The 53,878-nt window shown below is 71.8% G+C and carries 60 protein-coding genes (2 of these 60 only partly in view); 34 read left to right on the top strand and 26 right to left on the bottom strand.

Going from position 1 to position 53,878, the window contains the following annotated elements; all coding sequences use genetic code 11:
- Positions 1-694 carry the 3' portion of a carbon-nitrogen hydrolase family protein gene (locus tag ACFY1H_RS32995; protein ID WP_366584949.1) on the top strand. Its footprint begins 326 nt before the window's first position, so only the last 694 of its 1,020 coding nucleotides appear in the window; the start codon falls outside the window, past its left edge; it ends in the stop codon at positions 692-694.
- 30 nt (positions 695-724) lie between these two features.
- Complete coding sequence (locus ACFY1H_RS32990; protein ID WP_366584947.1) at positions 725-1,162, top strand: hypothetical protein; 438 nt, start codon at positions 725-727, stop codon at positions 1,160-1,162.
- Between the two features lie 6 nt (positions 1,163-1,168).
- Here ACFY1H_RS32990 and ACFY1H_RS32985 read toward each other — a convergent pair whose 3' ends face one another.
- Together ACFY1H_RS32985 and ACFY1H_RS32980 are read right to left on the bottom strand one after the other, a co-directional pair.
- On the bottom strand, positions 1,169-2,776 hold the full coding sequence (locus ACFY1H_RS32985) for an MFS transporter (protein ID WP_386952984.1): 1,608 nt from the start codon (positions 2,774-2,776) through the stop codon (positions 1,169-1,171).
- A gap of 343 nt (positions 2,777-3,119) precedes the next feature.
- Positions 3,120-3,932 (bottom strand): MerR family transcriptional regulator, encoded by an 813-nt coding sequence (locus ACFY1H_RS32980; protein ID WP_386952981.1) that lies wholly within the window; start codon positions 3,930-3,932, stop codon positions 3,120-3,122.
- 111 nt (positions 3,933-4,043) lie between these two features.
- Here ACFY1H_RS32980 and ACFY1H_RS32975 point away from each other — a divergent pair, with 111 nt between their 5' ends.
- The 3 genes from ACFY1H_RS32975 to ACFY1H_RS32965 all read left to right on the top strand — a co-directional run bounded on the left by ACFY1H_RS32975 (position 4,044) and on the right by ACFY1H_RS32965 (position 6,762).
- Positions 4,044-4,376, top strand: coding sequence for a nuclear transport factor 2 family protein (locus ACFY1H_RS32975; protein WP_366584941.1), 333 nt, complete (start codon positions 4,044-4,046; stop codon positions 4,374-4,376).
- 267 nt (positions 4,377-4,643) lie between these two features.
- Positions 4,644-6,212 (top strand): TROVE domain-containing protein, encoded by a 1,569-nt coding sequence (locus ACFY1H_RS32970; RefSeq protein ID WP_386952978.1) that lies wholly within the window; start codon positions 4,644-4,646, stop codon positions 6,210-6,212.
- A gap of 136 nt (positions 6,213-6,348) precedes the next feature.
- Positions 6,349-6,762, top strand: a complete 414-nt coding sequence (locus ACFY1H_RS32965; RefSeq protein ID WP_386952975.1) for a cupin domain-containing protein — start codon at positions 6,349-6,351, stop codon at positions 6,760-6,762.
- A gap of 66 nt (positions 6,763-6,828) precedes the next feature.
- Here the strand turns inward: ACFY1H_RS32965 and ACFY1H_RS32960 are convergent, their stop codons facing one another.
- Positions 6,829-7,305 (bottom strand): Rrf2 family transcriptional regulator, encoded by a 477-nt coding sequence (locus tag ACFY1H_RS32960; RefSeq protein WP_366585100.1) that lies wholly within the window; start codon positions 7,303-7,305, stop codon positions 6,829-6,831.
- 114 nt (positions 7,306-7,419) lie between these two features.
- On the opposite strand from ACFY1H_RS32960, the gene ACFY1H_RS32955 reads away from it, so the two are divergent.
- Together ACFY1H_RS32955 and ACFY1H_RS32950 are read left to right on the top strand one after the other, a co-directional pair.
- Positions 7,420-8,313 (top strand): sigma factor, encoded by an 894-nt coding sequence (locus ACFY1H_RS32955; protein WP_386952972.1) that lies wholly within the window; start codon positions 7,420-7,422, stop codon positions 8,311-8,313.
- Entirely contained in the window at positions 8,310-9,695 is a 1,386-nt protein-coding gene (locus ACFY1H_RS32950) for a PLP-dependent aminotransferase family protein (RefSeq protein WP_366584933.1), read from the top strand. Before ACFY1H_RS32955 ends, ACFY1H_RS32950 begins: the two co-directional genes overlap by 4 nt.
- An 831-nt stretch (positions 9,696-10,526) precedes the next feature.
- On the opposite strand, the gene ACFY1H_RS32945 is transcribed toward ACFY1H_RS32950, so the two are convergent.
- Complete coding sequence (locus tag ACFY1H_RS32945; RefSeq protein WP_386952969.1) at positions 10,527-11,378, bottom strand: NAD-dependent epimerase/dehydratase family protein; 852 nt, start codon at positions 11,376-11,378, stop codon at positions 10,527-10,529.
- A 205-nt stretch (positions 11,379-11,583) separates the two neighbouring features.
- Between ACFY1H_RS32945 and ACFY1H_RS32940 the strand changes: the two genes are divergently transcribed.
- Positions 11,584-12,336 carry an SDR family oxidoreductase gene (locus tag ACFY1H_RS32940; RefSeq protein ID WP_386952967.1) on the top strand — a complete coding sequence of 251 codons (753 nt, stop codon included), beginning with the start codon at positions 11,584-11,586 and terminating at the stop codon, positions 12,334-12,336.
- 10 nt (positions 12,337-12,346) lie between these two features.
- Complete coding sequence (locus ACFY1H_RS32935; protein ID WP_386952964.1) at positions 12,347-12,760, top strand: hypothetical protein; 414 nt, start codon at positions 12,347-12,349, stop codon at positions 12,758-12,760.
- On the opposite strand, the gene ACFY1H_RS32930 is transcribed toward ACFY1H_RS32935, so the two are convergent.
- The 3 genes from ACFY1H_RS32930 to ACFY1H_RS32920 form a co-directional block, all read right to left on the bottom strand.
- Positions 12,747-13,742, bottom strand: coding sequence for a hypothetical protein (locus ACFY1H_RS32930; protein WP_386952962.1), 996 nt, complete (start codon positions 13,740-13,742; stop codon positions 12,747-12,749). The genes ACFY1H_RS32935 and ACFY1H_RS32930 overlap by 14 nt on opposite strands.
- Before the next feature lie 3 nt (positions 13,743-13,745).
- Positions 13,746-14,768 carry a hypothetical protein gene (locus ACFY1H_RS32925; protein ID WP_386952959.1) on the bottom strand — a complete coding sequence of 341 codons (1,023 nt, stop codon included), beginning with the start codon at positions 14,766-14,768 and terminating at the stop codon, positions 13,746-13,748.
- A 73-nt stretch (positions 14,769-14,841) separates the two neighbouring features.
- The gene (locus ACFY1H_RS32920; RefSeq protein WP_386952957.1) at positions 14,842-15,267 is read right to left on the bottom strand and encodes a pyridoxamine 5'-phosphate oxidase family protein; all 426 of its coding nucleotides are present in this window, start codon (positions 15,265-15,267) and stop codon (positions 14,842-14,844) included.
- Between the two features lie 212 nt (positions 15,268-15,479).
- On the opposite strand from ACFY1H_RS32920, the gene ACFY1H_RS32915 reads away from it, so the two are divergent.
- Positions 15,480-17,087 (top strand): FAD-dependent monooxygenase, encoded by a 1,608-nt coding sequence (locus tag ACFY1H_RS32915; RefSeq protein ID WP_386952954.1) that lies wholly within the window; start codon positions 15,480-15,482, stop codon positions 17,085-17,087.
- Here the strand turns inward: ACFY1H_RS32915 and ACFY1H_RS32910 are convergent.
- Positions 17,048-17,746, bottom strand: a complete 699-nt coding sequence (locus ACFY1H_RS32910; protein ID WP_386952951.1) for a TetR family transcriptional regulator — start codon at positions 17,744-17,746, stop codon at positions 17,048-17,050. The two genes, ACFY1H_RS32915 and ACFY1H_RS32910, sit on opposite strands and share 40 nt — an antisense overlap.
- A gap of 101 nt (positions 17,747-17,847) precedes the next feature.
- On the opposite strand from ACFY1H_RS32910, the gene ACFY1H_RS32905 reads away from it, so the two are divergent.
- Positions 17,848-18,723 (top strand): SDR family NAD(P)-dependent oxidoreductase, encoded by an 876-nt coding sequence (locus ACFY1H_RS32905; protein ID WP_386952948.1) that lies wholly within the window; start codon positions 17,848-17,850, stop codon positions 18,721-18,723.
- Here the strand turns inward: ACFY1H_RS32905 and ACFY1H_RS32900 are convergent.
- Both ACFY1H_RS32900 and ACFY1H_RS32895 read right to left on the bottom strand, forming a co-directional pair.
- Entirely contained in the window at positions 18,701-19,882 is a 1,182-nt protein-coding gene (locus ACFY1H_RS32900) for a glycosyltransferase 87 family protein (RefSeq protein ID WP_386952945.1), read from the bottom strand. The two genes, ACFY1H_RS32905 and ACFY1H_RS32900, sit on opposite strands and share 23 nt — an antisense overlap.
- A 749-nt stretch (positions 19,883-20,631) precedes the next feature.
- A complete protein-coding gene (locus ACFY1H_RS32895) occupies positions 20,632-21,282 on the bottom strand; it encodes a TetR/AcrR family transcriptional regulator (RefSeq protein ID WP_386952942.1) in 651 nt (216 codons plus the stop codon).
- Positions 21,283-21,442: 160 nt separating this feature from the next.
- On the opposite strand from ACFY1H_RS32895, the gene ACFY1H_RS32890 reads away from it, so the two are divergent.
- From ACFY1H_RS32890 to ACFY1H_RS32880, 3 genes are all read left to right on the top strand, one after another.
- Positions 21,443-22,432, top strand: a complete 990-nt coding sequence (locus ACFY1H_RS32890; protein ID WP_386952939.1) for an LLM class flavin-dependent oxidoreductase — start codon at positions 21,443-21,445, stop codon at positions 22,430-22,432.
- A 30-nt stretch (positions 22,433-22,462) separates the two neighbouring features.
- Positions 22,463-23,356, top strand: coding sequence for an SMP-30/gluconolactonase/LRE family protein (locus tag ACFY1H_RS32885; RefSeq protein ID WP_366584907.1), 894 nt, complete (start codon positions 22,463-22,465; stop codon positions 23,354-23,356).
- A gap of 110 nt (positions 23,357-23,466) precedes the next feature.
- A complete protein-coding gene (locus tag ACFY1H_RS32880; protein WP_386952936.1) occupies positions 23,467-23,994 on the top strand; it encodes a DUF6130 family protein in 528 nt (175 codons plus the stop codon).
- Here the strand turns inward: ACFY1H_RS32880 and ACFY1H_RS32875 are convergent.
- Together ACFY1H_RS32875 and ACFY1H_RS32870 are read right to left on the bottom strand one after the other, a co-directional pair.
- Positions 23,991-24,842, bottom strand: coding sequence for an alpha/beta fold hydrolase (locus tag ACFY1H_RS32875; protein ID WP_386953056.1), 852 nt, complete (start codon positions 24,840-24,842; stop codon positions 23,991-23,993). The two genes, ACFY1H_RS32880 and ACFY1H_RS32875, sit on opposite strands and share 4 nt — an antisense overlap.
- A gap of 114 nt (positions 24,843-24,956) precedes the next feature.
- The gene (locus tag ACFY1H_RS32870; RefSeq protein WP_366584903.1) at positions 24,957-25,337 is read right to left on the bottom strand and encodes a nuclear transport factor 2 family protein; all 381 of its coding nucleotides are present in this window, start codon (positions 25,335-25,337) and stop codon (positions 24,957-24,959) included.
- 240 nt (positions 25,338-25,577) lie between these two features.
- Here ACFY1H_RS32870 and ACFY1H_RS32865 point away from each other — a divergent pair, with 240 nt between their 5' ends.
- Positions 25,578-26,012, top strand: a complete 435-nt coding sequence (locus ACFY1H_RS32865; protein ID WP_366584901.1) for a hypothetical protein — start codon at positions 25,578-25,580, stop codon at positions 26,010-26,012.
- Between the two features lie 3 nt (positions 26,013-26,015).
- Here ACFY1H_RS32865 and ACFY1H_RS32860 read toward each other — a convergent pair whose 3' ends face one another.
- Together ACFY1H_RS32860 and ACFY1H_RS32855 are read right to left on the bottom strand one after the other, a co-directional pair.
- A complete protein-coding gene (locus tag ACFY1H_RS32860) occupies positions 26,016-26,852 on the bottom strand; it encodes an amidohydrolase family protein (RefSeq protein WP_366584899.1) in 837 nt (278 codons plus the stop codon).
- Between the two features lie 60 nt (positions 26,853-26,912).
- A complete protein-coding gene (locus ACFY1H_RS32855; RefSeq protein ID WP_386952932.1) occupies positions 26,913-27,524 on the bottom strand; it encodes a helix-turn-helix domain-containing protein in 612 nt (203 codons plus the stop codon).
- Positions 27,525-27,649: 125 nt separating this feature from the next.
- On the opposite strand from ACFY1H_RS32855, the gene ACFY1H_RS32850 reads away from it, so the two are divergent.
- From ACFY1H_RS32850 to ACFY1H_RS32835, 4 genes are all read left to right on the top strand, one after another.
- Positions 27,650-28,813, top strand: coding sequence for an FAD-dependent oxidoreductase (locus ACFY1H_RS32850; protein WP_386952930.1), 1,164 nt, complete (start codon positions 27,650-27,652; stop codon positions 28,811-28,813).
- Position 28,814: 1 nt separating this feature from the next.
- On the top strand, positions 28,815-29,555 hold the full coding sequence (locus ACFY1H_RS32845; protein WP_386952927.1) for an SDR family oxidoreductase: 741 nt from the start codon (positions 28,815-28,817) through the stop codon (positions 29,553-29,555).
- Positions 29,556-29,645: 90 nt separating this feature from the next.
- Positions 29,646-30,434: an oxidoreductase gene (locus tag ACFY1H_RS32840; protein WP_386952924.1), complete on the top strand. Its 789-nt coding sequence runs from the start codon at positions 29,646-29,648 to the stop codon at positions 30,432-30,434.
- 84 nt (positions 30,435-30,518) lie between these two features.
- A complete protein-coding gene (locus ACFY1H_RS32835) occupies positions 30,519-31,175 on the top strand; it encodes a TetR/AcrR family transcriptional regulator (protein WP_386952922.1) in 657 nt (218 codons plus the stop codon).
- Between the two features lie 3 nt (positions 31,176-31,178).
- Here the strand turns inward: ACFY1H_RS32835 and ACFY1H_RS32830 are convergent, their stop codons facing one another.
- Positions 31,179-31,796, bottom strand: a complete 618-nt coding sequence (locus ACFY1H_RS32830) for a LysE family translocator (RefSeq protein WP_386952919.1) — start codon at positions 31,794-31,796, stop codon at positions 31,179-31,181.
- A 109-nt stretch (positions 31,797-31,905) separates the two neighbouring features.
- Here ACFY1H_RS32830 and ACFY1H_RS32825 point away from each other — a divergent pair, with 109 nt between their 5' ends.
- The gene (locus ACFY1H_RS32825; RefSeq protein ID WP_386952917.1) at positions 31,906-32,349 is read left to right on the top strand and encodes an Lrp/AsnC family transcriptional regulator; all 444 of its coding nucleotides are present in this window, start codon (positions 31,906-31,908) and stop codon (positions 32,347-32,349) included.
- Here ACFY1H_RS32825 and ACFY1H_RS32820 read toward each other — a convergent pair.
- From ACFY1H_RS32820 to ACFY1H_RS32810, 3 genes are all read right to left on the bottom strand, one after another.
- Positions 32,295-33,029: an acyl-CoA dehydrogenase family protein gene (locus tag ACFY1H_RS32820; protein WP_386952914.1), complete on the bottom strand. Its 735-nt coding sequence runs from the start codon at positions 33,027-33,029 to the stop codon at positions 32,295-32,297. The two genes, ACFY1H_RS32825 and ACFY1H_RS32820, sit on opposite strands and share 55 nt — an antisense overlap.
- On the bottom strand, positions 33,026-33,673 hold the full coding sequence (locus ACFY1H_RS32815; RefSeq protein ID WP_366584879.1) for a TetR/AcrR family transcriptional regulator: 648 nt from the start codon (positions 33,671-33,673) through the stop codon (positions 33,026-33,028). Before ACFY1H_RS32815 ends, ACFY1H_RS32820 begins: the two co-directional genes overlap by 4 nt.
- 142 nt (positions 33,674-33,815) lie before the next feature.
- The gene (locus tag ACFY1H_RS32810; protein WP_366584877.1) at positions 33,816-34,385 is read right to left on the bottom strand and encodes a TetR/AcrR family transcriptional regulator; all 570 of its coding nucleotides are present in this window, start codon (positions 34,383-34,385) and stop codon (positions 33,816-33,818) included.
- A gap of 133 nt (positions 34,386-34,518) precedes the next feature.
- On the opposite strand from ACFY1H_RS32810, the gene ACFY1H_RS32805 reads away from it, so the two are divergent.
- From ACFY1H_RS32805 to ACFY1H_RS32795, 3 genes are read left to right on the top strand one after another with little or no spacing between them, the layout of a single operon-like run.
- Entirely contained in the window at positions 34,519-35,709 is a 1,191-nt protein-coding gene (locus ACFY1H_RS32805; RefSeq protein ID WP_386952910.1) for an acyl-CoA dehydrogenase family protein, read from the top strand.
- The gene (locus ACFY1H_RS32800; protein WP_386952907.1) at positions 35,706-36,734 is read left to right on the top strand and encodes a phosphotransferase family protein; all 1,029 of its coding nucleotides are present in this window, start codon (positions 35,706-35,708) and stop codon (positions 36,732-36,734) included. Before ACFY1H_RS32805 ends, ACFY1H_RS32800 begins: the two co-directional genes overlap by 4 nt.
- Positions 36,735-36,736: 2 nt before the next feature.
- Positions 36,737-37,504, top strand: a complete 768-nt coding sequence (locus tag ACFY1H_RS32795) for an SDR family NAD(P)-dependent oxidoreductase (RefSeq protein WP_386952904.1) — start codon at positions 36,737-36,739, stop codon at positions 37,502-37,504.
- Positions 37,505-37,506: 2 nt separating this feature from the next.
- Here the strand turns inward: ACFY1H_RS32795 and ACFY1H_RS32790 are convergent, their stop codons facing one another.
- Positions 37,507-38,403 carry a LysR family transcriptional regulator gene (locus tag ACFY1H_RS32790; RefSeq protein WP_386952901.1) on the bottom strand — a complete coding sequence of 299 codons (897 nt, stop codon included), beginning with the start codon at positions 38,401-38,403 and terminating at the stop codon, positions 37,507-37,509.
- Between the two features lie 128 nt (positions 38,404-38,531).
- On the opposite strand from ACFY1H_RS32790, the gene ACFY1H_RS32785 reads away from it, so the two are divergent.
- Together ACFY1H_RS32785 and ACFY1H_RS32780 are read left to right on the top strand one after the other, a co-directional pair.
- A complete protein-coding gene (locus tag ACFY1H_RS32785; RefSeq protein ID WP_366584867.1) occupies positions 38,532-39,047 on the top strand; it encodes a hypothetical protein in 516 nt (171 codons plus the stop codon).
- Positions 39,044-39,499, top strand: coding sequence for a pyridoxamine 5'-phosphate oxidase family protein (locus ACFY1H_RS32780; protein WP_386952897.1), 456 nt, complete (start codon positions 39,044-39,046; stop codon positions 39,497-39,499). Before ACFY1H_RS32785 ends, ACFY1H_RS32780 begins: the two co-directional genes overlap by 4 nt.
- Positions 39,500-39,529: 30 nt before the next feature.
- Here ACFY1H_RS32780 and ACFY1H_RS32775 read toward each other — a convergent pair whose 3' ends face one another.
- The gene (locus tag ACFY1H_RS32775) at positions 39,530-40,111 is read right to left on the bottom strand and encodes a TetR/AcrR family transcriptional regulator (protein WP_386952894.1); all 582 of its coding nucleotides are present in this window, start codon (positions 40,109-40,111) and stop codon (positions 39,530-39,532) included.
- Between the two features lie 158 nt (positions 40,112-40,269).
- Between ACFY1H_RS32775 and ACFY1H_RS32770 the strand changes: the two genes are divergently transcribed.
- The 3 genes from ACFY1H_RS32770 (at position 40,270) to ACFY1H_RS32760 (ending at position 44,299) form a co-directional block, all read left to right on the top strand.
- Complete coding sequence (locus ACFY1H_RS32770; RefSeq protein ID WP_386952891.1) at positions 40,270-41,124, top strand: alpha/beta fold hydrolase; 855 nt, start codon at positions 40,270-40,272, stop codon at positions 41,122-41,124.
- A gap of 306 nt (positions 41,125-41,430) precedes the next feature.
- Positions 41,431-43,206 carry a serine/threonine-protein kinase gene (locus tag ACFY1H_RS32765; protein WP_386952888.1) on the top strand — a complete coding sequence of 592 codons (1,776 nt, stop codon included), beginning with the start codon at positions 41,431-41,433 and terminating at the stop codon, positions 43,204-43,206.
- A gap of 55 nt (positions 43,207-43,261) precedes the next feature.
- Complete coding sequence (locus ACFY1H_RS32760; RefSeq protein ID WP_366584857.1) at positions 43,262-44,299, top strand: LD-carboxypeptidase; 1,038 nt, start codon at positions 43,262-43,264, stop codon at positions 44,297-44,299.
- Here ACFY1H_RS32760 and ACFY1H_RS32755 read toward each other — a convergent pair.
- Complete coding sequence (locus ACFY1H_RS32755) at positions 44,253-44,876, bottom strand: maleylpyruvate isomerase family mycothiol-dependent enzyme (RefSeq protein ID WP_366584855.1); 624 nt, start codon at positions 44,874-44,876, stop codon at positions 44,253-44,255. The two genes, ACFY1H_RS32760 and ACFY1H_RS32755, sit on opposite strands and share 47 nt — an antisense overlap.
- 98 nt (positions 44,877-44,974) lie before the next feature.
- Here ACFY1H_RS32755 and ACFY1H_RS32750 point away from each other — a divergent pair, with 98 nt between their 5' ends.
- Positions 44,975-45,487 (top strand): helix-turn-helix domain-containing protein, encoded by a 513-nt coding sequence (locus ACFY1H_RS32750; protein WP_366584853.1) that lies wholly within the window; start codon positions 44,975-44,977, stop codon positions 45,485-45,487.
- A 39-nt stretch (positions 45,488-45,526) separates the two neighbouring features.
- Here ACFY1H_RS32750 and ACFY1H_RS32745 read toward each other — a convergent pair whose 3' ends face one another.
- Together ACFY1H_RS32745 and ACFY1H_RS32740 are read right to left on the bottom strand one after the other, a co-directional pair.
- On the bottom strand, positions 45,527-46,948 hold the full coding sequence (locus ACFY1H_RS32745; RefSeq protein WP_386952884.1) for an MFS transporter: 1,422 nt from the start codon (positions 46,946-46,948) through the stop codon (positions 45,527-45,529).
- Between the two features lie 161 nt (positions 46,949-47,109).
- A complete protein-coding gene (locus ACFY1H_RS32740) occupies positions 47,110-47,976 on the bottom strand; it encodes a nuclear transport factor 2 family protein (protein WP_386952881.1) in 867 nt (288 codons plus the stop codon).
- Between ACFY1H_RS32740 and ACFY1H_RS32735 the strand changes: the two genes are divergently transcribed.
- A complete protein-coding gene (locus ACFY1H_RS32735; RefSeq protein ID WP_386952879.1) occupies positions 47,951-48,340 on the top strand; it encodes a MerR family transcriptional regulator in 390 nt (129 codons plus the stop codon). The genes ACFY1H_RS32740 and ACFY1H_RS32735 overlap by 26 nt on opposite strands.
- 12 nt (positions 48,341-48,352) lie before the next feature.
- Here the strand turns inward: ACFY1H_RS32735 and ACFY1H_RS32730 are convergent, their stop codons facing one another.
- Positions 48,353-48,700, bottom strand: a complete 348-nt coding sequence (locus ACFY1H_RS32730) for a DUF1330 domain-containing protein (protein WP_386952876.1) — start codon at positions 48,698-48,700, stop codon at positions 48,353-48,355.
- A gap of 132 nt (positions 48,701-48,832) precedes the next feature.
- Between ACFY1H_RS32730 and ACFY1H_RS32725 the strand changes: the two genes are divergently transcribed.
- From ACFY1H_RS32725 to ACFY1H_RS32715, 3 genes are all read left to right on the top strand, one after another.
- Positions 48,833-49,624: a maleylpyruvate isomerase family mycothiol-dependent enzyme gene (locus ACFY1H_RS32725; RefSeq protein WP_386952874.1), complete on the top strand. Its 792-nt coding sequence runs from the start codon at positions 48,833-48,835 to the stop codon at positions 49,622-49,624.
- 56 nt (positions 49,625-49,680) lie between these two features.
- The gene (locus ACFY1H_RS32720) at positions 49,681-50,265 is read left to right on the top strand and encodes a TetR/AcrR family transcriptional regulator (protein WP_366584837.1); all 585 of its coding nucleotides are present in this window, start codon (positions 49,681-49,683) and stop codon (positions 50,263-50,265) included.
- An 87-nt stretch (positions 50,266-50,352) separates the two neighbouring features.
- Entirely contained in the window at positions 50,353-51,759 is a 1,407-nt protein-coding gene (locus ACFY1H_RS32715) for an amidase (protein WP_386952871.1), read from the top strand.
- 84 nt (positions 51,760-51,843) lie between these two features.
- Here ACFY1H_RS32715 and ACFY1H_RS32710 read toward each other — a convergent pair whose 3' ends face one another.
- Both ACFY1H_RS32710 and ACFY1H_RS32705 read right to left on the bottom strand, forming a co-directional pair.
- On the bottom strand, positions 51,844-52,728 hold the full coding sequence (locus ACFY1H_RS32710; RefSeq protein ID WP_366582791.1) for a patatin-like phospholipase family protein: 885 nt from the start codon (positions 52,726-52,728) through the stop codon (positions 51,844-51,846).
- Positions 52,725-53,747 carry a zinc-dependent alcohol dehydrogenase family protein gene (locus ACFY1H_RS32705; RefSeq protein WP_386952868.1) on the bottom strand — a complete coding sequence of 341 codons (1,023 nt, stop codon included), beginning with the start codon at positions 53,745-53,747 and terminating at the stop codon, positions 52,725-52,727. The genes ACFY1H_RS32710 and ACFY1H_RS32705 overlap by 4 nt, the downstream gene beginning before the upstream one ends.
- Before the next feature lie 113 nt (positions 53,748-53,860).
- Here ACFY1H_RS32705 and ACFY1H_RS32700 point away from each other — a divergent pair, with 113 nt between their 5' ends.
- Positions 53,861-53,878 carry the start of a TetR family transcriptional regulator gene (locus tag ACFY1H_RS32700; protein WP_366582789.1) on the top strand. Its footprint extends 570 nt past the window's final position, so 18 of the gene's 588 nt are visible here — the first part of the coding sequence; its start codon is at positions 53,861-53,863; its stop codon lies beyond the right edge, outside the window.

The following is a 53,878-nucleotide window of genomic DNA, read 5'->3' as shown; positions in this document are numbered from 1 at the left end:
CCTCGGGCTGATCTACAACAGCGTCGTCACCATCGGCCCCGACGGCTCGGTCCTCAACGTCCACCGCAAGCTCGTGCCGACGTGGGCCGAGAAGCTCACGTGGGGCGGCGGCGACGGCAGCACCGTGCGCGTGCTCGACTCCGCCGTCGGCCCGCTCGGCGCGCTGGCGTGCGGCGAGAACACCAACACGCTCGCGCGGTTCTCCCTGCTGGCGCAAGGGGAACTGGTCCACGTCGCCAGCTACATCTCCCTGCCCGTCGCGCCCGCCGACTACGACATGGCCCAGGCCATCGCCGTCCGCAGCGCCGCCCACGCCTTCGAGGGCAAGCTGTTCTCCGTGGTCGCCTGCTCCACCATCACCGACGAGATGATCGAGATCGCCGCCGGCGACGACCCGGGCATCGCCGAGCTCATGCGCCGCCCGAACAGCGCCCTCTCGGGCATCTTCGGCCCCGACGGCAACCCCGTCGTCGAGCCCCTCATCGACGCCGAAGGCATCGTCTACGCCGAGATCGACCTGGCTCGCTGCATCCAGCCGAAGCAGATGCACGACATCGTCGGCGCCTACAACCGCTTCGACGTCTTCCAGCTCCACCACGACACCACACCACGCCGGCCGGTCGTGTTCGGCGACGGCTTCGGCTCGGCGGGCCCGGTCATCGGCCCCTGGGACCCGGACGAGAGCGCGGCCTGAGCCACCTGGTGAGCCCGCTAGCCTCTGGGCATGCTGTACGACTACTTCGTGGCCGTTGACGACGCCACGGCGGCGCGATTGTTCGTGGACGGCGACACGGCCAAGCGCGCGGGTTACCCGGAGCTCGTCGTCAAGGGTGCGGATCCGGTCTTCGACCTCCTGCCGATCGAGGCGGCCCTGACCGGCCGCACGATCGCCGAGGTCGAGGCGGATCCGCACCACTGCCCGGAGATCAAGCAGGAGGGTGACGAAGAGCCCGAGGTCTTCGTGGTGTCCCTGGCCGACGCCTTCCGCGACTCGCTGGCCACCGCCGGCGACGCGGCACTGCACGACGCGGCCGTCGCCTTCGTCGCCCGGAACGAAGGCGGCGAGGTCGAGCCCATCGTCGCGTTCCTGAAGGAACTCGCCGTCCTGGCCCGGGGCGCGGCGGCCGAGGAACACCGGCTCTACTGCAACATCGTGATCTAGCCGGGGTCAGTTCGCCAGCAGGTGCCGGGTCTGTGGGGGTTCCACCGAGAACCCCGCCACTTCCCGGTACAGCCCGGCGTCCTCACCGGTGATGCGTTCGTGGTGCTGGCGCAGGTGCTCGGCCCAGGTCGCGACCTCGAACACCTCGACGTAGCGGTCGGGCACGCTCAGGTCGCGGTAGGCGCTCCACCGGCGGGCGCCCGTGCGCTGGCGTGAGACGCCGACGCGGGTGAGCAGGGCCAGGAACTCGGCCGAGCTCTCGGCCGGGACGTGGTAGGCGACCTCGACCAGCACCGGTCCCGCCGCGGGGTCGAGGGTTTCCTCCTCGCCGGTGAGCACGGCGATCTCCGGTTCCGGCCAGGGCGCGACGATCGTGCGGTCCAGCTCGCCCGTGCGCGCGTGGATGGGGAGCACGAACAGCGACGCCGCGCCCAGCACCAGCAGCACACCGGAGACGGCGAGCGTCGTCGCGGCGCCCAGGCCGGCGGCGACCAGGCCCCAGATCAGCGCGCCGATGCCCTGGCCGCCCAGGAAGATCATCAGGTACACCGCCAGGGCCCTCGCGCGGACCCAGGCGGGCAGGGCGAGCTGCAGCGTGGTGTTCAAAGTGGACAGACCGGCCAGCCAGCCGGCGCCGCCCAGGACGAGCAGGACCGCGACCACCACCGCGTTCGGCAGCAGCGCCGCGGCGAACACCCCGACCGCGTACGCGATGGTGGCGGCGCCCAGCAGCGTGTTGCGGCCGAACCGCGCGCGCATCGGCCGCATCAGCACGGCGCCGCCCACCGCGCCGAGGCCGAGGGCGCCGAGCAGCACGCCGTAGCCGCCGGAACCGAGACCGAGCCGGTCCGCGGCCACGACCGGCAGCAGCCCCCACAACGCCGACGCGGGCAGCACGAACACCGAAGCACGCACCAGGATCCGGCGGACACCGGGCGCGTACCGCACATACCGGATTCCCGCTCGCAAGGCGGGCACCAGCGGCTCCGCCGGGCCGGCCGACTCGGTGGCCGTGCGCCGCCACATCAGCACCGCGACCAGGATCAGCAGGTCCGACACCGCGTTGATGCCGAACACCACCGCCGGGCCGGTCAGCGCCAGCACGAACCCGGCCAGCGCGGGCCCGATCGCGCGGGCGATGTTGACGTTGAGGCTGCCCAGCGCGGCGGCCGACGGCAGCTCCTCGCGCGGCACCAGCTCGGGCTGGATCGCCTGCCAGGCCGGGCTCATCAGCGCCTGGCACACGCCGAGCAGCAGCGTGATCGTGATCAGCGTCGCCGGAGTCACGAGGTCCTGGCTGCTCAGCACCGCCAGGATGCCCGTGATCACGACCATCACCGCCGTGAGCACCGCGATGATCCGCCGCCGGTCGAGCACGTCGGCCAGCACACCCGCGGGCAACGACACGAACAGCACGGGGAGCAGGCTCGCGGCTTGCACGATCGACGTCAGCGTGGCCGCGTTGGGCTGGTGCACGACCGTCCACTGCGCACCGACCGACTGCATCCAGCTGCCGACGTTCGAGCCCAGCTGCGCGAACCACAGCGCGCGGAACACGTGCCGGCGCAGAGGCGCCCAGGTGGACGACGCGGGGGCGGACGGTACGGCCGACAACGGCGACTCCTCGGGCCGGGCGCGCGGAGGAGTCCGCGTGCGAGCCGCCGTATCGTACGTCGGCCGGACGCCGGGCGGAGACCGCTGCATCCCGCGCTCGGCGGCCACCAGCGCACGGTCGGCGCCGCCGCTTCATCGGAGCGGCGGACGAGGTCGGCGTGGCCGACTCGGTGGAGCAGATCGGTGTTCATGCCCTCGGTGAGCGTCAGCTCGGTCTCCGCGGGGTCGTCGATGTCCCGGTCGGCCGGTCCGGCAGCACGTCGGGCGGCAGCTCGTCGAACGCGCCGCACACCTGCTCGCGTCCCCGAAACGGCCTTCCACCCGGCGCAGGGCGCGCGCGGTCTCAGGCCGGCGAGACCCGGAACACGGGCCAGCCGATCTCCGTGCGCCACGTCCGCGGGTCCGGGTCGTCACGCGGGCCGCACAGGTAGGTCTCGTGCACGGGACCGGCCACCGCGAGCGCGTGGGCCACCACCCAGTCGCCGAGCCGGCCGTAGGTGACGTCGATGTCGTCGTGGTCGCCGGCGTGCACCGTCACGGCGAGGTCCGTGGCCGCGAGGGTGCACGGCGCGACGCGACCGACCGTGGGCGCGTCGGGCACCGGCCGGTAGACCAGGGCCGTGCCGCGGCCGGCGGTGAACAGCTCGTTGTCGTACAGCCCGCCCGCAGGTGTGAAGCCCTCGCGCCCGGCGACGGCGGCGTCCAGTTCGGACATCGCCGCGTCGTACCAATCCAGCACGTCGTCGAGGTCCACAGTGGCCTCGATCGCCGCGACCGTCCGCGCGGGCACCGAGCGCAGCTCGACCGCCAGCTCCTCGACGTCGGGCTTGAGCAGCTGCCGCAACGACGTGACCGCGGCGCGGGTGCGGTCCAGCCGGTCCTCCAGCCGCTGCAGGTGCCCGGCGATGAGGTCGGCGCGCGTTCGCGGATCGCTCGTGGCCAGGATGTGTTTCACCTCGGCCAGCGGCACGTCGAGCTCGCGCAGCCGGTGGATCACCTGCGCGTTGGGGATCTGCTCGCGGGCGTAGTAGCGGTAGCCCGTGGCGTCGTCGACCGACGCGGGCGCCAGCAGCCCCGCCTCGTGATACCGGCGCAGCGTGCGCACGCTCAAGCGCGTGAGCTGGGCGAACTCGCCGATCGTCAGGCCTGGCCGCATCCCGCCACTGTGCACCCTCTCCCGGGGAGAGGGTCAACCCGGGTTTGACTCTCTCCCCGGGAGAGGGCCGACGGTGGTGGGGTCATCCCGATCCGACCGCAGGAGAGCCCCATGACCACCGCACTGCCGCAGGCCGTCACCGACTATCTCGCCGCGCACGAAACCCGCGACGCCGACCGCGCGCTGCCGCACTTCACGCCCGAGGCCACCGTCGCCGACGACGGCCACACCTACCACGGCGCAGCCGAAATCCGCGGCTGGCTCGAGGGCGCCGCGAGCGAGTACACCTACACCAGCACGCTGATCGCCGGCGAGCAGATCGACGAGAACCACGTCGTCGCCACGCACCACCTCGAAGGAAACTTCCCCGGCGGTGCGGTCGATCTGCACTTCCGCTTCACGCTCGACCACGGCCTGATCTCGCGGCTGGTGATCGAACCCTGAACCCGGTGCCGGAAAAACCCCGCGACACCACCGGATCCGCGCGGCTACAGTAACCGTCAAGGTTCGAGTGTGCCCGGTGCGCAGGTGACGGTTACTTCCGCTTTCAACGGGCAGGTTGCGGGTTCAAATCCCGTCACCCCGACTCGTCGGGGTGTAGCTCAATCCGGCCAGAGCAGCTAAACGTACCGTGGCCGACTTTTTCTCGGGCACACCTGAAACCGTTGCTCCCTTCTCATGACCGAGCACACAAACAGAGGGGGTCGACCCATGGCCAAGTTCAACATCCTCGGCGCCCTGCGGGCGGCCCGCTCGCCGATCTCCAGCGAGGCCGTCGCGAGCGGGCGCACCCACGAAGGCGGGGCCGGCTACGCGCGCGACGCCCAGAGCGAGCTGTTCCTGCTCGCCGTGACCAACATGGTCGGCGAGCACACCTTCTACGAGAACGCCGAGCAGCGCGACACCCGGTACGCCGAGCTCGTGCGCGCCGCGACGCTGGCCGATCCCGAGTGGACGGTGCGCTTCCTCGCGTGGCTGCGCCGGGACGCGAACCTGCGGACCGCGGCGCTGGTCGGCGCGGCCGAGTTCGCGGCGGCCCGGCGTGAGGCCGGCCTCGACGGGCTGTCGCGCCAGGTCGTGAACAGCGTGCTCCAGCGGGCCGACGAGCCCGGTGAACTGCTGGCCTACTGGACCAGCGTCCACGGCCGCACCGTGCCCAAGCCGGTGAAGCGCGGGATCGCCGACGCCGCCCAGCGCCTCTACACCGAAAGCTCCTACCTCAAGTGGGACTCCGACGCGCGCGGGTTCCGGTTCGCCGACGTCCTCGGGCTGACGCACCCCGGCCCGCGTACCGGCCGGCAGGACGCGCTGTTCGAGCACGTCCTCGACGTCCGGTTCCACGCCGACCGCGAGATCCCCGCCGCGCTGGGGACTCTCGGCGCGCACCGGGAGCTGACGGCGTGGCCGGTCGAACGGCGGCGCGAGCTGGTCGAGTCGGCCACGGCAGCCGAGACGCTGCGGCGCGCCGGGATGACGTGGGAGTCGCTCGCCGGGTGGCTCCAGGGACCGCTCACCGCGGCCGCGTGGGAGTCGATGATCCCGTCGATGGGCTACATGGCGCTGCTGCGCAACCTGCGCAACTTCGACCAGGCCGGGGTTTCCGACGAGGTGGCGCGGGCCGTCGCCACGCGGCTCGCCGACCCGGAGCAGGTGGCGCGGTCGCGGCAGCTGCCGATGCGGTTTCTGTCGGCCTACCGGGCGGCACCGTCGCTGCGGTGGGCGTGGGCGCTGGAACAGGCGATCACGCACTCGCTCGCCCACGTCCCGGTGCTGCCCGGCCGCACGCTGATCCTGGTGGACACCTCGTGGTCGATGACTTCGCGGTTCTCCAAGGACGGCACGCTGAAGCGGTGGGACGCGGCCGCGGTGTTCGGGCTCGCGCTCGGGCAGCGGTGCGAGAAGGCCGACGTCGTGTCGTTCTCCGACGACACCCGCGAGTTCCCGCTGCGGCCGCAGGAGTCGCTGCTGAAGTCGGTGGACCGCTGGACCGCCGACGGCTACTTCCTCGGCCACGGCACCGACACGCAGCTGGCCGTCGGGAAGCACGAGCGCGGCCACGACCGCGTCGTGATCCTCACCGACGAGCAGGCCGCACAAGGTGACGTCGGGATGTCCGTGCCCGCGGCCACCCCGCTGTACACGTGGAACCTCGCCGGGTACCGGCGTGGCCACTCGTCCAGCGGTGGCCGCAACCGGCACACGTTCGGCGGCCTGACCGACCAGGCCTTCCGCATGATCCCGCTGCTGGAGGCCGGGCGCGACGCCGGCTGGCCGTTCTGACCGTCGCGATCGGACGGTGGTCCCCGGTGGCCACCGTCCGATCGCGACAGTGCCGGTGGCGCGGGTCCGACCGGTACAGGAAAACGGCCCTCGAGCGGACCGGTCACGCGCGCGGACGCGGACCTAACCTCGCCGTATGATTCTTTCACCCGGCTCACGCAGCACCTACGACAACCTGCTCACGCGCACCCCGCCGTTCGTCCCGGAGGGCGCGCACTTCATGGTCGGCACCGTCTCGATCCCGCCGGGCGACCCGGGCAGCGGGCCGCACCGGCATTCCGGTCCCGTGTTCGGCTACGTGATCGAGGGCGAGATCCTCTTCGAACTCGAAGGCGAGGAGCCGTACCCGATCAAGGCCGGCGAGGCGTTCTGGGAGCCGGGCGGCGAGGTCGTGCACTACCAGGCCGGCAACCTGCGTGGGGACATCGAGAGCAAGTTCGTGGTCTGCATGGTCTGCGCGCCCGACGTGCCGATGCTCACGTTCCTCGACGACGACGAGATCCGCGAGCGCGACCACCTGCGGCACCCGAAGGCGCGCCGCTTGGCCTGACCGTCTGCTCGGCCTGTTGTCCTCCCGGCCTGCTGTCTCCGGCTCGGAGGCGGCAGGCCGTTCTCGTCAGCTGCGTCCGTAGGCCTTGCGGGCCAGCCGGGCGGCCGAGGGAGCGTGGCTGTCGGCTTCGGCCCGGATGTCGGCGATCGTCTTGGCCGCCAGCGCTTTGCGCCACTGAAGCTCGGCGTGCTGCATGGCCGAGTCGACGGCGCACTTGCGGCGGAACGCGCTCTGCGGCGCCTCCTGGCCCATCCCGTGCTGCCGGATCTCGGTGCACTGGAACGCGAACTCCCGCCCCTCGATGGCGGCGACCACGTCCATCAGCGTGATGTCCTCGGGCCGGCGCGCGAGCACGAACCCGCCGCGCGCGCCCGGCAGCGAACGCAGCAGCCCCGCGCGCACGAGGGCCTGCAGCTGCTTGTTCAGGTACGCGACGGGAAGCTCGTAGCTGGCCGCGAGGGACGCGGTGGACACCGGTTCGTCGTCGTCGAGCCACGCGAGCGACAGCAGGACGTGGACGGACCACTCGACACCCTGGTTCATCCGCACGGCCGCCACCCTAGACAATCTGGACCCCGGAAGTCAAGGTTCCGGTTGCGGGCACGGGAGCGCACCTGCCACCATCGGAATCCCCTGCAGCGCACAAGGAGCTTTGAAGTGACCGAAGTGGCCGGTGGTGGCCTGACCGACGCGGTGGCGGCGTTCGAAGCACTGCGCCCGCGCCTGTTCGGCCTCGCCTATCGGCTGCTGGGAACGGCCGCCGACGCGGAGGACGTGGTGCAGGACACGTGGATCCGCTGGCAGGGCACGGATCGCGGCGTGGTGCGCAACGCCGAGGCGTTCCTCGTCACCACCGCGAGCCGCCTGGCACTGACCGCGGCGACCTCGGCCCGGGCGCGCCGCGAGCTCTACGTCGGCCCGTGGCTGCCCGAGCCGATCCCCACCGCCGACGGCGCCGACGTCACGGTGGAGCGCGGCGAGGCACTCGAGCTGGCGGTGCTGGTGCTGCTCGAACGGCTGACGCCGCAGGAGCGCGCGGTGTACGTGCTGAAGGAGGCCTTCGACTACCCGTACCGCGACATCGCCGGGTTCCTCGACCTCAGCGAGCAGCACGCGCGGCAGCTGGGCCACCGGGCGCGGGCCCACGTGATCCGCGAACGCGGTGCGCGCGTGAGCGCGGCCGAGCGCGACCGGTTGCTGCGGGCGTTCCTCGCGGCCGCGCAGCGGGGTGATCTCGAAGGCCTGCGGAGCCTGCTGGCCGAGCACGCGGTGGCCTATTCCGACGGCGGCGGCGTGGCGACGGCCGCCCGCAAGCCGGTGTCCGGCCGCGAACGCGTGGCGCAGTACCTGGCGCGGACGGTCGGGATCCACGGACAGCAAGTCGAGACCTCCGTAGTTGCGGCGAACGGGCAGCACGTCGTGCTCGTCACCCGCGCCGGCGAACCGCTCGCGGCGTGCTGGGTGGAGGCGTCGCCGCGGGGCATCGACCAGGTCTGTTTCGTCGTGAACCCGGCGAAGCTCACCCGGCTGGCCGCGGCGGTCGCGGGGTGAGCTCGCTCGGGATCGACCTGCACCTCGAAGCCGGCGGCGAACCGCGGGCCCGTTCGATCGAGTCCGCGCTACGGGAGGCGGTGACGTCCGGGCGGCTGCCCGCCGGCACGCGCCTGCCGGGCACCCGCAGCTTGGCCGACGACCTCGGCATCGCGCGCGGCACCGTCGTCGAGGCGTACGCGCAGCTGGTGGCCGAGGGCTGGCTGGTGAGCACGACCGGGTCGGGCACGCGCGTCGCCGAAACCCGGCTCCCCCCGGCGAAGCCGGTGCCGGAGGTGGAGCCGCGCCTGCTCGACCTGCGGCCGGGGCGGCCGGACCTGAGCCTGTTCCCGCACACGTTGTGGTCGGCCAGCGTGAAACGCACGCTGGCAGCGGCCGGACCGTCCACTTTGGATTACGGCGACCCGGCGGGCTCACGGCTGCTGCGCGAAGCCGTTGCCACGTATGTGTCACGGACGCGCGGTGTCCGCGCCGAGGCCGAGGCCGTCGTGATCACGACCGGCTTCACCCACGGCCTCGCCTTGCTGGCGCGGGCAATGCGGGAGTCGGGGATGTCGGTGATCGGCACGGAGGACCCCGGCCTCGTCCACCACCGGCGCCTCATCCACGGCGCCGGGCTGGCCACCGCACCGCTTCGGGTGGGTCCTTGTGGCGCGGACCCCGCCGGGCTGGACCCGGACGTCCGCGCGGTGCTGCTCACGCCGGCCCACCAGCACCCGCGTGGCGTCGTGCTGAGCCCCGATCTGCGCACGGCCTTCCTCGACTGGGCCCGCGCCCGCGACGGCTTCGTCATCGAGGACGACTACGACGGCGAGTTCCGCTACGACAAACATCCCGTGGGCGCGCTGCAGGCCCTGGACCCGTCACGCGTGGTCTTCGCGGGCAGCACCAGCAAGTCCCTGGCGCCCGGCCTGCGCCTCGGCTGGCTCGTGCTGCCGCCGCGGCTGCGCCTCCCGGTCCTCGACGCGCTGGCCGCCACCGGCGCGTCCGTCGGCGCCCCGGACCAGCTCGCCCTCGCCGACCTCCTCCAGCGCGGCGACTACGACCGCCACGTCCGCCGCGCCCGCGCCACCTACCAGAAACGGCGCGCCGAGCTGGCCACCCGCCTCGCCACCCTCACCGACGTCCCCCTCGACGGCGTCCCCGCCGGCCTCCACGCCCTGCTCCCCCTGGCCTCCCGGCACGAGGAGAAACGCCTCGTCGACGCCGGCCTCCACTCCGGCGTCCGCCTGCTGGGCCTCCACACCTCCGGCTACTGGCACGGCGCCGACCCCCGCGCCGGCCTGATCCTCGGCTACGCCACCCCACCGCAACACTCGTGGCGCCCGGCGCTGGACACGCTGGCCGAGCTGCTGGAGGGCGCCGAGATCGCCGCTTGGTGACCCCCGTTGGGTTCGGCATTCGGCTTGCCGGCCCACCGCGAGTCTCACCTGCGGCCGTTGCCGCCGGGCCGCGGCCCACGGCGGTGCGCCGCCACGGTCCAGCTTGAAGCCGTCCGGCCACGCGCACGCCGGGCCCTTCCCGCCGATACGCCAAGCCACGCCGACGCGACCTTCTCCGAGCGGAGCCGAACGAACCAGCCCAGACCGTGCGCTGTCCGACGGGCGCTCGCCAGGGCGCAGCACGGCGGCCACGCCGACCGAACGGGCCATGCACTCTTCGCCACGCCGACCGAAACCAGGCAGTGCACCCTTCTCAACGTCACCCACGCCGACCGGAATGGGCAGTGCGCTCCTCGCCACGCCAGCCACACCGACCGGAACCGGGCATCGCACCCCTTCTCGACACCGGCCACGCCGACCGCAACAGCCGGAGCACTCTTCGCCACGCCAGCCACGCCGACCGGAACCAGGCAGCGCACCCTTCTCGACTCCACCCAGGCCGACCGGAACGGGCAGCGCGCGCTTCGCCACGCCGCCCACGCCGACCAGGACCGGGCGGCGCACCGTGCTTGACACCGGCCACGCTGACCGGAACGGCCGGGCCACGCCGGCCACGCCGACCGGAACCGGGCAGCTCACCCCTTTCCGACACCGGCCACGCCGACCGCAACAGCCGGAGCACCTTCCCCACCCCGGAGCCCAGCCGCGCCGGGCCGCACCATGCGCCGCCTCGGCGGTCACCCCAAGGTGAAGCCGTCCCACCGCACAGGGCACAGCCACGGCCGCCCCAGAGCCGAGTGCTCCGGACCGCGCCGAACGCTGCGGCCGAAGTCAGCTCTGCTTGAACCCCTCCCGCCACGAGGGCCGGCTCGGCGTCCAGCCCAGGTCCTTCCGGGCGTGGGTGTTGTCCGCGCCCCGGGCCCACGGTGTGCGCGCGGCGTCGGACCGGGCCGGGGGCGGGGCGCCGACGGAGGCGCAGAACGCCGGGACCCAGTCGTAGCCCGCCGCGGGGTCGTCGTCGCAGATGTTGGCCGGGCCGGTGGGCCAGGTGAGGGCGGCGAGGGCGGCCGAGGCGGCGTCGTCGACGTGGAGGAAGCTCGTGACGTCCGCGGTGGCCGCGAGGGTGCCGGCCGCGGCGAGCTGGGCCATGAGGGCGCCGTCGGTGTACCAGGTGCCGGGGCCGTAGAGGGTGCCGTAGCGCAGGACCACCCATTCGGGCAGTTCCGACACCGCCGTCTCCAGGTTGGCGACGCCCGACACCGAGCCGAGCCGGTCGGGGGTGCCGGCCAGGTCGAGGGGCGTCTCCTCCGGCGCGGGCGCGGCACCGGGCTCGTAGGCCCACGCGATGCTCTGCGCGACGATCCGCCGCACGCCGGCGGCCTCGGCCGCGTCGACGAGGTTGCGCGTGCCGACGGTGCGCAGGCGGGCGTTCGCGGCGCGGTCGCCCGAGCCGAGGTCGGTCAGCTGGTGCATCACGACGTCCGGCGCGGCGGCGCGGACGATCTCGGCCAGCGCGGGCGCGTCGTACACGTCGCCGAGCACGGCCGTCGCGCCGAGCGCGGTGATCCGGTCGGCAGACGCGGCGCCGCGGGCCAGCCCGGTCACCTCGTGGCCGTCGGCGAGCAGCGCCGGCACCACCCGGCGCCCGACAACGCCGGACGCACCGGCGAGGAAGATCCGCATCTTTCCCTCTCAACGATCTCGTGTGGACAACCCGGCGCGATCCAGTCAACCCGCGCCCACGCCGGACCGGTAGTCCACTTCGCCCCCACACCGCTGGACCGGTTCGCGGCACCCGGAGGTGTGGATCACACGCCGGCCTGTCACGTTCGCCGGACCTGCGCAGTCTGCACAGTGATCCACACCCGAGACGAAATGAGGCAAACCGATGCGAGTGGCTGTCGCCGGCGGGACCGGGCTGATCGGCGCGCTGGTGGTGCGGAAGCTGACCGAGGCCGGGCACGAGCCGGTGGTGCTGGCGCGTTCGCGGGGCGTCGACCTGACGACCGGTACCGGCCTGGCCGGCAAGCTCGACGGCTGCGAAGAGGTCGTCGACGTCACCAACGTCATGTCGGTGCGCAGGAAGCCCGCGGTCGGGTTCTTCGCCGCCGCCACGCGCAACCTCCTCGACGCCGCCGCGACGGCCGGGGCGCGGCACGTGATCGCGCTCTCGATCGTCGGCGTGGACGACGTCGACCTCGGCTACTACTTCGGCAAGCGCAAGCAGGAGGAGCTGGTCCGCACCGGCCCGGTCCCGTGGACGATCCTGCGGGCCACGCAGTTCCACGAGTTCCCGGAGCCCCTTGTGGACGGTGCCCGCGGGCCGTTCGTCGTGGTGCCGCAAGAACTTTCCCAGCCGGTCTCGGCGGACGAGGTCGCCGGCGCGCTGGTCGCGCAGGTCGGGCAGGAGCCGGGCGGCTACGTGCGGCCGCTCGCCGGACCCGAGCAGCTGCAGATGGCCGACATGGCCCGCCGGCTGGTCAAGGCCCGCGGGTCCCGCAAAATCGTGCTGCCGGTGCGCCTGCCGGGCGCGGTCGGCAAGGCCATGACCGGCGGCGCGTTGCTCCCGCGCGAGGACTACGCCCGGGGCGAGCGCACGTTCGCCGAGTACCTGCGCCGCGTCGCGAACCGACTGTCCTGAAAGGACTCCCGTGAACACCCTCGCCATCCGGGCCGCCCTGGTGATCCCGTTCCTCGACGAACTGGTCGTCGGCGGCTGGAACCAGCTCTTCCCCGAAAGCTTCTACACGACGTTTCCCACGGTGGACCTGAACCCGCCGTTCAGCGAGCACTTCGCCCGCGACTTCGGCGGCGCGACGCTGGCCGTCGCGCTGATGCTCGGCATCGCGCTGGTCAAGCCGAAGACGCACTACGTCGTGCCTGCCGCGGCGGCGTTCTCGCTCTTCGCCGTGCCGCACTTCTTCTTCCACCTGTTCGACACGCACCCGCCGGTGATGTGGCAGGCCGTCGTGCTCACCACCGCCAACGCCGTGGTCGCGATCCTCGGCCTGGCCGCGATCGTCTTCGCCGTGCTGCGGGACCGGCGCGCCGCTACTCCGGCTTAGCCCGGTACGGGTCGAGCGCGTCGGTCGGCCCGGTGCCGACGAACTCGACGGCCGCCCGCCACATCTCGCGCTCGTCCGCCAGCCGCGCGGGCAGCGTGAACCCCATCGCGGTGGCGAGCGGCGCGCGGCCGAGGTCGACCATCGCGCGGACGGCGCCGGCCCACTCGTCCGTGGCCACCACGGCCACCCGGTACCAGACGACCGCCAGCACCAGCAGGCCCACCAGCGCCCCGCCCGTCACCCAGGGCAGCTCCGCCCGGCCCGCGATGAGGTCGACAGCCGCGGCCACCGCGACGAGCACGTGGCCGCAGAGCAGGCTGACGAAGAAGTCGACGTTGGTCCGCCCGTCCTCCACCTGCTTGCGGACGGGTTCGGGCACCACGGCGTTGAGCTCGTGCCAGAGCACCTGCGAATCGAGCCGGTACCGGTGGTGGCCGTACTCCTCGAACCGCCGGATCGCGTTGCCCAGCCGCGTGGCGGCGACCTGCTGGTCGTCGAGCGGGTAGCGGTGCAGGCGCTCGGCGAGCAGGGCGTGCCAGACCGGGCCCTTGCGCAGGTCCCGCTCGAGGCAGGGCCCGAGGACCGGGTGTGCCCGGAACGCCGCCAGCGTCGCCCGGTCCTCCTCCGGCAGCCGGCCTTCCCGGCGGGACAACGTCACCGCGTCGACCCGGTTGCGCAACAGGTGCATCCGCGCGACCTGCCGGCGGCGCCGCCCGCGGAACACCCAGCCCGGCCACGCGAAGTACCCCTCGAGGACGCGGTAGAGCGGCGTCTGCAGCGCCGCCAGCACCAGTCCGAGCACGGCCGTGGCCAGCAACCCCGCGACGGCCGCCCACCCCGCGTCCACGCTCAACGCCCCGACCCGCCTCGGCCCCGGCGCCACGACGAACCCGAACACCACAACGTTGATCAGGCTCGGCAGGATCCACCCGACCAGCAAGGCGCGGGCGCCCCCGAGGGCGCCTTGAAGAATCCCGGTCATGCCTTACCCGCGCCCCCGCAGCCGCCGCAGCAACCGCCGCCACCCGGGCTCGCGCACGTCGCCGAAAGGCCCGGGCACCCTCGACCGTCCGCCACTTCCGTCGGCGACGTCGTACACGTCCGGCTCAAGCGGCGGCCCCGGCGGCGCCCCGCTACCCCACGGCTGCGGCGATTGCGGCGGCGCCCACGTCGGCGGCAGCGCGAACGTCGGCCCCGGCGGCGGCGAACTCTCCGGCTCCAACAGCCCGTCGTCTCGCAGCGGCTGCCGCGCAAACGGCGGTTCCGGCGGCGGTCCGCCGTACGTCGAGCCGCTCTCGACGAAGGCGGGCCCGGGCGGAGAACCACCCTGCTGGCTCTGATTCCACGGTTGTGGCCACGGCTCCTCAAGCGGATCCGCCGCGCCGCCCGGCGAAAACGCCGATTCCGACGACGGTCCGCTTTCAGCCGGGGAGTTCTCGAAGAACGCCGGCCCGGGTGGCTGGCCGCCCTGCATTCCGCCGTAATACTGATCCTCCGCTCGAGGACGCGGCTCCTCGGGCGGCCGTTCGCCAACCGACGAAAACGCCGGCCCCGGCGGCTGCCCACCGTAATGTTCCTGGTTCTGCCCGCGAAAGCTCGATTCGTCACGCAGATCGCCGTCGACCGACGAAAACGCCGGCCCTGGCGGCTGCGCGCCGTAAGCGCCACCTTCCGCCCAACGTGACGAATAGGGGTCGGGCGGCTCGCCGGGCTGAGTGCCGTAATCGATGTCGCCCGGCCACGACGGCGTGCCCGCCGTACCGGACAGCCCGCCGTAAGGAGGGTCGTCGTCGAGGAAGGGTGGACCCGGTGGCTGGACACCCTGTTGGCCGCCGCCGGGTCGCGGCGTCGAACCGCCCAGGGGTTCGACGCCGAACTGAAGGCCGCCGACGGAAAGGGATCCCGACGGTGGCGTCGGTGCGTCAGGTGCACCGAATCGCGGTGAGTCCTCGCCGGGGGCACTGGGAACGCCGGGATCCGCAGGTTCGTCCTTGTCCGACGTCGTCATCCGCCGCCCCTGTCGTCGCGTGAGCCCGTTCACCATAGTGGGAAAGCGGCTCGAACGAGTGGTTACCGCGAAATCAGGCCGGCCCCAGATCGGACGAGAACCAGTGTTGCGGCCGCATCGAAATCACGATGTGCTCGCCGATGTGGGTTCGCTCGAAGTCCAGGAAGGGCGTGACTTTCTCCGGCCGCAGGTACCGCGACACCATTTCCCGCGTTTGCCCGTCGGAACTGGGTCCGGTACCGGTGACCGGTCCTTCCACCGAGACGTAGCGGACAGTGGGCGAGATTCGTTGCGCCATCAAGGTGAACCGTCCGGTCGCCGCGATCGCGCGGGCTTTGCGCGTGTCCGGCGGCGTGCGGATCCACAGCTCGCCACCCGGCGTGTACTGGTACCAGATGGGCACGACGAGGGGCGCGCGGTCGGGGCGTTCGACCACCGACAACGCGCCGACGTGCGGCTCGGCCAGGAACTGTTCGCGCATTTCCACTGTCAGCACCATGACACCGCACGCTACGCGAGGGGCCCGACAAAAACCGGCGCACCACCCGTCACAAGTCCATTGTGGACTCAGGGAAAAAATCCGATCGAGACAACCCTGTAACGCTCTTGAAAGCCACCACGACAGAACTGGGGTAGCCCTTTCGCAACGCCGAGAGGAACGGGGAAAATGACACTGATCAGAACAGACGACCGCGACCTGACGCTCGCTCCGTGACCGCGTCCGGGCAGGACACCGTGCTGGTCGTGGGGGCCGGCCCGGTGGGCCTGACCGCCGCCGCGGAACTGGTGCGCCAGGGCGCGCGCGTGCGGGTGGTCGAGCAGCTGGCCGAGCCCACCACGCAGTCCCGCGCAGTGGTCGTGCACCCGCGCACGCAGGAGCACCTGGCCGCCATGGGCGTGCTCGCGCCGCTGGAGCGCGAGGCGTCCGCCATGACCGCGCTGGAGCTCTACGCCGGGCGTGACCCGAAGCAGCCCACGGTGCGGCTGGGCACCGAGCACCTCGCCACCCGCTACCGCCGCATCCTCGACCTCGCCCAGCCGCGGACCGAGGCGCTGCTCGCCGAACACGCGGCCAACCTGGGCGTGCGGGTCGAACGCGGCGTGACGCTGGAGAGCCTCGAACAGGACTCGACGGGCGTCACGGCCACCTTCACCTCGGCGGCCGGGCGTGACCGGTCCCGCTACGCCTGGGTCGTCGGCGCCGACGGCGGGCACAGCACCACGCGCACGGCCGTCGGCACGCGGATCGAGGGCGTGTTCGAAGGTCAACATTTCTTGTTCGCCGATGTCGCCGCCGAGTCCGAACGCTCACCCGACACCGTGCGGATGTTCGCGCACCCCGACGGCATCGGCGGCGTGTTCCCGATGCCCGAGGGCCGCACGCGCCTGTTGTTCGAAGTCGAACGCCCGGCGCCCGGCGCGGTCCCGACGATCGCCGAGACACAACAGCTCGTCGACCAGCGCGCGGGCGGCGCGTGGCGGGTGACCGACGCCCACTGGCTCACCTACTTCGAGATCCACCACGGCCAGGTGCCCCGCTACCGCCACGGCCGCGTGCTGCTGGCCGGCGACGCCGCGCACATCCACAGCCCCGCCGGCGGCCAGGGCATGAACACCGGCATCCACGACGCGGTCAACCTCGCGTGGAAGCTCGCGCTGGTCACGACCGGCCGCGCCGATCCCGCGCTGCTCGATTCCTACCACGCCGAACGCCACCGGGTCGGCGCGTCCGTGGTCAAGCAGACCACGCGCATGACCGACGTGATGACGGTCAACGGCCCCGAACGCGGCCTGCGCAACCTCGCGCTGTTCCTGGTCGGGCACCTCCCGCCCGTGCGAGAGGAGCTGATCACCGGCATCGCCGAGGTCGACATCCACTACCGCGGCAGCCCCATCGTCACCGGCCGCGCGACCTCACGACGGCACCCGCACCCCGGCGACCACGCGCCCGACCTGCCCGGCCTGCGCACCGCCGACGGCACGCCGACCTCACTCGACGAGCTGCTGCGCCGGCCCGGCCACCTGCTCCTCACGAGCGTCCAGGACAACGCGGTGCTCGACGAGTACCGCGCGGCCCTGGCCGGGCTCGGCACGGTCGTGCCCATCGGCTCCGGCGGCCTCGGTGCGCTCCACGACCCGGACGGCTCGTTCACCGATCGCTACGGCACCGGCGAGAGCGGCTTCGCCCTCATCCGGCCCGACGGTTACCTCGGCCTCATCACGCGTGCGGGAACTCCCGAAAAGCTGTCCGAATACGCACAACTGGTGATGCACGGCTCTCAGGCGTCAGTGGCCGGTGGTAAGTCCCGCACATCCTGAAGCCCGGCGCCCGGCGCGCCGGCGAGCCCGGTGCACGTCGCGGCCAGCAGCCGGGTCAGCGTCGGGACGAAGTCACCGGGGCCGACGATCGACAGCGACGCGTCGGCCCGGTACGCGGCGGCGAGCTCGGACCCGGGATGGGTGACCTGCCACAGCGTGGCAGCGAGGGCGTTGGCCGCGGTGACGACGTCGATCGCCGCCGCGGCAAGGGAAGGCGCCGCGGCCGCGATGGCCGCCGTCAGGACGTCGATCGCCGCGCGGCTGGTCCGCTTGAACTCCACGACGTGGTCGACGTCGACGTCGTGCTCCAGGTGCAGCGGGACGTTGGCGAACAGGTCGCACAGCAACGGATCGGCGGCCAGGCACGCGACGAGCACCTCCGCCAGCTCCCCCGGTGAGACCGTGCGGCCTCGAAGCTCTTCGGCGACCGTGTCCGCCCAGGTCGCCCAGCCGTCCGCCGCGAGCCGCAGCAGCACGTGCTTGTGCGAGGGGAAGTAGCGGCGCATCGCGGAATGGTGCACGCCGACCTGGTCGGCGATCGCCGTCAGCGTGACCGACGCGACGCCCCGCTCCCGCGCGAGCGTGCGGGCCGCGTCCACCAGGGCTTCCGCGCGCTGACGCTTGCTCTCGGGCGAACGCGCGCGCTGGAAGGAAGTCACCGCTCCAGCATAACGCACGCCATGTGCGTTGACAGGACGAGTGCGGCGAGGCTAGCTTCGCGATTAACGCACACAGTGTGCGTAACTGTCAGGAGGCTTCCATGACCAGCAAGGTTCTCCTCGTCACCGGCACCACGTCCGGGATGGGCCGCACGATCGCGCTCGACGCGGCGGCGGCCGGGTACACCGTCGTGGCCACCGGGCGCGACGAGCAGCGCATGACCGAACTCGCGGAGGACGCCAAGGCGCGCGGCGTCGAGCTCGACATCCGGTTCCTCGAGATCACCGACCACCCGGCCGTCTACGCGCTGATCGACGACGTCGCCCGAACCCACGGCCACCTCGACGCCGTGGTCTCCCAGGCCGGCGGCATCTTCGCCCTCGGCACGGCGGAGCAGATCACGATGGACGGCTTCCGCTTCGTCCTCGAGACGAACTTCTTCGGCAACCTCGCCGTCATCAAGGCGGCGCTGCCGCACCTGCGCGCGAGCAAGGGCCGGCTGATTGTCACGACCAGCGCCAACGGGTTGGTCGGCGCGCCGTACAACGACGCGTACGCGGCTTCGAAGTTCGCGCTCGAGGGAGCTGTCGAGTCGCTCGCGCCCGTCGTCGCGCGCTACGGCGTGCGGACCACCATCGTGGAGCCCGGGCCGGTGGCCACCGACGTGATGGCCCCGCGGCGCTTCGAAAAGCTGCTGCCCACCGACGTAGTGGAGAACAACCCGTACCCCGAGCCGTGGGACTTCCTGTCCCGCGTGATCGGCAACACCGGCGGCGTGCAGGCGGTCGAGGAGGTCGGCCCGCAGATCCTCGACCTGCTCGGGCAGGAGAACCCGCCGCTGCGGTTCCAGACCGCGCAGTGGGCCCGGGACTTCGTCGCGCCGAAGCTGTCCGCGGACCTGGACGGCCGGAAGGTCTACGAGGCTTCGGAGGCGTACATCGGCCTCGCCGGGCTCACTGAACCAGGGGCGGGGTGAGCGCGCGGCGGTGGCGCGTGGCGAACTGCCACACGAGGAAACCCAGTGCCAGCAACAGGTAACTGTTGCCGATCACGTGCTCCAGCGGTCCCCAGGACAGCTCGCGGAAGTCGTTGTTCGGCAACAGCGAATGCGGCGCGACGATGAAGATCGCGACCACCGCCGCCAGGCCGGCCACCGCGCGGCCGGTCGTGGCGCGGGCGGCCAGGACGATCGTCGCGGGGACGATCCAGACCCAGTGGTGCGACCACGAGATGGGTGAGCACACGAGGACCGCGGCGGCGTTGAGGAGGAAGGCGACCGGTTCGTCGGCCCGGCGCATGGCCGCCGCGGCGAGGAGCAGCGCGGCCAGGGTCCCCGCGGCGACCAGGACGAGTGTGGGCGTCGCGGGGAGGCCGAAGCGGTGGACGGCACCCTGGATGGTCTGGTTGGTGGCGAAGATCGAGCCGCTCATGCCCGACGCCCCGGTCAGCCCGCCGCCGAACCAGTAGGCCGCGGAAGCCTGGGGGGCCACCACAAAACCCACCGCACCCGCGGCGACAAACGTGACGAGCGCGGTGCCGAGCGCGCGGAAGTCCTTCTTCAGCAAGAAAAACAGCAGAAACCCGGCCGGCGTGATCTTCACGGCCGCGGCCAGGCCCACCAGCACCCCGCGCGGCAGACGGGTTTTCGGTCCCAGGCAGTCGATCACGACCAGCGCCATGAGCACGAGGTTGACCTGCCCGAACCACAGCGTCTCCCGCACCGGCTCGAACGCCAGCGACGCCGCCCCGACCACGACCGCGGCCAGCACCGCCGTCCGCCTCCCGGCGCGCGGCCGCACGACGACGTACACCGTCGCGCCGAGGGCGGTCAGCGAAATCGCCAGCATCAGGACGGCCGCCACCGGCGTGGGCACCGCGGCCGGCACGAGGAACAGGATCGCGGCGAACGGAGGGTAGATGAACGGCAACGTCATGCCCGACCGCGTCGGCGGCAGCGGGCCGTAGAGGTCGCGCCCGTGCGCCAGCGCCTGCGCGCCGAGGCGGTAGACCTCCAGATCCACCGGCCACAGCGTGCACACGATCGCGAGCACCCCCGCCACGAACACGACCGCCGCCGCCACGAGCACCACCACCGCCCCCCGGCGCGCGGCCGCCTCCTCGAACAGTTGCTTCACCACTCCGGCCGGCGTCGCGTGCCCCCCAGGGCCTCGGAACGTGATCACCCCGTGATCATCCACGGCGCGTGATCGTTTCACCAAATCGGGGGGCGGTTCGTCACGCTCTGAAGCCGCTGCGCCCCGGCCCGCGCCACCATGGCCGGCCGGAGGCGGTGGCCGCCCCGGGCCTTGGTCGGCGCCGGAATCCCCGGCGGCTCAGGTGAATCGGCCCTCGGGCCGGTCGCCCCACGACTCGCCGGGCACCCGCACCCCGACAGGCGCCGACCCAGGCTTGCACTGCAGTCTCCGACCCGGTCCTGGAAACAGCCTCCCCGTACATGCTCGGCCCCTCGAGCCGGTCGCCCCACCCCGCACCCCGCCGGGTGCTGGCCCCGGCCGGCACTGCAGTCCCCCACTCATTCCCGGAAACCCGCCGCCCCGCCGCACAAGCTCGGCCCCTCAGTCCCGTGCCATCACCCGAGCCACGGTCGCCCGCCTGCGTGCAATGCCTCTCGGCGCGATAGCCCTCCTGCCACTCCAGGAAAATCGCTGCCCAACCGGGATATCCGCGCGAGCACGATGCCGTTTACTCGGCCCTCTTCGGCCCTCTATGGCGGACCAGTCCACGGTTGCGCCCAACGCATTCCGGCCGGGTCGACAGTGCGCACGGCCGCTGGCATCAGCCCCGCCCGGCGCGGGGAGGTAAGGCTTCCACTGCCAGAAAATTGCAGCCCGCACGCGGGCGGCGCGGTCCGGACCACTCCGGATCAGCGGCCGCGGCGTGTGGCGGCCGCCGAGACCATCCCGAGGGCCAGGTCCGCGTAGTACTCCCCCAGCTCCTCGGGCGAGTCCGCCCCGTCGAGGCGGTACCAGCGGACCAGGTCGACGCCCAGCGAGAGGATGGCGCGGACGAGGCGGTGGGCGTCGGCGGGTGGGAAGGGGCCGAGGGCGGGGCCGTGAGTGAGGGCGTCGTGGAAGATCGCGGTGGACTGGTGGCGCAGGCCGACGATGGCGTCGTAGTGCGTGGGGGTCAGGGCGCCCAGTTCGTACTGGCTGACGCGGGCGGCGACGTGGTGGCGGGCGTGCCACGAGACGAAGGCGGCGACGAGGGCGCGCAGGTGCTCGGCGGGGTCCGCGTGGGGCGGGACGCGGTTGAGCGCATCGAGTGAACTTTTGTGCCCGGCGCGGGTGATCTCGAAAAGCACTTCCTCCTTGGAGCTGAAGTGCACGTACAGCGCGGCGGGCGAGAGGCCGGCCGCGGCGGTGATGTCCCGGGTCGTGGTGGCGTGGAAGCCCTGGGCGGCGAAGCAGCGCACGCCGCCGGTGAGCAGGCCGCGCGCGGCTTTGCCGAAGCCGGCGTCCCAGAGGCCGAGCGAGTCGTCCGCCAGGTCGGGGAGCGCGGATCGCTGGGCGCTCATCGGGGGTCCTTTCCGGGTCGGAGGCGCTGGAGGGCTGCCCTTGCTCCGCCCCAAGGGTGTGTGTATCGTCCCACACCACCAGCGATTATGACTATGCGCTTAGTCATTGTCCCAGGTAGACGTTCTGCCGCGATCCGCCGTCGATCGGGAGGAGGACACCGTGGACGTGTCCTGCGCGTTCCCCACCGCCCTGGACTCTCCGGACCACATCGCACTGGCCGAGCGACTCGGCTACCACCGGGCCTGGGTGTACGACACACCCCAGCAAAGCCCCGACGTGTGGATGACCCTCGCCCTCGCCGCCGACCGCACCGAGCGCATCGGCCTCGGCCCGGGTGTGCTCGTGCCCAGCCTGCGCCACCCCATGGTCAACGCCGCCGCCACGGCGACCCTCGCCGCGCTCGCCCCCGGCCGCGTGGCGGTCGCGTTCGGCACCGGGTTCTCCGGCCGCCGCGCGATGGGCTACGGCGCCGTGCGCTGGGCGTTCATGGAATCCTACCTGCGCGCGTACCGCGGCCTGCTGCGCGGCGAAATCGTGGAGTGGGAAGGCGCGCAGATGCGGATGCTGCACCCCGACGGCCACGCCCCGGCGCGGCCCGTCGACGTGCCGATCCTCGTCGGCGCGCTCGGTCCCAAGGGCAACAAGGTCGCCACCGAGCTCGGCGACGGCCTGTTCGCCACGCTGCAGACGCCCGAGTTCATGAAGGACCACCCCTGGGTCGCCTTCCTCGAATGGGGCACCGTGCTCGACGAGGGTGAGCCCACCGATTCCGCCCACGCGCGCTCGGCCGCCGGCCCGGGCTGGGCGCTGTCCTTCCACGGCGCCTACGAGTTCGGCGGTCCCGACGCGGTGCGCACCCTGCCCGGCGGGGCCGAATGGCTCGAGGTGGTGGAGAAAACACCCGAGGAACACCGGCACCTCACCATCCACTCAGGACACTGCGTCGACCTCAACGAAGCCGACGGCGCCGCCTGGCAGGCCGGCGGCAGCGCCACGCTGCGCGAGGTGACGCTGAGCGGAACCCGCGCCGAGGTCCGCCGCAAGATCGACGACTACGCCTCGCGCGGCGTCACCGAGATCGTCTTCCAGCCGTGCGGGTCCGACGTCCGGGGCGAGCTCGAGCGTTTCCTCGACGCCGCCGCCGGCTGACCCGAAACCCACACCGTCCCCAGGGGAATCATGAGCCGCGAAACGACCACCGTCCTAGAAGGACTGTCCTACCTGGAGTGCCCGCGCTGGCACGAGGGCCGCATCTGGTTCTCCGACTTCTACACCTACCGCGTGTGCTCGGCGGCCGAGGACGGCACCGACCTGCGCACGGAAGCCGAGGTCCCGCAGCAGCCGTCGGGCCTCGGCTGGCTGCCCGACGGCCGGCTCCTGGTCGTGTCGATGCGCGACCGCCTGCTGCTGCGCCGCGAACCGGACGGCACGCTCGTGCCCCACGCCGACCTGTCGGGCCACGTCAAGGGCCACCCCAACGACATGGTCGTCGACGCCCGCGGCCGCGCGTTCGTCGGCGAGTTCGGCTTCGACCTGATGGGCGGCGCCCCGCTCGAATCCGCGTCGCTGCTGCGGGCCGACCCGGACGGCACCGTCACCACCGTCGCGCAGGACCTGTGGTTCCCCAACGGAAGCGTGCTCACCGACGACGGCGTGCTCCTGGTCAACGAGACCTTCGGCAACCGCGTCACGGCGTTCGACGTCGCCGGCGACGGGTCCCTGACCAACCGCCGGATCTGGGCGCAGTTCGGCGACGTGCCGACCGGCGAGGACCTCCCGGCCGCGCTCGCGCAGATCGTCGTCGGCGCCGACGGCTGCTGCCTCGACGCCGAGGGCGCGCTCTGGATCGCCGACGCCGTCGGCGCCCGCGTGATCCGCGTGCGCGAGGGCGGCGAGATCACCGACGAGATCCCCACGGGCACCGGCGTGTTCGCCTGCATGCTCGGCGGCACCGACGGCCGCACGCTGTTCATGTGCACCGCGCCGGACTTCGACGAGAACGCCCGGAAGAACGCCCGCGAAGGCCGCCTCGCCGCGGCTCGCGTGGACGTGCCGCACGCCGGTCTTCCTTGATCCGTCACGGTTCCGGCCACGTTCGCCGAGCGCCAGGCACAGCGATGACGTACAACCACAGCGTCATCCGACGGGCGCGGTGAACAGGGGCCGGAAGCTAACTTGATCTTGTGACCAATCCCCACAGCCGACGTCCGTTTCCGAACACCACACGGGCGATCGCGATCAGTTTCGCCGCCCTGGCGGTGGGCGTGGTGACTTCGTGTTCGACTTCCACCACGCCGACCGCCGCCGCTCCCAGCGCACCTCCCCCGCCGGCCTCCGCCGCGACCGGCTGGTCACCGGCACCCGTCGTACCGCTCGCCTCTCAGCCGCCGCCGGCTCTGGTCGTGGACCGTCCCCTGCCCGACCAGCTCGCGATGGGGCTGGTGGTGATCCGCTACCGCGCGGAGAACCTGCGGATCGTGCCCGTGTACGGGCCCGCCGCGCTCGACGTGTCGCCGCGGATCGGCCACATCCACGTGACCGTGGACGACGCGCCGTGGCACTGGGCCGACGCGAGCGGCGAGCCGCTAATCCTCCAGAGCCTGCCGCCGGGGCCGCACAAGGTGTGGATCGGGCTGGCGGACCCGACGCACAAGATCCTCGACAGCAAGACGGTCGCCTTCACCGTCCCACCGCACAGCGGCGGCCACTAGCCGCGGGCCCGGCCGGCGAAGTCCACGATCAGCCGCGCCAGCTCGGCGGGCTGATCCTCCGGCACGAAGGCGCCCGAATCGGCGACCGTGACCAGCCGCGCGTCGGTCAGGACGGCCGCGAGGCGGTCGAAGAGCGAAGCGGGAAAGATCCGGTCGTCGGCCGCGCGGACCAGCAGCACGGGCTTGCCGAACGCGGGCAGGGCCTCGGCGGCGGCCAGGGTGTACCGGGGGTGCACGCCGAGGAGGAAGCGCCGCAGGTCCCGGCGGATCCCAGCACTGTCGTAGGCCGGGCGCAGGTAGGAGTCCAGCACCTCGGCGGGAATCCCGCGCTTGGCCAGCGCGCCGAACGCGGACGGCTGCCGCTGCACGATGGGCAGCCGCAGCAGCCGGCTGCCGGCCCAGGCCGCGCCGGGCAGGCGCATCAGCCGCGGCAGCGCGTCGAACGGCGCGGGGAAAAACTCCTCGAACGCGTCACACGGCGTGAGCACGACGCGGCCGATCCGCTCCGGGTTCTCGGCCATGAGGAGCTGCGTCAGGGCGCCGCCGGTGTCGTTGGCGACCACGGTGACGTCGGTCAGGTCGAGCGCGTCGAGGAACTCCCCGATCAGCCGGGCGACCCCCGGCGGCGTCAGGTCGGCGTCGGCCGCCAGGGGAATCCGGTGCGCGCCGAGCGGCCAGTCCGGGGCGAGGCACCGAAACCCCGCGTCGGCGACGGGCGGGACGACCTTGCGCCACAGGTTCGCGTTGACGAGCAGCCCGTGCACGAACACCACCGCCGGACCGGTGCCACGCTCGGAGTAGGCGACCCGGCCGCCGGGCAGGGCCACGCTCTTGCCGGTGCCGAGCATGCCGGCCTCCTCGGTGCTCGACGGTGCCGAGAGTCCTTTGTGGACGCCGGCGCTGCCATCGTCACAGAACACCGCGCGGCCTTCAACCCGCCTACCCCCATTCCAGGGTGGGGCTCAGGCCGGCTCGGGGATCTCGAGGTCCTCGAACGCGGGGATGAACATCACGACGTGGGTTATGCGCTCACCCTGGAACGTCAGCACGTCCCAGCCCGTGACGGGCTCGGCCCGCCCGGGCACGGGCTGGCTCCACCGGTAGAGGACGTAGTCCTGGTTGCGCTCGATCGGGCCCAGGACCGTGAACTCGAGCCCGCCGAAGAGCCGGTGCAGCTCCGTGATGCGCTCGTTCAGCACCTCGCGGCCCCGCAGCACCCGATCCGGCTCGACGACCGTCACGTCGTCGGTGTACACGCGGCCGAGCGCCGCCGCCCGCTCTCGGGCGTCGGCGATCATCCAGGCGTCCAGGTGCCCCTTGACTCGCCTCTCGACGTCATCCATCCGCGCTCTCCTCGTCCGTGGTCCGAGATCCAGAGAAGCACAAATTTAGGGGACATGTCAACCAAATCGCACCCCGCGCCGGCCGGCCGAGGGCGGTAAATAATCATGACGACCGGGCCTTCGGGCCGACGTGCTCCGGATCACGGATCATCGCGAATGTCGCCTGATGGAAGGCTTTTCTCCGCGGGCCGCGTCGGTCTACGATGGACGATTCTCCTGGGGGAGGAGGGTGGGCGAGGGATGTTCCAGATTCCGGTGACCGCGGACATGCGGCGGTGGACGGTCCGGTTGTGCGGAGACGTCGCGGTGTTCGCGTGCACACCGCTGGTCGAGGACCACACGGCGGTGCGTGCGCTGCCCCGGGCCTGGGACGGGCGCGGGCTCGGCCTGCCGGAGCAAGACGTCGCGGGGTTCGCCGCGACGCTGGGCGAGATCATGAAGACGCCGCTGTTCTGGCGGGCCTACCGCGGCACCGGCCGGGGCGCCGAGCAGCTTTGGGCCGAGCCGCACACCGACACCGACGACGGGTTCGTGTACCTGAGCGGGCCGTGCGGCGAGGCGTCCGACGTCGTCGGCTACCGCCCCGTCTACAGCTTCACCATCGCGCTCGCCGATCTGCGCGGCCTGCGGATCCGGCTGGCCGCGTACCTGCGCGACAGCCTCGTGAGCGCCTGAACGTCAGGTCAGCCGGTACACGCGTTCGGCGTTGCCGCCGAGCACCGCGTCGAGCACGTTCGGTGCGAGGCCGAGGTCGGCGACGGCCTTGAGGTTGACTCCCATGGCGGGGGACGCGGGCCAGTCCGTGCCGAAGATCCACCTCGCGGCGATGCGGTCGAGGTCGAACCGGTCGTAGTACTGCGGCAGCTTGCGCGGCGGCAGGCCGGCGATGTCGAGCCAGACGTTCGGCCGGGCCAGCGCCATGAAGCCGGCGACCTCGTAGCTCCAGCCGCGGCCGCCGTGGGCGAGCACGACGGTGAGGTCCGGGAAGTCGCGCAGCACGTCGTCCATCAGCACCGGGTCGCCGCGGCGGCCGCTCGCGCCGGGGAACGAGCTCGGGCCGGTGTGCGTGATCACCGGGATCCCGCGTTGCTCGCATTCGGCGTACGCCGGGTACAGCTCGCGGTCGTTCGGCGCGAAGTTCCCGTGGACCGGGTGGATCTTGAGGGCGACCGCGCCCAGGTCCAGCTGCCGGCGCAGTTCGGCCGCGACCGGGTAGTGCAGGTGCGGGTTGACGTTGGCCACCAGGCGGAACCGCGTCGGGTTGTACTCGAGCACGGGGAGCAGATCCTCGGGCGGCTGCATGCCGGTGACGCGCGGGCTGTGCTCGGTGAACAGCAGCGCGCGGTCCACGCCGCCGGCCGCGAACAGCGCGTCGATCCGCTCCGGGACGATCGCGCCGTCGGGGCCGTACACGGACTCCACCTCGGCTCGGTCCGACGCGGGACTGAGCCAGGTGTCCCAGGCGAGCTTCAACGTCGGGAGCCGCGCCAGGTGCACGTGTGCGTCGACGATCATCCGCGCGATCCTGCCAGTCGGGTTCCGGGAACGGTCAGCCGGTTCTACCACGGGCCGGGGTCACCCGGCGGGTGGCGAAGCTTCCACGGCTTTCGCCGCCGCGCGCAGCCAGCGTTCGAGCGCCTGCGGGTCCGCCGGGTCGATCGCGGCGCGCAGCTCCGGCGACGTGGTGGTGCGCACGAGGCCGACGAGCTGGATCGCGTGCAGCCGGTTCATCGGCGTGGCCGGGGCGTCGCCGGCGAGGTGCTCGGTGACGCGGTCCTCCCACTCCGACCACATGCGCAGCAGGCCGGAGCGCAGCGACACCGAGCCGCCGTACGCGTGGTGGTAGTCCTCGAGGCCGCGGGCGGCGCCGGCCTCGTCGTGGATCACGGTGATGAGCACGTCGGCCACAGCCTGCGCGGCCGAAACCCCCGGCTCGCGCGCGTCGAGGCCCGCCAGCAGCGCGTCGAGCAGGTCGGACTCGGCGAAGACGAGGTCTTCCTTCGAGCGGAAGTAGACGAAGAGCGTCTTGACCGACACGGTCGCCGCGTCGGCGATGTCGGCGACGGTCACGTTGTCGTAGCCGTGCTCGGCGAACAGCCGCGCGGCCGCGTCGAGGATCGCCTGGCGCGTCAGCGCTTTCTTGCGTTCCCGCAGCGGCAGGTCCGCCGGCTCGATGCGCTTCACCATCCCGCCACCGTACCCAAAAGGTGAGCGAGTCACCTTATGGGTGAGACTCACCTCACGAGCAGTGGGCAACTTCAGGTTAGTAACTTACCTTTTAAAGTGAGTTACCGACTGAAGGGAGCCTGACCATGCCCACACCAGCAGGTCTGAAGGAGCTCGACATCGTCATCGCCGGCGCCGGTCCGGCCGGTTTGGCCGCCGCGCGCCTGCTGCACCTGAATGGCGTCGGCGTCAAGGTGCTCGAACGCGACGCCGACCGCAGCGCCCGCACGCAGGGCGGTTCGCTCGACCTCGGCGAGGACGGCGGGCTGCGGGTGCTCGCGGCGGCCGGGCTGGCCGGCGAATTCACGCGCCTCGCCCGGCCGCAAGGCCAGCGCACGAGCTACTTCGACACCGACGGGAACCTGCTCCTGGCCACCGACGAGTCCGACGAGGACGAGGTCCGCCCGGAGATCGACCGCCTCCAGCTGCGCTCGCTGCTGCTCGACTCCCTGCCCGCGGGCACGGTCGAGTGGGGCCGCGCCCTCACGTCCGTCGAGCGCCGCGGCGAGCGATGGCGGCTGACCCTCGCCCAGGGGGAGACGGTCGATGCCGACTTGGTGATCGGCGCCGACGGCATCGGGTCCAGGACCCGCCCGGCCGTGGCGCGTGAGGCGCCCGTCTACACCGGGGTCACGTTCATCGCCGGCGAGATCACGCACCCGCGGCCCGGTTCGTACGCGGCCGAGGTCGTGGGCGAGGGTTCCGGCCTGGTTCTGGGCCACGACAAGGCATTCCTGTGCCAGCGCAACGGCGACCGGTCGATCCGCGTGTACTTCGCTCAGCGCCGCGCGGAAGATCCCAGCCGCGCCACCGGCACCACGCTCGCCGACCCGGACTTCATCCGGCGCGAGCTCGACCGCGAGTTCGCGGACTGGGCGCCCAAGATGCGCGGGATCCTCGACGAGGTCGAGGCGAAGTTCGTCTGGTGGCCCCTCTACACCGTGCCCACCGAGCAGCGCTGGGCTGCGCGAAGCGGCCTCACCCTCGTCGGCGACGCGGCACACGTGATGCCCCCGTTCACCGGGCAGGGCGTGAACATGGGCCTGCTCGACGCGCTGGTGCTCGTCACCGCGCTGACCTCGCCGGACCACGTCGACGTCGACTCCGCGATCGCCGCGTACGAAGCGGAAATGCTGCCGCGGATGGCCGACGCGGTCGCCGCCACGCACGCCGCGCAGGACCTGCTGCTTTCGCCCGAGGGTCCGGCAGGTCTGCTCGCACTGGCCACCAGCGGGCGGGGGCAGTGCTGACATGGGTACGACTCTCGAGTCCCGGACCGCCGTCGTCACCGGCGGTTCGAGCGGCATCGGCCTCGCCACGGCGCGGCTGTTCGCCGACGAGGGTGCCCACGTGGTGATCACCGGCCGCAACGAGGCCCGGCTGCGGGCGGCGGCCGAGAGCATCGGGCCGCGGGCGTCGTGGATCGCGGCGGACCTCGCGCGCGAAGCCGGCGCACGGTCGTTGGCCGCCCAGCTCGCCGGACTCGGTCTCCGGGTCGACGTGCTGTTCGCGAACGCCGGCGCCGCCAATGCCCCCGAGTTGTTCGAGACCACGGAGGACGGTTTCGACGCGAACCTCAAGAGCGCGTTCTTCACCGTCACCGCGTGCTTCGACCTCCTGGCCGACGGCGCTTCGGTGATCCTCACCTCGTCGGTCGGCTTCCACCGCGGCACCCTCGGCGACCCGCTCTACACCGCGGCGAAGGCCGGCGTGCGGGCGCTGGGCCGCGGTTTCGCGGGGCAGCCGGCGTTCCTCGACCGCCGCGTCCGCGTCAACACGCTCAGCTTCGGCGCCGTCGCCACTCCCCTGACCGGCGCGGACAACCCGGACGTTGCCCGGGCGATGCGGGACTGGGCCACGGCGAACGTCCCGGTCAAGCGGCCGGCCGACCCGCTCGAAGCCGCCGGGCCGGCGCTTTTCCTGGCCGGCGCGGCCTCGTCGTACCTCACCGGTGGCGAGCTCGCCGTCGACGGCGGGCTCGCACAGCTCTAAGCGGAAAAACCTTCCCGCTTAGCGTATGGTCAGCTCTGGAACCGGAAATTCCTTTCCGCTTCCAGAGCTGACGGAAGGAGTTGGGTTGCCGTGCGGACGTGGCTGATCACCGGCGGGACGTCCGGTTTCGGGCAGGCGTATGCCGACGCGGCCCTGGCGGCCGGCGACCGAGTGGTGCTGACCGCCCGCCGGCCGGACGGGCTCGCGCACCGGGCCGGCGAGCGCGTGCTGGTCCTGCCGCTCGACGTCACCGACGCCGGGCAGGCCGCCGAGGTGGTCGCGGCCGCCGAGGCCCGGTTCGGTTCGGTGGACGTGCTCGTGAACAACGCCGGCGGCGGCTCGCACGGCTCGGTCGAAGACACCGGGGAACGCGAGCTGCGGCAGGTCTTCGAGGTCAACTTCTTCGGGACCACCACCATGATCCGCGCGGTGCTGCCCGGCATGCGGGCCCGCCGGCGCGGGTGCGTCGTGAACGTCTCGTCGGTCGGCGGGGTTCGCGCGTTTCCTGGTGTCGGGTACTACAACGCCGCCAAGTTCGCCGTCGAGGGCATCTCGGAATCGCTGCGGCAGGAGGTCGAACCACTCGGGCTGCGGGTCATGGTCATCGAGCCGGGCGCGTTCCGCACGAAAACCGGCAGCGTCGGGTATTCGCACAGCGCCACGCCGATCCGCGAGGACTACGAAGGCACGGTCGGCGTGCTGCGCGACGCACTGGTGAAGATGAACGGCACCCAGCCGGGTGATCCGGAGCGGGCGGCCCGCGCGGTCGTCGACGCCGTGGCCTCAGGCCGTCCGCCGCACCGGCTGGTGCTGGGCGGGCTGGGGTTCGAGCAGGTCACCGCGAAGCTGGAAGCCATGCTCGCCGAGACGCGCGCCTGAGAGGATGTGGCGCGGGGAGCCGACTTCCCTGACTCCGCCCACCGGCCGGGCGAGTACGTGTGACCGACGCCGAGGAGCCTTCGCTTGCCTGACACCCCGCGCCCGCTGCGGCGGGACGCCGAAGCCAACCTCGCGCGCATCCTCGACGCCGCCGCGGCCACGTTCAACGAGGACGGCGTGGAGACCAGCATCGAGGTCGTCGCCCAGCGGGCGGGGGTCGGGCTCGGCACGATCTACCGGCGCTTCTCGACCAAACACGCGCTCCTGGACGAGCTGGGCCGGCGGCTCCTGCGTGACGTCGTCGCCATCGGCGAACGCCACCTCGACGATGCCGACGGCACCGGTCTGGCGGGGTACTTCCACGACATCGGCGAGCTGCTGGCCACCCACAGCGGCCTGATGGCGCACCGCTGGACCATGCCCGACGCCGGTCCCCTGCTGCGGCGCTCGCGGGAGCTGCAGGGCCTGCTCCTGGCCGGCGCGCAGCGGCACGGCCTGGCCCGCGAGGAGCTCACTGCCGAAGACGTCGCCGTCGCGTGCTGGTCGCTGCAGGGCGTCGCCGACACCACGCGGGCCACCGGAGTCCAGGCGTGGCAACGACATGTGGAGGTGCTGCTCGCCGGTTTCGCGCCGGCGGGGCGGGCGTTCACGCACGCTCCGCTGACCGCGTCCGAAATGGACACCGTCATCTCCGCGGCCTCGAACGATCCCACGCGACCGGTCAAGAAGGACCGTCCTTGACGGTCACGCCGCGAGCTGCTGGACCAGCAGCGTCGTGCCGATCGCGATCATCGCCCCGCCGGAGAACCGCGACACGGCGCGAGCCCAGCTCGGCCGCGCCGACAGCACCACCCGGGCACCCAGCCCGACTCCCGTGTAGACGAGTCCGCAACTGAGGGTGTGCACCAGGCCGAGCACGAGGATCTGGCCGGCCACCGGCCACGCCGCCGACGGATCGGTGAACTGCGGCAGCAGCGCGAGGAAAAGCAGCAGCGCCTTGGGGTTCAGGCCGCTGATGCCCGCACCCTTCGCGACCTGCCGCAGCCACAAACCGGTCTCGTCGTCCGCCGCCGACCCGGGCGTGGCCGGGCGAAGCAGCGCCGTCGCGCCCAGCCACATCAGGTAGACCGCGCCCACGGCGGTGAGCACCGTCAGCACGACCGGCGAGCCGGCCACCAGCGCGGCGACGCCCGCCGCGACCACCGCGGTGAGGGCCACATAGCCGACGAGCAGCCCGCCCACCGCGAGCGGGATCGAGCGGTTCCACAGGCCCGCGTTGATCAGGTACGCCCAGTCCGCGCCGGGCGTGAGCACCAGCAGGAACGACACACCCCAGAACGCGAAGATGCCGCCGATCGCCATCGATATTCCTTTCTCCAGGTCCCCCACCTGCGGAAAGGCTATGGCGAACCGGCCGGGAAATGTTTCCAAAGTTCCCCGGATCCGCCGCTCATGAGGGAGAATTGCAGCCATGGACGCCCTGGACCGGAAGATTCTTGCCGAGCTGCAGCGCGACGGCCGCCAGACCATCACCGAGCTGGCCGAACGGCTGCAGCTCAGCCTCTCCCCCTGTCACCGCCGGGTCCGCGCCCTGGAGAAGTCCGGCACCATCGCCGGGTACCGCGCCCACGTGAACGCCCAGGCCCTCGGGCTCGGCTTCGACTGCCTGGTGTTCGTGACGATGCGCGAGTCCGACGGCGCCACCGTGGCCGCGTTCGAGGAAGCCGTCGCCGACGTCGAGAACGTCGTTCAGGCGCAACGGCTCTTCGGCGACCCGGACTACCTGCTGCGCGTGGTCGCCCGCGACCTGTCCGCGTTCCAGCAGCTCTACGACAAACGGCTCGCGACGTTGCCCGGCGTTCAGCGCATCAGCAGGCACGAGACGCCGCCTTCGGTCTGCGCGACGGTGAGGTAGGCGTCGGCCATCGGGACCGAGGCGAACCACTTGTGGCCGTTGAGCAAGTACGTCTCACCGGGGCCGCGGCGGTTCACCGGGCGCGCGACGGTGACGTTGGCGCGCAGGTCGGAACCGCCGTGTTTCTCGGTCATGAAGTAGCCGATGGTGCCGGCGGACTTCCCGGCGATCGGGACGTCGGCGGGGTCGTAGCCCTCCGCCGCGATCGCCTCGGCCCACGGCGCGAGCTCGGGCTGGCTGCGCAGCACGGGGATCGACGCGTAGGCCATCCCTAGCGGGCAGGCCGTGGATCCGTCGATCTGGTTCCACAGGTAGGAAAGCACCGCGCGCGCCGAGTGCGCGCCCGGCTGGTCCGCCGTCCAGGCCAGGGAATGCACGCCGGAACCGAAGCCCAGCGCCATCAGCTCGTGGTAGGAGGGGTGGAAGTCGACGTCGTGGACCTCGTTGCCGAGCCGGTCCAGGGTGCGCAGTTCGGGGGTGTGGCGCTGGGCGTCGCGCGCGGCCTTGAGCACGCGCGGATCCCACACCTTCGCCCCGAGCGCCGCCGCCCGTTCCGCGGCCCACGGCGAGTACTGCCCGACGATCCACGAGGCGACCTTGTCGGTGGTGAACGCGTTGACCCCGTTGAGATCCGGGATCAGGTTGTCCGGGATCGGGCGCTGCTGCGTGAAGCCGGTCATCGATTGCCTCCAGGGTGTGGGTGGGCGACGCCGGCCTGGCAGAACCGGGCGATCTCGCCGCTGATCGCCTCCCGGTCGGGCGGCTGCGTGTCGCGTTCGGCCAACGGGGTCACGACGCCTTCCAGGAACGCGCCGACGATCGCCGCGCCGCGCACGCGCGCGTCCTGCGCCGCGAACTCGCCGGACTCGACGCCTTCCTCGATGAGGCCCGCGAACGCCTCCGCCAGCCCCGCGCGGGCCTCCAGCCGCACCTGGTCCACCTCGGGATCCATGGGCTCGACGATCACGGCGTAGGCCAGGCCGTCTCCGCGCAGCGCCCGGTCCACGAAGGTCGCCACGGCGTCGCCGATCCGCTCCCCCGCGCTGCGGCCGCCCTCCCCGGCGATGGCGCGCACCACCTCCAGCTCACGTTCGCAGACGACCCGCAGCATCTCCGAGAACAGTGACGCCTTCGAGGGGAAATGGCGATAAATCGAGCCGGTCGCCACGTCGGCCACCGACGCCACCACCGCGACCTGCGCCGCCGCGAACCCGTGCTCGGCCACCACCACGCGCGCGGCTTCCAGGATGCGCCGCCGCGCGTCGGCCTGGCGCGCCGCCACCCGAGGGCTGAGTCGGGCGTCGGTTTTGCCGGGTTTCGTCACGTCTCGACCTCCGGGCTGAGTGACGCAGGAATGAACCGTCATTCAATAGTGAACCGTGATTCAATCGCTGTCAAGGGCAGCACACAGCCCGCGTTCGGCGAGAGTGTCCACAGTGGATCCGAGGGTGGCTTCGCGACTGGGACTAGCCCGCGACCCCCACCAACCGGAGCGCGAACCGGCTGTACTGCCACACCAGCGCGTCCTCGGACTGTTCGCCGTCGGCGCGGTACCAGACGGCGACGCCCATGCCCAGGTCGAGGATCGCGTACGAGGCGAGGCGAACGGAGTCCACCTGGAACGCCCCCGCGTCCACACCGGACTGGACGACCGCGCGGAAGCAGGCCTCGTACTCGGCGCGCAGGGCGAGCACCCGGGTCAGGTGCGGCTCGGCCAGGCTGCGGATCTCGCGGGTGCCGACGAAGGCCTCCAGCCGGTGACGGGCGTGGTAGCGGACGTGGGCCTCGGTGGCGCGGCGGAGGCGTTCCACGGGGTCGGCGACGCCGGTGACGGCGGCGCGGTGCGCGGTGAGCAGGTCGTCCATGGTCGTGACCATGATCGCCACCAGCAGGTCCTGCTTGGCTGCGACGTGCTTGTACAGGCTGGGGCCGCGGATTCCCACGGCGGCGCCGATGTCACCCATGGTCGTGCTCTCGAACCCCTTGCGGGTGAACAGCTCGAGCGCGGCCTCACGGATGTGGCCGGACCGGTCCACGCGACCTCCCTTCGGCTAACGCAGGATAGCCGACTCACGGCCACCAGGGTGACTGATGCCACCGCACTGTGACACAGCCCGAGAAACCGCCTATAGTCACCGGCTAATAGTCATTAGCCGATGGGAGAGCGCCATGGCCGTCGACCTCTCGCCCGGGCCGGAGGTCGCCGACCTCGCCGAGCGCACCGCGAAGTTCGTCCGCGACGTGGTGATCCCCGTCGAAGAAGAGCACAAGGGCGTGGTGCATTCCGACGACGTCCGCCGGCAGCTGCAGCAGGCCGCGAAGGACGCGGGCGTCTTCGCCCCGCACGTGAGCGCCGAGTACGGCGGCCACGGGCTCGACATGCGGGGGCGCGCCGTCGTGTTCGAGGAGGCCGGTTACTCGCTGCTCGGCCCGCTCGCGCTGAACATCGCCGCGCCCGACGAGGGCAACATGCACATGCTCGAGGCGATCGCGAGCGACGAGCAGAAGGAGCGCTACCTGCGCCCGCTCGCGAGCGGCGAGGTCCGCTCGTGCTTCGCGATGACGGAGCCCGCCCCGGGCGCCGGCTCCGACCCGGGTGCACTGGCCACGCGCGCGGAACGCGTCGAGGACGGCTGGCGCATCACCGGCCGCAAGTGGTTCATCACCGGCGCCGAGGGCGCCGGGTTCACGATCTGCATGGCCCGCACCTCCGGCGAACCCGGCCACACGGGCGGCGCGACGATGTTCCTCGTCGACGCGGACACCCCCGGTATGAAGGTGGTCCGGCACATCGACACGCTCGACGAAAGCCTCTTCGGCGGCCACATCGAGCTCGACTTCGACGGCTGCGTCGTCCCCGAGGACGCGGTGCTCGGGGAAATCGACGAAGGCTTCCGCTACGCGCAGGTCCGCCTCGGCCCGGCGCGCATGACCCACTGCATGCGCTGGCTCGGCATCGCCCGCCGCGCGCAGGACATCGCCGTCGCCCGCGCGGCCGAGCGCGAGCTGTTCGGCTCGCGGCTCGGCGACCTGGGCATGGTGCAGCAGATGATCGCCGACAACGAGATCGACATCGCGGCCTCGCGCGGACTCATCCGGCAAGCGTGCTGGGAGCTCGACCGGGGCGGGCCCGCGTCGCAGGAAACGGCGATCGCGAAGACGTTCTGCGCCGAGGCGATCTGGCGCGTGGTCGACCGCGCGGTGCAGATCTGCGGCTCGCTCGGCATCTCCGGCGACGTGCTGCTCGGCCGGTTCCTGCGCGAGGTCCGCCCGTTCCGCATCTACGACGGCCCGTCGGAGACCCACCGCTGGGCCATCGCGCGCCGCGTGCTGCGCCGCCACTCGAAGGCCGTGCGATGACGTCCACAGTGGACGATCTCGACCTGAGGGCGCTCGAGGCGTTCTTCGCCGCCGAGATCCCCGGCTTCGGGGGTCACCTCAGCGCGGAAATGCTGCAGGGCGGCCGGTCCAACCTCACCTACGTGCTCACCGACGGCCGCAGCCGCTGGGTGCTGCGCCGGCCGCCGCTGGGCGGGCTCACGCCCTCGGCCCACGACATGGGCCGCGAATACCGCGTCGTGGCGGCGCTGCGCGACAGCGACGTGCCGGTGGCCCGCGCCGTGGTGCTGGGCGGCGAAGACGTCATCGGGGTGCCGTTTTCGGTCGTGGAGCACGTCGACGGCGTGGTCATCCGGACCACGGAACAGCTGGACGCCTTGGCCGACGACGACATCCGCCGCTGCGCCGAAGGCCTCGTCGACGTGCTGGCCCGCCTGCACGCCGTCGACCCGCACGCGGTGGGGCTCGGCGACTTCGGCCGGCCCGAGGGGTACCTGGGCCGCCAGGTCCGCCGCTGGCACGACCAGTGGCAGCGGGTTCAGACCCGCCCGTTGCCCGACATCGAGGCGTTGCACGCGCGGCTGGCCGAGACCTGCCCGGCCGAGAGCGGCGCGTCGATCGTGCACGGCGACTACCGCATCGACAACATCATCCTGGCGCCGGACGACCCGGCGACGGCCCGCGCGGTCGTGGACTGGGAGATGGCGACGCTGGGCGATCCGCTCGCCGACCTCGGCCTGCACCTGGTGTACTCGGACCCCGCGTTCGCGCCCGTGCTCGCCGGCGCGGCCGCGTCCACGAGCGACCGGCTGCCCGCGGTGGGCGACCTGGCGCAGCGCTACGCCGAGATCAGCGGCCGTGACCTGGGCTGGCTCGACTTCTACCTCGCGCTCGGCTACTTCAAGATCGCCGTGATCGCCGAAGGCATCCACGCGCGCTACCAGCAGGGGCTCACGCGCGGCTCCGGCTTCGAGTCGGTCGGCGGCGCCGTCGCCCCGCTCGCCGCCGCCGGGCTGCGCGCCGCCGCGCGGATCGGCCGGGGGTGACCGTGACCGGGGTACTCGATCTCTTCCGTCTCGACGGCAAGGTCGCCGTCGTCACCGGCGCCAGTTCGGGGCTGGGCGCGGGGTTCGCCCGCGCGCTGGCCGAAGCCGGCGCCGACATCGTCCTCGCCGCCCGCCGCGCCGACCGCCTGGCCGAGGTCGCCGCAAGCGTTCGCGATCTGGGCCGGCGCGCCGCCGTGGTGACTGCCGACGTCTCGGACCCGGCCGGCTGCGACGCCATGGTGCAGGCCGCGCTCGCCGAGTTCGGGCGCATCGACGTGCTCGTGAACAACGCCGGCGTCGGCACCGCCGTGCCGGCTCTCCGCGAGACGCCCGAGGAGTTCCGCCGGGTCGTCGACGTGAACCTCAACGGCGTCTACTGGGCCGCGCAGGCGTGCGGGCGCGTGATGGCGGCCGGGTCGAGCATCGTGAACATCAGCAGCGTGCTCGCGCTCATCAAGTCCTACGCGCCGCAGGCGGCCTACGCGGCGAGCAAGGCGGGCGTCATCGGGCTGACCCGCGACCTCGCCCAGCAGTGGTCAGGCCGCCGCGGCATCCGGGTCAACGCGATCGCGCCGGGCTACTTCGCCAGCGAGATGACCGAGGACATCCCCGACGACGTGCTCCTGCCGTTCGTGAAACAGCACAGCCCGCTCGGGCGGCTGGGCGAGCAGCACGAGCTGGACGCCGCCGTGGTGTTCCTGGCCGGCGACGCGTCGTCCTACATCACCGGCACGACCCTCGCGGTGGACGGCGGGATGTCCGGCCACTGAGCTCAGCGGGCGACCCGTCGCCGGGCGAGCACGTCGCGGGTGGCGGCGACGAAGGCGTGGCAGACGGGATCGGTCTCGTCCGCGTGCCAAGCGAGAGCGAGACGGCTGGGTGGCAGCCCGGTCAGAGGCACGTAGGTGACGCCCGCGCGCGGGAAGTAGGTCTCGGCCACCGCCGCGGTCAACGTGATCGCGCGACCGGCGGCGACCGCCTGCAGCTCTTCGTCGACGTCGCCGACCTCGACCAGCCGTGGCTTGAGCGCGGCCGGCCGGACGCTGCCCCCGGACCAGAACTCGGCCCACACCGGGTCCGTCGTGCGCCGGACCGCGACGGGGTCGCCGAGCAGTTCGGTCACGTCCACGCTGTCGCGCCCGGCGAGCCGGTGCCGCGACGGCAGGCCGGCCACGCGGGGTTCGGTGCCCAGGACCAGCAGGCGCAGCCCGTGGGACCGGAACGGCGGCCGCACGAACGCGAGCGACGTCGTGCGGTCGCGCAGCCCGGCCGAGGGATCCGCCCAGCCGTGGCGCTTGAGCTCCACCTCGACGCCGGGGCTGCGTTCCCGGAAGCGGTCGATGATCTCGGCGGTCAGGTCGCCGGCCGCGACGCCGTAGAAGCCGACCGGCAGCATCCGCCCGTACACCGACTGCCGGGCCTCGCGTTCCGCATCGCCCAGGAGCCCGAGGATTTCGCGGGCGCGCTCGACGAACCGTGCGCCGGCGTCCGTGCACGTCACCGAACGGGTGGTCCGGCGGAACAACGCGACACCGAGGTGCCGCTCGATCGCCTTGACCCGCGCCGACAACGCCGGCTGCGACACGTTCAGCTGCTCCGCGGCGCGGGTGAAGTTGAGCGTGTCCGCCACCGCCACCACGTAGCGCAGGTGCCGGGCTTCAAGATCCATAACTCGAAAGTACTCAATTCGCCCGCGGTCGGTCTTTCCCCTCACGGCGTGCGAGGACTTAGCCTCGAGGGTGTTCGCGAGGGGAGGACGGACCCGGACGGTCGACCCTCGCCGGAGGAGGAGGCCTGATGTCGGTGTCGGACGAGGTGGCGGACGAGGTGGCGACCATCGCCGTACCGTCGCGCGCGTGGCCGGTCGCGACCGTGTTCGCGCGGCTGGCGCTGGCCGCCGGTTTCCTCTCCGCGGTGGCCGACCGCTTCGGTCTCTGGGGCCCGCCGCACACCGGCAACGTGGCGTGGGGCGGCTTCGCGGCCTTCACCGCGTACACGCACCAGCTCGTCCCATACCTGCCTGACGGCCTGGCCACTGTCGCCGCGTGGGCCGCGACCGTCGCGGAGCTCACCCTGGGCCTCACGCTGCTGGCCGGGGTCGCCCTGCGATGGTCGGCCTGGGCGGCGACGGCCCTGCAGCTCGTGTTCGGGTTGTCCATGGCGTTGTTCCTCGGCTGGGAAGCGCCGTTGAGCGCCTCGGTCTTCAGCGCCTGCGCCGCGGCTCTGCTCCTGGCCCTCGCGCCCGCCCGCGCGTTCGCGTTCAGCCTCGACCGGCTGTTTCGCGGCCGCATCCGAAAAGAGGTAGTCCCATGACCGTCCTCGACGACGACATGCGCCGCGTGGTGGCCGACGCGAAACTGTCCTTCGTGGCCACCGTGCGCCCCGACGGCGCGCCGAACCTCTCGCCCAAGGGCTCGGTGAGCGTGTACGACGACGAGCACCTGGCGTTCATGGACATGGCTTCGCCGGGAACCGTCGAGAACCTGCGGCACGACCCGCGGGTCGAGGTGAACTCGATCGACTTCTTCCGCCGCCGCGGCTACCGCTTCCGCGGCACCGCCGAGATCCTCCCCCCGGGCGACCCCGTGCACACGTGGCTCTCCGACTGGCTGCTGGCGGCCAACGGCCCGGGCTACCCGTTCCACCACGCCGTGCTCATCCACGTCGCCGAGGTCCACCCCATCCTCTCCCCCGCCTACACCTTCGGCGGCGCGACGGAGGAGGCGCTGGTGCCGGAGTGGAAGGCCAAGTACAACGCCGAGTGAGGCGTACTTCGGGAATCGACCGGCGCACGGCTAGGCCGGCAATGCAGCGTCCAGCAGCACGACGGCAGCGGTGCGCGCGAAGTCGAACGCCTCGGTGCTGTTGAGCGAAGTGGACAGTGCCATGGCACCTTCGAACAGGACCGCGACCTGGCGCCCGAGCAGGTCCGGATCGGTGGCGCCGGCCTGGCGGGCGGTGTCGATGAGGCGGCGCAGGATCCCGTGCTTGTGCTCGATGACCAGCGGCAGGCCGGGGTGGTCGAGGCCGGCCAGCTCCACGGCGGCGTCGTGGAACGGGCAGCCTCGGTAGCGGGCGACGGGGGCGGGGCGATCGAAGAGCCCGAGCAGCCGTTCGCGGGGGGAAAGGGCGAGGTCGAAGAGCTTGTACTCGTTGTTGCCGTCGCCGGTGTCGCGCTCGGTGGTGGCGGCGATGCCGTCGAGGTAGGCGGCCACGAGCAGGCCCTTGCCGGGAAACAGCTGGTAGAGCGTTCGCTTGGACACGCCGGCACGGTCGGCCACCTCGGCGATGCCGGTGGTGTTGATGCCGTGGCGGTAGAACAGCTCGGTCGCCACCGCCAGGATCCGCGATCGCGGGCCGGCCGTCTCCTGTGCCATCTCACCACTCTTTCCGGGTACCGATCGGTACCACTCTAGCTCTCAATCGTGGTGAAGTTCGTGGTTTCTACGTGATCATCGCCATAGCTTCTGCGGGTACCGATCGGTTTCCCGGACGGCTAGCTTGTTGATTGAAAGCCAGCTGCTGAGGAGAAGTCATGACCACACACGTCACCGCCCCGACCGAGCACATCACCGTCAACGGCGACCGCATCGCCTACCGCCGCTTCGGCGCCGCCACCGGCACACCGGTCCTGCTGCTGCAGCACTTCCGCGGCGGCCTCGACAACTGGGACCCGCTGCTGACCGACGGCCTGGCCGCCGACCGGCCCGTGATCCTGCTGGACAGCGTCGGCGTCTCCGGATCGGCCGGCGAGGTCCCGGTGACCTTCGAAGGCATGGCCGACTTCGCCGCCGACTTCCTGCGTACCCTCGGCCTCGCGCTGGTGGACGTGGTCGGCTTCTCCATCGGCGGCGCCGTGGCCCAGGCCCTGACCTTCCGGCACCCCGAACTCGTGCGCCGGCTGGTGCTGCTGGGCACCATCCCGCCCGCCGGCGACATGAGCGAGGCCGAGACGAAGGTCCTCGACGTCGTCATGCACCCCGACCTGACCCTGGACGACTACCTCTACCTCTTCTTCGGCCGCAGCGATGCCGCCGAGCAAGCCGGCCGCGACTTCTGGCAGCGCCGCCACCAGCGCACCACGGACTACGACCCCGAGGCCACCACTGCCGTCGGCGAGCGTCAGCAGCAGGCCGTGGTGAGCTGGGCGCAGTGGCCCGAGGCCGACCGTGACACCGCTCTGCAGGCCATCACCCAGCCCACCCTGATCGTCAACGGCGACCGCGACATCATGCTGCCGACGGTCAACTCGCACATCCTCGCGAAGCACATCCCGAACTCGCAGCTGATCATCTACCCGGACTCGGGCCACGCCTCGCAGTTCCAGTACCCGAAGGTGTTCCTGGCCAACCTGCGCCAGTTCCTCGACGCCGAGGTCGTTTTCAGCTGACCCACCGTCCGTCCCGGACCGCCGCGGTCCGGGACGCCGAGGGTGCCGGCGTCGTCCTCATAGGACAGTGGGTGGCCCGGCGAGAGAACCGACACGGCGACCATGATCGCCGGAAAGCCAGTGGCCCCTCCCGTCCACGGCCTCGGGCGGGCGACCGACTCCGGCCGGAACCACCCCGGAGCAACGGGCCGCTCCCGCGTCCTGGCCGATCCGCGCCACCGCCCTGGCATCCCGCGACGGGTCCGCGCCGGAGCCAAGCATCGGATTGGCGTGAATCGGTGGCCGTCCAGCCCCTACACTGTGCGCGTGTCTGCGCAGGTGGTGGCCGGGCGGTATCGGTTGGAGGAGCGCCTCGGCGCGGGCGGGATGGGGGTCGTGTGGCGCGCGACGGATCTGGAGCTGCGGCGGACGGTCGCGCTCAAGCGGTCGCTCGACGGTGACGGCGGGCAGATCCGGCGTGAGGCGCGGCTGGGTGCGTCGCTGCACCACCAGCACGTGGTGGCGGTGTTCGACTCCGTCGTCGACGGGGACGACCGGTGGCTGGTCATGGAGTACCTGCCGGCGCGCAGCCTGGAGGAGGTCGTGCGCAGCGACGGCGCCCTGAAGCCGGAGCGCGCGGCGGCCATCGGGGCGCAGATCGCGTCCGCGCTCGTCGCGATGCACGCGCGCGACATGGTGCACCGGGACATCACGCCGGGCAACGTCCTGGTCACCGAGGACGGCACGGCCAAGCTCGCCGACCTCGGCATCTCCCGCTGGGACGAGGTCACGCTCACCGGCAGCGCCAGCGTCGGCGGCACCGCGGGCTACCTCGCGCCGGAGGTGGCGAACGGCTACGCCGCCGGCCCCGCCGCGGACGTCTTCTCCCTCGGCGCGACGCTGTTCGCCGCCGTCGAGGGTGTTTCGCCTTGGGGCAGCGGGGAAAACGGGCCGTTCGGGCAGCTGCGGCGAGCGGCGGAAGGCAAGGTCGACGCCGCGCGCAACGCCGGCCCGCTCGCCCTCACGCTGGCGGTGATGCTCGACCGGCAGCCCACGAACCGGCCCACCGCCGCCGAGGCCGAAGCGCTCCTCAGCGGAGCCCCGACCGCGCGGCTCCCCCGCCGGCGGCCCCCCCGGCGCCTCAAGCTCGTCGCCGCCGGGGTGCTCGGAGCCGTGGTCCTTCTGGTGGCCGGGTTCCTCGTCTTCACGCGCAGCGAGCCGCCGTCCGCCAACGCGACGTCGGACCTCGTCGGCGACCCGCGTACCGCCGACCCGTGCTCGCTGCTGACGGTGAACTCCCTGGCCCCGTACGGCAAGGTCTTCCTCGAGCCCAACCTCGGCACGTTCGCCCGCTGCGACCTCGACACCACCCTCGCCGACGGCAGCACGATCGTCACCAGCCTGGAACTGACCGCGCCGGAGGAGTACCCGCAGGTGCCGCCGGTCCGCGGCCGCCTCGGCGACATCCAGCGCCCGAACGCCGACCCCGGCAAGTGCCGCCGCTACTTCGTCCTGCCCGACCTGCGGCTGGTCACCGTCAGCACCGTCCGCGCCGACGGCGGCGACTCCCCGCAGCTGTGCGCCATGTCCGACGCCGTGGTCGGCGACGCCTACGCGCGCGTCGTCCGCGGCCCCATCGCCCGCCGCGCCCAGCCGTTCCCGCCGGCGTCCCTGGCGAGCGTCGACGCCTGCACCCTCGTCGACGACGCCACGCTCCGCCGCGTCGTCGGCCCGGACTACCCGACGGACCGGTACTTCGCGAACTGGGCCTGCTCCTGGGGCGACGACGCGGAATCCGTGGACCTGTACTACGACCGCCAATGGCCCCTGGCCACCGACCCGCCCGACGGCCAGACCCCCACGACCGTCGGCGGCCGCCCGGCGTACGTCGACCCGCACGACGAAGGCGACGTTTGCGACGTCACCGTCGTCCACCGCACCTACACACCCACCCTGCCCACCGTGAAGGGCACGCCCGCCCAACGCGACGAGGTCGTCCTCGTGGAGCTCACGGACGAGGCGAACAAGGGAAAGCTCGACGTCATCTGCGCCACCGCGAAGTCGATCGCCGCGGTGGTGGCCGCGCGGCTGCCGTCGGCCTGAGCTCACGCGGGTAAATACGTCGCGAAGTGCTGCGGGGCCGCGGATACTGCGCCGGGTGACCGGATCGGCTCTGCTTCGCCCCCGCGCCGTCGAGCCCGGGGATCTCGTCGTCATCGCGGCGCTGTCCGGGCCGTTGCACGCCGCCTACGAGGCCGACCTCGACGAGGCGGTGGCCGTGCTCGAACGGATGGGTTTCCGCGTGGGCCGGGCGCCGCTGCTCGAAGCGGGGCGGCACCGGTGGTGGAGCGCGGCGGCGCCGGCGGAGATCGCCGCGGAGTTCAACGGGCTCCTGCGTGATCGCGAGGTGCGCGCGATCATCGCGCACGACGGCGGCCAGACGGTGCTCGGCTACCTGGACCTGATCGACTTCGACGCGATCGTCGCCGATCCCAAGCCGATCCTCGGCTACAGCGACATTTCGTTGCTGCACCTGGTGCTCCACGCGCGCACGGGCCTGATCGGGTTCCACGCCGACCTGGCCACGCCCGGGCTCGGCGGCCACTGGCAGACGGCGTCCGCACCGCGCAGAGCCGAGCTGGAGAGCCTCTACTCGAAGCTGCTGACCAGTACCGAAGCGATCGGTGCGCTGCCGGCCACCCCGTCGTGGGAGTGCTGGCGCGCCGGGCGGGCCGAAGGGCGGCTGGTCGGCGGCGTGATCAACCGCATCGCGCTGGTGCAGGCGACGCAGTTCGCGCTGCCGCTCGACCGGTTCGACGGCGCGGTGCTGTTCTGGGAGGAGATGGGCGGCCTCGCGTCGTACGTGTGGAGCTACCTGCACGTCCTGCGCCACCACGGGATCCTCGACCGGATCTCGGGCATGGTCGTGGGTGTCCCGCACGCGATCGACGGGCTGGCCGAGCCCCCGGACTCCCCCACGCTGGCCGAAATCGTCCTCGACGTGCTCGGCGACCGCGACATCCCGGTCCTGGGCAACGTCCAGTTCGGACACGCCGGCCCGAACCTGCCGATGCCGGTCGGGGTTCGCGTCGGCCTGGACGCGCAGCGGCGGACGTTGTCGCTGCTGGAACCGGCCGTGCGCGCGCAGGTCAGGAACCCAGCCGGGTGCGAAGCTCCGCCACGCCGTCACCACTGAGATCGGGCAGGACCGCGGCCCGGCCCGCCATCACCATCACCAGCGACAGCAGCGGCCCGGCGACCTCGGGCCCGGCGCCCTCGGCGAAGCCGGCGTCCGTCGCCCGCAGGGAAAGCCCCGCGGCTATGGTCTTGCTGTTCACCGCGAAGTTCTTGGTCGCGAAGAACCGGGCGACCGCGAGCAGCCCCTCTGCGTCCGGCGCGTGCTCGATCCCCAGGGGCCGCCGGATGTCCTCGGCGTGCACGATCACCTCACCGAGCCCCGCCGGAGACGGCTTCACAGGCGTGGCGATGGGACCGACCCGGCGAAACCGCTCGAACGTCTCCTCCGGCGTGCTGCCCCGGAACTCTTCGAGACGCCGCCGGTTGTGCACATCCCCGTCGAACCGGGCCCCGATCATGCTGCGGAACCACGCGAACCGCGACAGCGTCGCGGCCGCCCCGAGATGGGCGACGACCTCCTCGACATCCCAGTCGGCGCACAACGTGGCCGAGCGCCACTGCTGCGGCTCGAGCCCGCTCAGGTCTTCGACGAGCGCGGCGAGCTCACGCGCCTGGAACTCCGGCAGGTCGTTCACGGCAGTGACAATAGCCGCCGCACCCGCGCCGCGGCAGCCGTTTCGGCCGGCCCGCCAACGCGGTTCGGTCAACGAACCATCCCTGGTAGCATGGACTTATGGCTCTCCCCAAGTACTACGCGGGTCAGCAGTGCTCGCTGGCGCGCAGCCTCGAGATCGTCGGCGAACGCTGGACGCTGCTGATCGTGCGCGACGCCTTCTTCGGCGTGCGCCGTTTCGGAGACTTCCAGGCCCACCTCGGCATGTCGCGCGCCGTGCTGACCGAGCGCCTCGAAGGCCTGCTCGAGACCGGCGTGCTGGCGGAGACGCGCGGCACCCACGGTTACCGCGAATACGTGCTGACCGACAAAGGCGTGGGCCTGTGGTCGGTCGTCCGCGACCTGCTCGTCTGGGGCGACGAACACTTCTCCCAGCGCGGTCCGCGCCGCGTGTTCCAGCACGTCGAGGATTCCGGCCTGCTCGCGCAGGACGGTTCCTGCTCCGCGTGCGGCCGCGCGGTCGCCCCGGCCGACCTCGTGGTCCTTCCCGGGCCCGGCTACGACGATCACGCCGACGACTTCGTCAGCGAAGCCCTTTCCGAGCCGCACCGCATGCTGGTACCCCTGCGCTGAGCGGGCCCGCCGGAAAGGGCGGCGGGCCAAGGGTTTTCCTCACCCGGCCACCGTGGTTTCCCGGGCGCGCGCACCTTTGCGGGAAACCTTTGCGTAGAGCGGGATGGCAACGCCGATCACCACGGAGATGGCGGCGCAGATGGTGACGGGGACCGCCCATGACTGCAGAAGTGCTTGTGGCGACGCCGGGTTGACGGTCGAGGTCACGACGGCGACGCCGAGGCCGGAGCCGAGGTAGCGGGCGGTGTTGTTGACGCCGCTGCCCATGCTGGCGTGGTGGGCGGGGACGGTGGCGACGGCTTGGGCGCCGAGCGAGGCGTTGAGCAGGCCGGTGCCGATGCCGGCGATCGCGAAGCCGGGGGCCAGGCGCAGGAGGGTGGCGCCGTCGTGCAGGGGTGCGAGGGTCGCGAGGCCGGCGCCGATGACGACCAGCCCGAGGGCGAGCTGGGTTTCGGGGGTGACGCGCCCGCGCAGGTGCCGGGCGACCAGGGAGACGAGCACGCTCAGGCCGGACCAGATCACCAGCGGAACGGAGCCGGCGAGCGGGGAGCCGTGCAGTGCTTGCTCGACGAGCGTGGGCGTGTAGGAGGTCAGGGAGATCACGCCGAATCCGGCGGTGAAGGCGGCGGCGGTGACCGTGACGAACTGCCAGTTGGTGAACAGCCGAAGGTCGACCAGGGGGTGTTCGGTGCGGCGTTCGTGGACGACGAAGGCGGCGATGATGAGGATTCCCGCGGCCAGGAACACCAGGACCGCGAGCTGACCCCAGCCGGTGCGGCCGAGAACCAGTCCGGCGAGCAGTGCGCTCGGGCCGGCGATCAGGGCTGCGGCGCCGAGGTAGTCGATGCGTCCGGCCGGTGCGGGGCTCGCGGGGTTGGCGGGCAGAACCCGGGAGAAGACGGTCAGGCCCGCGCTGAGCAGCCCGACGAGCAGGTAGGGGCTGCGCCAGCCGGCCGCGGGCTCAAGGAGCGCCGCGAGCAGGGGTCCGATGAGGATCCCGACGCCGAGGCTCGCCCCCCACAGGCCGGTGGCTCGGGTGCGCTGGTGTCCGGGGGTGGTGACCTGGGCGATCAGCCCGAGACTGGTGGCCAGCATCGCGGCGGCGCCGAGTCCCTGTCCGATGCGGGCGATCGTGAACAAGGTCGGGTTGGGCAGCCCGGCGCCGGCGAACAGGAAGACCGCCTGAACCGCCGCGCCGATGACGAAAACGGTGCGGCGGCCCAGCTTGTCGGCCAGCGCGCCGCTGACGAGCAGGCCCGCGCCGAGCCCGACGCTGGCGGCGCTGAGCATCCAGGTGCGTCCCATCACGCTCGCGCCCATGGTGTTGGCCAGCGTGACCAACGTGCTCATGGGCAACGTGAACATGACCATCGCCAAAGCGGTGGCCACGCACGCCAGCGCAACCGTCGCCCCCTCTGCCGCGGGCCGCGCCCCAGCCGCCGCGTGCCTCTCGACGTTCACGATCGTCCACCTCCGTAGGAAATGCGTCCGGCCTCACGGCAAGAGCGATCCGTCAGCCGATCGACGCACCTGCGAACTCGGCGCACCGTAAGTTCGGTGAGCGAACTATCGAGGACTGTAGCACAGGCTGGTTCGGTGAGAGAACTATTGGGGCGGCGCACTCACGAGAGCACGTCCGTGCGCAGGCGGGTCTGGACGAACTTCTCGATCCGCCAGGAGCCGTCGACCTTGGCGAACTCGCCGTGGTAGTGGCCGTAGCCGCGCACCTTGAGGGTGCTGCCGTCGATCCAGTCCTCCATGGCGACGGTCGAGGACGCGGCGACCGGCGAGTGGACCTCGGTGGTGAAGGAGAACAGGTGGTGGATCGCGGTGGCGTCGTCGACGCTGGTGGTGATGACGTCCTCGATCTCCTTCGGGCCGGTCATCCGCATGACCTGCGCGCCTTGCGGGTCGTGGATCGTGAAGTTCGCCTCCGGCGCGAACAGCTGCGAGAGCCGGTCGAACTGCTTGCGGTCAGCGTAGGAGACGTACTGGGCCATGAACTGCCGGATCTCGTCGACGACGACCAGCCGCTCCGTGTCGGACACCGCGAAGAACCGCTGGAATCGCTCGGCGGTGGCCTGCGGGTTGTCGAACGCGTACGCGTGGGAAGCCTGCGGGATGACATCGGTTTCGAAGTGCTCGGCGACCTGCCGGGCGCCGGCCAGCAGCTGGTCGCGGAAGTAGCCGTGGTCGCCGTGGAGCACCAGGACCGGCATCGGGAGCCGGGTCGTGAACTCCGCCCGGTTGGCCTTGCCGTCCTCGACCATGGCGCCGTAGTGCTGGAAGCCGCCGCGGATGCCGTTCGGGCCGGTGACGTGCGGCAGGTAGTGGGCGACGCCGTACTCCTCGGCGTCCGGCCGCACCGAGGTCAGCCGGTAGAACGGGGTGAGGAAGGCGGTTTCCTTGCCCTGGGTGAGGAACGTGGCGAGATCGACCTGGCCGTGGAACCCGAAGCTGTACGTGCCGCCGTCGACGGACGGGTTCATCATCTCCTCGAGGCCGAAGCCGGGGATCAGCGTCTCGGACGACGCGATCCGCTTCTACGAGAAGGTGGGCTTCTTCTCCGGCAGCCGCAGCGACAACGGCTATCGGCACTACACGGAGAAGGACGTCGAAACGGCCGACCTCATCGCCTCCGGGAAGTCGATCGGGTTCTCCCTGCGCGAGATCCTGGCCTTCTGCCAGGAGATGACCGACGGCGTGCTGGACCACGCGCGAGCACAGGAGAGCCTGCAGTCCAAGATCGACCTCATCGACGAGCGGATCGCATCACTGGCACGAGTCCGGAAGCTGGCACAGCAGCAACTCGAGTACTGCCGGGCCGTCGAGGCGCAAGAGCTCTCCGTGTGACCCGCCGCGGGGTCAGGACTCCGGCCGCAGCAGGGGACGCAGGTCGTCGAGACGGTCGAACAGATGCCAGACGTAGGAGGACGAGCCGTTCTCACGGTGCGGGTGCAGGTCGGCCAGGGCCGGGTCGTTGCGGTAGCTGTCGAAGGCCGCGCGCGACTCCCACTCGACGACGATCATGACCTTGCGCGGCTCGATGTCGCCGGTGACCGACTCCTGGAACCGGCCCAGCGCGACCACACGACCGCCGTGCGCGGCGACCTCCCGCGGCGATCGCCGGGAGTAGGCCAGGTACTCCTCGCGGTCGGCGATGTCGAAGAGGTTGAGCGCGTAGACCGGTCCTCCGCCGTGTGGCTGCGACATGTGTGCTCCTTGCTCGAGTCCGTGACGTCTTCCCGCCGGCCGGGGCGCGCCTTCGGTTGACGATGATCACGCCGTCGATACTATGTCGGCTGACATACATACGAAAGCTCAGGCGGATATCGGAGCACATCGATGAACCCCCAGTCCAGCCACGGCAGCCAGACCGCGGTCCATCGTCCGCCGCCCGACGTGGGGTACTACCTCGACGAGCTGGCAGAACAGGGCCCGGCCTTGGTGGCCTCGGCCCGCCGGGCCGGCCCCGCCGACCGCGTCCCATTCTGTCCCGAGTGGACACTCGACGACCTCGTGACGCACACCACGAGCGTGTACCGCTGGGTCGAGCTGATCGTCCGAGGTGCGCGAAGCAGGCCACCCGCCCTGCCCGGGTCGGACCCCGATTCCCTCGCCGATCCCATCGAGTCCCTGGCCGCGGCTCACCACAGCGTGCTCGAAGCCCTTCGAACCGCGCCGGCCGGCCTGGCCTGCTGGACGATGTGGCCCGCCGCCGAGCCTCGGCTGTACTGGGCCCGGCGCATGGTGCACGAGACCGTCGTCCACGCCGTGGACGCGCGCAACGCCGGCCGGGAAAGCGGCCTCCGCGGCACCAGCCTCGACCCGGCACTCGCCGCGGACGGCGTCGACGAGATGGTCACCGGGTTCGCCCAGCGCTATGCCGCCACGTTGCGGGCCACGGTGCCCACTTCCCTCGGCCTGACGTGCTCCGAAACCGGATCGCGGTGGTGGGTGCGGATCGGGCCGGACAAACCGGAGTTCGGCCGCGGGCCCGCCACAGTGGACACGGAGGTGACCGCCCAGCCGGGCGAACTGCTTCTGCTGCTGTGGAACCGGCGCGACGCGACGGGCCTGGACGTGCGGGGAGACAGGCGCGCACTGGACGTCTGGGCCCGCGAAGCACACCTCTGACCCGATTTCGAGACCGCCACTAGACGACTGGTCTAATCTGCTGCTACGGTCGCCCCATGCCACCCAAAGTCGACACCCGCAAAAGCCTGCTCGACACCGCCCGGCGGATCGTCCTGGCCAAGGGTTACGCGGCGGTCGGCATCAACGAGGTGCTCGCCGACGCGGGCGTTCCGAAAGGGTCGTTCTACCACTGGTTCGACTCCAAGGACGCCTTCGGCGAGGCGATGATGAAGAGCTACTTCGACGACTACTTCGCCACCATGGACCGCATCGTCGCGGACAAGGCGAAGAGCTCGGCCGAGCACCTCATGCAGTACTGGCAGTACTTCCACGACACGCAGGCCGCGGACGACTGCCAGGGCGGCTGTCTGGTCGTCAAGCTGGGCGCGGAGATCGCCGACCTGTCGGAGGCCATGCGCGTCACGACGAAGGCCGGGACCGCGGCGATCATCGACCGGATCGAGCAGATGATCACCGACGGCGTGGCGGACGGGTCGGTGTCCATTCAGGACACTCCGCGCGCGACGGCCGAGACCCTGTACGACCTGTGGCTCGGGGCCAGCATGCTGGCGAAGATCCACGGCAGCGCCGCCCAGCTCGACCGGGCCCTGGCGGTCACCCGCCAGGTTCTGCACGTCTGATTTCGCACGTCCCCGTCGCCCGGTCTTCGGGTGCCATCAACTAGTAGACCGGTCTAATGTCATGGCCGGTCCAGGAGAGGAATCACGATGTCCGATCTCATCTGGTCCGACGCGACCGAGCTCGCGGAGTTGATCCGCACCGGGAAGGCGTCCTCCGTCGAGGTGGTACGAGCGCACCTCGACCGCATCGAGGCCACCAACCCGAAGGTCAACGCCGTCGTGACAGTCGCCGAAGGGGCCCTGGAGGCCGCGAAAGCGGCGGACGAAGAGCTCGCTTCGGGAGTCGAGGTGGGGCCGCTGCACGGCGTGCCCTTCACCGTCAAGGACTCGTTCGACACCGCCGGCGTGCTGACCCAGCGCGGTTCGCCGATCTTCGCCGGCCGCGTCCCGGACACGGACGCCACCGCGGTGGCGCGGCTGAAGAACGCCGGCGGGATCCTCCTGGCGAAGACCAACCTCCCGGAGTTCTCCTACGCCGTCGATTCCGACAACCTCCTGACAGGCGACACGAACAACCCCTGGGACCTCGACCGCACCGCCGGCGGTTCGAGCGGCGGCGAGTCCGGGGCGATCGCCGCCGGCATGTCACCGCTCGGGCTCGGCAGCGACCTGGCCATCTCCGTCCGCGGACCGGCCGCCAACACCGGAATCGTGTCCCTCAAGCCGACACACGGGCGCATTCCCATGACGGGCGCCTGGCCGCGCGAGCCGCGCCGCGACTGGCACGCCGGCCCCATGGCGCGCACCATCCGCGACCTCGCGCTGGCGTACTCGTTCCTCGCCGGCCCCGACGGCGCCGACGGCTTCTCCTCCACCGTCCCCGCCGGTCTCGACGCCGGCCTGGGCGCCGCGCCGGAGCGGACCGTCCACGTCGGCTGGCTGGTCGACTCCGGGCTCGGCCCCGTCGATCCCGAGGTCGCCGCGACCGTGCAGGCGGCCGCCGAAGCGCTGAGAGGCGCCGGGGTTCACGTCGACGCCGTCAGCATCCCGGCGCTCGAACGCGACACCCCGCTGGAACTGTTCAACCTGCAGCACGTGATGGAGGTGAAGCCCGCCTACGCCGAGGCCACCGCCGGCCACGCCGACCGGATGTACAAGGCGACCAAGTTCATGCGCGACGCCCCCGAAACGTCCATTGAGGACTACGTGCACGCCGAGCAGGGCATCGAGCGGCTCCGCGACGGCTTCGCCGCGTACTTCCAGCAGTACGACGCATTGCTGCTCCCGGTGACCACCGCCCCCGCGCAGAAGCGCGGAGCCACGGAGCTCACCCTCGACGGGAAGACGCTCAGCATCTTCCACGTGATGTCGACAACCGTCCCGTTCAACCTGACCGGGCTCCCCGCCCTGTCCATGCGTTTCGGGACGACCGCCGGCGGCCTGCCGATCGGCGTGCAACTGGCGGCCTCCTGGTACGCGGAGTCCACGATCCTGCACCTCGCCTCGGTGCTGGAGACGCTGAGCCCGGTCCGCGGACAGCACCCCGTCCTCTGACCGCTTCACGACACACCACGTCGGGCGCCTCGACGGGAGCGAGCTTGCTCCCGTCGAGGCGCCTGACGTGACCTTCGTGCCGGATCAGCCCTTCCACCAAGCGAGCAGTTCCGGAGCCAGGTCACGTGCCTGCTCGGCACCCGCCGTGGCCCCGACGTCGATGAAGCGCGGATCGAGCAAATCCACCGGCGCGCGGTAAAACGGGTCCGCGACGACGACGCGGACGCGGTAGCCCCGCTCGACCAGAAATGCCTCTTCGCGCTCGAGGTCCTGGGCTGCCAACGGTGCGACCACGAGCACCCGGCCCGGCTCCGAGCCCCGAGCACCGGCGGTCTCGGCGCGCAGGTCGACGACCAGGTCGGCGTTGGTGCCGGTCCGCACTCCCCCGTCCAGCCAGACCCCGCCGTCCACCGTGACCGGCGGAGCGACACCGGGGGCCGCGGTGGAACAGGCGACCCCGACGGCGAGGGGAATGCCGTCGGAAGCCGACCAAGCCCGCGCCTGGCCGGTACCGGCGTTCACCGACATCATCCGCAGCCGGGGCGACCACGGGCCCGCGGGCAGCATCGCCTGCCACAGATCTTCAGCCCGGTCAACGGAAATCGGTGGCATCGCCACCATCGCGGCCCGGCCGACCGCCCCCGCCGAACCTTTCTCGGCATCCGTCACGAGCGCTTCGAACAGTTGGGTGTCCGGGCGCCCGGCTGACGCGTTTTTCGCGTGCCAGGTGGCACGTTCACGCATCAGAGCCGGAACTTCCGCGAGGCCGTCGGGCTGGATCGTCAGCCAGGCACCGACCACCGAGCCGGCCGACGTCCCCATGACCACATCGGACTCGGCCAGCGGGACTCCGGCAGCCCGCAATCCGTTCAGCAGAGCCGAGGTCCACGACGCCCCCACCGGGCCACCGCCGCCCAGAACCAGAGCGTTGCCCGGCGCGGCCTCGGAACCTGACGAGCGCTGGTTCACTTGCGCGGTCCAGTCTCCGGGTTCCCGGGCGAAACCGCGACAACGACCTTGCCGACCTGGTTGCCGGCCTCCAGGTAGCGGTGCGCTTCGGCGAAGTCGTCCATCGGAAACACCTTGTCGACGACGGGAATGAAGTCCCCGGCGACAATGCCCTCGCGAACGTGGTCCACCGCGGCGGCCAGACGGCGGCTGTCGGAGGCGAGCTCCATGACCCCGAAGCCGCGGACGGTGAGCCGCTTGAGCAGCAACGCCATCACGTTCACGGTCGCGGGCGTGAAGTCGAGCACGCCGTAGACGACGAGGATCGCGTTGTCGGCAGCGGCTTCGACCAACGTCGCGAGGACCGGGCCGCCGACCGCGTCGAAAATGACCCTTGCGCCCCGGCCGTCGGTCAGCTCCCGGATCCGGGCGACGACGTCCTCTTCGGCGGTGGCGATCACGACGTCCGCGCCGGCGTCCAGAAGTTGTTGCCGCTTCGCGCTGGTACGGGTCAGCGCCACGGTTTTCGCCCCCGCCCGCCGGGCGGTCTGGATGGCCGCGAGGCCCACGCTGCTGGACGCGGCCGAGATCACCACGGTGTCCCCGGGTTGCGTCCCGGCGATCTCCACCAGGCCACCGTAGGCGGTGATGTACTGCATCCACGTCGAGGCCGCCTGCTCGAAGGAGAGTTCTTCGGGGTGGGCCACGACGGCGTGTGCGGGCGCGAGAACCGCTTCGCCGTGCATCGGGTAGTCGAGCAGGTTGAACGCGGGCAGAACGCTGACGGCTTCGCCGACCCGAAGCCCGTCGACCCCGTCGCCGACGGCCGCGATCACGCCCGCGGCTTCGTAACCCAGGCCGGCGGGGAAGACCGGGCTGACGCTGTACAGCCCTTGGCGGAACAGCGCGTCCGCCCGGTTGAGCCCCCACGCGCGGGTGTGGATCAGCACCTCGCCGGGACCCGGCTCCGGCTCGGGCGCCTCTTCGAACTGCAGCACCTCGGGACCACCGATCCGGTGGAAACGCACGTTACGGCTCATGGCGGGACTCCTCGTGATCGACCTGTGCAGAGCCCCGATTATGTCGCACGTCATAGTCTCCCGTGCCACTCAATATGTCGTTCGTCATACATGGAAAGCGGTAGACTCGGGTCATGGCTCGACGTTCAGAC

Origin of the sequence: Amycolatopsis sp. NPDC001319, from assembly GCF_042896185.1 — a bacterium.
Lineage (GTDB): Bacteria > Actinomycetota > Actinomycetes > Mycobacteriales > Pseudonocardiaceae > Amycolatopsis.
The sequence above is the reverse complement of the archived record's forward strand: the minus strand, read 5'-3'. Positions and strand labels throughout refer to the sequence as shown.

Excerpts from the sequence above, each read along its gene's own strand:
- ACFY1H_RS32920 (WP_386952957.1), bottom strand. The coding sequence starts at position 15,267 with ATGGTGCTGACAGTGGAAATGCGCGAACAGTTCCTGGCCGAGCCGCAC.
- ACFY1H_RS32850 (WP_386952930.1), top strand. The coding sequence starts at position 27,650 with ATGCCCACACCAGCAGGTCTGAAGGAGCTCGACATCGTCATCGCCGGC.
- ACFY1H_RS32975 (WP_366584941.1), top strand. The coding sequence starts at position 4,044 with ATGACCACCGCACTGCCGCAGGCCGTCACCGACTATCTCGCCGCGCAC.
- ACFY1H_RS32790 (WP_386952901.1), bottom strand. The coding sequence starts at position 38,403 with ATGGATCTTGAAGCCCGGCACCTGCGCTACGTGGTGGCGGTGGCGGAC.
- ACFY1H_RS32860 (WP_366584899.1), bottom strand. The coding sequence starts at position 26,852 with ATGATCGTCGACGCACACGTGCACCTGGCGCGGCTCCCGACGTTGAAG.
- ACFY1H_RS32925 (WP_386952959.1), bottom strand. The coding sequence starts at position 14,768 with ATGACGACGTCGGACAAGGACGAACCTGCGGATCCCGGCGTTCCCAGT.
- ACFY1H_RS32705 (WP_386952868.1), bottom strand. The coding sequence starts at position 53,747 with ATGAGCCGTAACGTGCGTTTCCACCGGATCGGTGGTCCCGAGGTGCTG.
- ACFY1H_RS32800 (WP_386952907.1), top strand. The coding sequence starts at position 35,706 with ATGACGTCCACAGTGGACGATCTCGACCTGAGGGCGCTCGAGGCGTTC.
- ACFY1H_RS32940 (WP_386952967.1), top strand. The coding sequence starts at position 11,584 with ATGCGAGTGGCTGTCGCCGGCGGGACCGGGCTGATCGGCGCGCTGGTG.
- ACFY1H_RS32960 (WP_366585100.1), bottom strand. The coding sequence starts at position 7,305 with ATGAACCAGGGTGTCGAGTGGTCCGTCCACGTCCTGCTGTCGCTCGCG.
- ACFY1H_RS32730 (WP_386952876.1), bottom strand. The coding sequence starts at position 48,700 with ATGTCGCAGCCACACGGCGGAGGACCGGTCTACGCGCTCAACCTCTTC.
- ACFY1H_RS32785 (WP_366584867.1), top strand. The coding sequence starts at position 38,532 with ATGTCGGTGTCGGACGAGGTGGCGGACGAGGTGGCGACCATCGCCGTA.
- ACFY1H_RS32870 (WP_366584903.1), bottom strand. The coding sequence starts at position 25,337 with ATGGATGACGTCGAGAGGCGAGTCAAGGGGCACCTGGACGCCTGGATG.
- ACFY1H_RS32990 (WP_366584947.1), top strand. The coding sequence starts at position 725 with ATGCTGTACGACTACTTCGTGGCCGTTGACGACGCCACGGCGGCGCGA.
- ACFY1H_RS32905 (WP_386952948.1), top strand. The coding sequence starts at position 17,848 with ATGACCAGCAAGGTTCTCCTCGTCACCGGCACCACGTCCGGGATGGGC.
- ACFY1H_RS32720 (WP_366584837.1), top strand. The coding sequence starts at position 49,681 with ATGCCACCCAAAGTCGACACCCGCAAAAGCCTGCTCGACACCGCCCGG.
- ACFY1H_RS32750 (WP_366584853.1), top strand. The coding sequence starts at position 44,975 with ATGGCTCTCCCCAAGTACTACGCGGGTCAGCAGTGCTCGCTGGCGCGC.
- ACFY1H_RS32775 (WP_386952894.1), bottom strand. The coding sequence starts at position 40,111 with ATGGCACAGGAGACGGCCGGCCCGCGATCGCGGATCCTGGCGGTGGCG.
- ACFY1H_RS32830 (WP_386952919.1), bottom strand. The coding sequence starts at position 31,796 with ATGGCGATCGGCGGCATCTTCGCGTTCTGGGGTGTGTCGTTCCTGCTG.
- ACFY1H_RS32825 (WP_386952917.1), top strand. The coding sequence starts at position 31,906 with ATGGACGCCCTGGACCGGAAGATTCTTGCCGAGCTGCAGCGCGACGGC.
- ACFY1H_RS32945 (WP_386952969.1), bottom strand. The coding sequence starts at position 11,378 with ATGCGGATCTTCCTCGCCGGTGCGTCCGGCGTTGTCGGGCGCCGGGTG.
- ACFY1H_RS32725 (WP_386952874.1), top strand. The coding sequence starts at position 48,833 with ATGAACCCCCAGTCCAGCCACGGCAGCCAGACCGCGGTCCATCGTCCG.
- ACFY1H_RS32865 (WP_366584901.1), top strand. The coding sequence starts at position 25,578 with ATGTTCCAGATTCCGGTGACCGCGGACATGCGGCGGTGGACGGTCCGG.
- ACFY1H_RS32875 (WP_386953056.1), bottom strand. The coding sequence starts at position 24,842 with ATGCTCGGCACCGGCAAGAGCGTGGCCCTGCCCGGCGGCCGGGTCGCC.
- ACFY1H_RS32970 (WP_386952978.1), top strand. The coding sequence starts at position 4,644 with ATGGCCAAGTTCAACATCCTCGGCGCCCTGCGGGCGGCCCGCTCGCCG.
- ACFY1H_RS32885 (WP_366584907.1), top strand. The coding sequence starts at position 22,463 with ATGAGCCGCGAAACGACCACCGTCCTAGAAGGACTGTCCTACCTGGAG.
- ACFY1H_RS32740 (WP_386952881.1), bottom strand. The coding sequence starts at position 47,976 with ATGAACCCGTCCGTCGACGGCGGCACGTACAGCTTCGGGTTCCACGGC.
- ACFY1H_RS32780 (WP_386952897.1), top strand. The coding sequence starts at position 39,044 with ATGACCGTCCTCGACGACGACATGCGCCGCGTGGTGGCCGACGCGAAA.
- ACFY1H_RS32930 (WP_386952962.1), bottom strand. The coding sequence starts at position 13,742 with ATGACCGGGATTCTTCAAGGCGCCCTCGGGGGCGCCCGCGCCTTGCTG.
- ACFY1H_RS32980 (WP_386952981.1), bottom strand. The coding sequence starts at position 3,932 with ATGCGGCCAGGCCTGACGATCGGCGAGTTCGCCCAGCTCACGCGCTTG.
- ACFY1H_RS32895 (WP_386952942.1), bottom strand. The coding sequence starts at position 21,282 with ATGAGCGCCCAGCGATCCGCGCTCCCCGACCTGGCGGACGACTCGCTC.
- ACFY1H_RS32715 (WP_386952871.1), top strand. The coding sequence starts at position 50,353 with ATGTCCGATCTCATCTGGTCCGACGCGACCGAGCTCGCGGAGTTGATC.
- ACFY1H_RS32820 (WP_386952914.1), bottom strand. The coding sequence starts at position 33,029 with ATGACCGGCTTCACGCAGCAGCGCCCGATCCCGGACAACCTGATCCCG.
- ACFY1H_RS32805 (WP_386952910.1), top strand. The coding sequence starts at position 34,519 with ATGGCCGTCGACCTCTCGCCCGGGCCGGAGGTCGCCGACCTCGCCGAG.
- ACFY1H_RS32965 (WP_386952975.1), top strand. The coding sequence starts at position 6,349 with ATGATTCTTTCACCCGGCTCACGCAGCACCTACGACAACCTGCTCACG.
- ACFY1H_RS32770 (WP_386952891.1), top strand. The coding sequence starts at position 40,270 with ATGACCACACACGTCACCGCCCCGACCGAGCACATCACCGTCAACGGC.
- ACFY1H_RS32855 (WP_386952932.1), bottom strand. The coding sequence starts at position 27,524 with ATGGTGAAGCGCATCGAGCCGGCGGACCTGCCGCTGCGGGAACGCAAG.
- ACFY1H_RS32845 (WP_386952927.1), top strand. The coding sequence starts at position 28,815 with ATGGGTACGACTCTCGAGTCCCGGACCGCCGTCGTCACCGGCGGTTCG.